Here is a 57,142-nt window from a genome sequence, read left to right on the forward strand (position 1 = left end):
CTACACCCCACACCCCACACCCTACACCCCACACCCCACACCCTACACCCCACACCCCACACCCAGGAAAAACTTTTTGCCGCAAACCCTAATTATTGTCGATCGAGCCAGAAAGGTTAAAATTTGGGAAATACTGCAATACACTGGCAGTCAACGTGGGTAGAAACACGCTATTTTATTAACCTATACTAATCGCTCTTTAGGAGTAAGCAGTTTTCATGGACTCCGTGATCACCCTCCAATGTCAAAACCTAACCTGTCTATCCCCGAACGCTCTCACTAATAGATTCTGTGAAAAATGCGGCACTCCTTTAGTTAAGCGCTATTTATGGATGATGGGTGATTGGGTGAGAACCTATTATCGTGTTGGCCAGCTAATTGATAATCGTTATTTGGTCAAACAACCACAAATTGTTCTTGATACTAAACCCGCTCAAGCACCCCAAGCGCCGGACGAACCGCCTAGCTGGGTTTCCCTCTACCTAAAATTGTTACCCTTCCGTCTGCACATTCCCCAAGTCTATGGCTATATTCCCAGTCCCGATGAACGCTTAAATATGGACATCTGGCTGTTGGAATACGGCACTATTCCCCTCGATGAAACGGGAGAATTAATATATCCAGAACTATTGCCCACTCTAGCCGAGGTTTGGTCGCAAGCTTCCGATTTAAGACAAATTCACTGGTTATGGCAAATGGCCAAACTCTGGCATCCCCTTCAGAGAAAGGCTGTAGTCTCTAGTCTGCTCAACCCTTCTCTGACGAGAGTGAATAATCAGCTGCTGCAATTGCTAGAATTAAGCAAAGACGAGGCCACCGCCCCCAATTTAAAAGATTTAGGAGCTTTGTGGACCGGTCTGATCCCGACGGCAGCCACTAATATTCAAGATTTTCTCGCATCCCTGACCCAAGAGCTAGAATCCGGTGATCTCGATCGCCCAGAGTCCCTGATCACTGTCCTCGATTATGCACTACAGCACTACGGTGGAGGTCAAGAGCGCAGCTATGAGATTTTTACCTGCACCGATACCGGTCCGCTGCGGGAACACAACGAGGATGCCTGTTATCCCCCAGCTAATCAGGCCCTAACCCTGTCTAATGGTCAAAATCCCCTGGCGATTGTCTGTGATGGCATCGGCGGTCAAGAAGGGGGCGAAATCGCTGCTCAATTGGCGATCGAAACCCTGCCTAGGGAAATTAATCGCAGTCCCACCACTGATATGGAAGTCTATCCCGATAGTCACAGTCTTGCCATCGAACAGGCGATTCGTGTCATCAATGATCTGATCAGTCAACGCAATGATCAGGAGTTGAGACAAGATCGTCGGCGTATGGGTACTACTCTAGTCATGGCCTTTGGCCTGGCCCAAGAAATGTACGCGGCCCATGTGGGGGATTCCCGCATCTATTGGATTACTACCCACAGTTGTCATCAAGTGACGGTAGATGATGATCTCGCTGACCGGGAAGTGAAATTAGGCTATCTCCTCTATCGTGATGCCATACAGTATCCCAACGCGGGGGCTTTGGTGCAAGCTTTGGGGATGAGTAGCGCCAAAAATCTCCATCCCACGGTTCAGAGATTGATTGTTGATCAAGATTGTGTTTTTCTCCTCTGTTCCGATGGTTTAAGTGATTATGATCGGGTAGAACAATACTGGGACATTGAAATTCTGCCTCTTTTGCAAGGAGAGAAAACCGTGACGGCCGTGGGGGAAAGTTTATTACAACTAGCTAACCAGAAAAACGGTCACGATAACTCCACCATCGCCCTAGTTTATTGTCGGGTAGTTGCTGCGGCTGAAACTGTCAGGCCTTTAGTTTATGCTCAGGCCAAAGAACGAATTATTCCCGATCTTGATGACCAAGATTTTGATCACAGCGGGGACACCTACCCCGGGGAAGAAGTGGTGACGGCAATACCCACTCCCCCCCCCGCATCTTCTTCGGTTCCTAGTCCTACTTCTCCCCCCCCACCCGCACCCACTACCGTTTCACCCCTAGTTGTGGTAGCGATCGCTGTCGGTGTTCTCGGTTTGCTTGCTGCGATCGCTTGGCAATTCCTGAGTCGTGATCCCGCTTCCAATCCATCGATTTCTCCCGCACCTGTCACCAGTCCCACTCCAGTGAAGACACCCCCCGCACCTGTCACCGCTCCTAGTCCAGTGAAGACACCTTCCGCACCTGTCACCGCTCCTAGTCCAGTGAAGACACCTTCCGCACCTGTCACCGCTCCTAGTCCCACGACCGGGACGACACCTTCCGCACCTGTCACCAGTCCTAGTCCCCCCAATCCCTAATTCATAATTCCCACTTCTTCCCACTCTCCTATACCTTTTCAACAGGATTTAGTATTAACTGTGGCTGATGATTGATCGGCTTGTCGGGGGTTGCCAGAGCGAGTTAAGATAAAATGCCTGATTAACTGCCGAGTCTATCATATATGGTTGATGCTGCCACGTTCCCCTCCGACACCTCCGCGATCATTGATGCCTTTGAAACGCCTCTAGAGTTTAACTTTCAACTGCCGGATCCCGAAGATGAAACCATCCAAGATCATGATTTTCAGCAGCAACTGGATTCTTTTTGGAAAGTCTGCGATCGCTTTGATTTGCAAACGGAAATCTGGCGGGGGCGAATTTTACGAGCTATTCGCGACCGGGAGAAGCAAGGCGGTGATAGTCGCGGTACAGGCTTTTTAAACTGGTTAAAACAGCGAGAAATCACTAAAAGTCAAGCTTATGCTCTGATTCAATTGGCTAATAGTGCCGATACTCTCCTGGCAGAAGGACAACTGGATCCCGATAGTATCAATAATTTTAGTAAACGCGCCTTCGTAGAAACGGCCAAATCTGCCCCCGAAATTCAAAAATTAGTCAGTGATGCGGCCCGACAAGGGGAGAGAATTACCCGTCGGGAGGTGAAGCAATTGGCCGATGAATGGACGGCGATGAGTTCAGATTTACTACCCGATGAGGTGAAGGAAAAGGCCAGCGATGGTAGTTTACCGGCGCGTCATCTCGCTCCCCTAGTGAAAGAATTAGAAAAGTTACCCGATACTCATATCGACACTCTCCGTCAAGAAATCGCCGCTAATCCCGATGTGGACACGGTAAAACTAATCACCTCGGAAGCACGCAGTTTAGCTAAATATCTCGATGCGGCGGCCCAAGTACAAACTCTCCGACGGGGTAATTTAGATATCGAAATGGCTCTAGAAGAAGCTTTGCGCGTCGATTGTCTAAATACGGCGGCGGATCTGGTTAAACAAGCCACACAATTAGAGCAGGCCGTGGCTAAACTTTATACTACTTGGAAACGTTTGGGTAGTTTGTCCGATCGCCTCTATGTGGATACGGGAGCAAGTAATCCCCATCTGCGCTCGATGTTAACCTGTTTGGAAAGTTTAACCAGTGAAGTGATCGAAGTAGAACTGGATGAAGGTGGACAAAAAATGGTACGTTTACGCATTATCAGCGATGGGGGAAGTTAGATGGGAATTATGAATTATGAATTATGAATTATGAATTGGCAAGTGGGGAGACTTTTCAGTGAGCAGTAATCAGTTATCAGTGGGAAGTGGGGAACAAAAAGCGTTCGACAAAAGCTCACGCCGAAGTCTGATGGCTAAAAAGCTGATAGCTTGCTGCTATAATTTCTGAATATCCTCAAATTTTATGAAAACTTATTAACAGATACTTGACTTTATGCTAAAAATCAAGGAAAAAAAACCAATAATTAGCATCGGTTCCATAACTGCGGCGATGTTGCTCAGTTTAACCCTAATTCCTGCCGCTATGGCCAAGGATGTGCTTCTGAGAGTGGGCATTGTCCAACGTTTTGGCGATGAAGCCAAGGAAAAATTAACCCTGAGCAGTACAAGTGGTGATAATCTCACCCTGCGCGTGGTGGGAGAAGATGGCCAATCCCAAACTCTGCAAACCAATCGCCTACAATTAGAAGTTATTCCCCGTCCCCTCGCTTCTCCCATCCTCCAAGAAAAAGTCATTTTGAGCGACCACGCCACTTTTGAAACCGCCGAAAATAGCGCCAAAAATTGGGCAAAAATGGGCATTAAAGTAGAAATTACCCAACCCGGACGCTGGCAGGTTTGGGCAAAGCGAGAAGTTTATGAAAATCCCCTAGTGCGACGTTGGTTGCTGACCAGTTTGCAAACCAAAGGCCACAATCAACCCTATATTAATAGTGTTTTACTCAAAGAAAAGCCGCAAGTTTCTTTCCAGATCAACGGGGTGCGCTATTTTCCCAAAGAATTAGAAATCGAGAGCCAAAAAAACCTGATTCAAGTTACTCATAGCCCCAATCAGGTGCGTTTGTACGGGGGAACCATGGGCCTACAGCCCAACGCCTACGGCACTTTTACTCTAGTTAATAACGTTCCCCTCGAAACCTACCTGCGCGGGGTTGTACCCCACGAAATCGGTCATGATGCCCCGGAAAGTGCCACCCGGGCGCAAACTATTATCGCCCGCACCTACGCCCTCCGCAATCTGCGCCGTTTTCAAGCCGATAATTACGAACTCTGTGCCGATACCCATTGTCAAGTTTATTATGGATTGACGGGAACTAATCCCCGGGCTGATCAAGCGATCACGGCCACGCGAGGCCTAGTTTTAACCTACCAAAATGAGTTAGTGGATGCCCTTTATTCCTCCACCACCGGCGGGGTAACTGCCCTCTTTAGTGATGTGTGGGATGGGGAAGAAAGACCTTATCTCCGGGCAGTGGTGGACTCCCCTAATCGAGTTTGGGATCTGTCGAAACAATCTCTCGCTAATGAGACAACTTTTCGCCAGTTTATTAATCTTAAAGATGGTTTTAATGAGACGGGACGACGGGTTTTTCGCTGGCAAAAACAAGCTTCTTTAGCTGATTTGAGTCAAGACCTAGAAACCTATTTAACACGCAGAAAACATCCCCTTGCCGACTTCCAGAAAATCCAATGGATGGAAGTGACTAAACGCTCTCCTTCCGGTCGGATTCTGACTATGACTATTCAAACCGATAAGGGGATTTTGGAACTGCATAAAAATGAGGTGCGTAGTGCCTTAGGACCGCCTCGCAGTACCCTATTCTACATCGATCCTATCTACGATACCAATCGACAGATCCAGGGTTATAACTTTATTGGTGGCGGTTTCGGCCACGGGGTAGGATTAAGTCAATTTGGTTCCTATAATTTAGCCCGTTTGGGTTGGTCTCCTGAACAAATTCTCGCTTTCTATTATCCCGGCACCACCATCCAACCTCTCAATAATTCGATTATCTTTTGGCGAGGAAATTAATCAGTTATCAGTTATCAGTTATCAGTTTCTGAAGGCAAGAGGCAATAGGCAAAAGGCAAGAGAAAGGCTCTGACAATTCTCCTACCTAAAAAGATGATTAGAAACTAAGTAGAGCAAATATTTGACTAAATTTTACATCGGTAAACGCTGAATATCTCGGTTAGAACCAATTACCACCATGGCTAAATCCTTGTGTAATCTTTCTTGGGGATTGGGGTTAATCTTGAATTTTTCCGCATTACCGACAGCGACAATATTTAACCCATAACGATTACGAATTTCTAACTCTGCTAGGGTTTTACCGTGAAAAGCCTCCGGGACTTTTAACTCGACAATACTATGTTCGGGATCGAGATCAAATCGTTCTAAAATTGATGGTCTGGTTAAACGGTGCGCTAACTCACAACCAGCATCGTATTCGGGAAAAACTACTAAATCTGCGCCAACTTTTTTGAGTAATTTTCCATGGATTTCTGTGGAGGCTTTAGCGGCGACAAAATTAACCCCCGCTTCCTTACAATTGAGAGTAGTAATGATACTTTCTTCCACGTATTTACCAATAGCGACAATCACCGTATCGGTTTCAAAAATTCCCGCTTCTCGCAGGGCGTTAGGTTTGGTAGAATCAAGCTCGATCGCATTATCTACTATTCGATCGGATAACGCTTGTGCCACTAATCCTTCGTCAATATCTGTCCCTACCACTTGATAACCTTGTTTGCGTAAGGTTTCACAAACGGCACGCCCAAATCTGCCTAATCCGATGACGGCAAATTGACGATTTTGGGGACGCATACTACTAAAAAATTTAATTGATTGCATAAGAAGTTAAACTGTTAGGCATTTAAAATGCTAGTGTCAATAAGTGCCGGTAACTGATAACTGATATTAATTATCCCACTAAAAGGTTTTCTTCGGGGTAATTAATAACTGTTGGTTTCGGATCGCCGATAATAGCCGCTATTAAAAGTATAACTCCCACCCGTCCCAGATACATCATAAAAACAATAATTAACTTAGAAATCGGCGATAAAGCGGCGGTTATCCCCATGGATAGTCCGACAGTTCCAAAGGCAGAAACTACCTCAAAAAACAGCTGAATCATTTGAAAATCTGTCTCCACAAATGAGATAGCTAGGGTGGAGATAATAATCGCTATAACCGAACCAAAAACCACCGCCATTGACTTTAAAATTAACGGCATGGGAATGCGTCTTTGATAGAGATTAACTTCTTCATGTCCCCGTAAAACCGAGCGGGTACAGTTATATAAAATCCTAAAAGTTGTGGTTTTAATACCTCCCCCTGTACCGCTAGGACTGGCACCAATAAACATCAAAGCCATGGTAATTGATAAACCTTCTACGGAAATTTTACCAATATCAATAGTATTAAATCCTGCTGTTCTCGATGTTACCGATTGGAACCAAGCGGCCAGCAATTTATCTTTAATTGATAAATTAGCCAAAGTGTCAGTATTTCCCTGTTCAGTAAGTAAAAAAGCTAAGGTTCCTATCACTAATAAAAATATAGTTGTGCTGATAGCAACTTTATAGTTAAGGGAAAAAACAAAGCCTTTTCGTTTATATTGAAAGCGGTGAATAAACCAAGTGTAAAACTCGATAATTACCTGATAACCGATACCTCCAAAAATGATCAATCCTGTGATAGATAAGTTAATAATAATTGAAGACTGATAGGACATTAAGTTATCTTTAAACAAGCCAAAACCCGCATTATTCCAAGCACTAATACTATGGAATAAAGATAACCACACTGCATATCTAAAATCATACTTTTGGGCGAAGACAGTTAACATAATAAAAGTTGCTGTTAACTCAAAAACTAGAGTAGTAGCAATCACTGATTTCATTAAACTTTGACTACCTTGTAGGAAAGGTCGATCGAAGGATTCTTGAATCGCTAACTTCTGTCTCAGGTCAAATTTTCGCCCAATTAATAACATTAAAAAAGTGGTAGTGGTCATATATCCCAACCCCCCCACTTGCACTAATAAAGCAATAAATAATTGACCCCAAAAAGAAAAATAAGTACCCGTATCTACCACTGCTAAACCCGTGACACAGACGGCAGAAGTGGAGGTAAAGAGGGCAACAATTGGGTCATTCCAAGTGCCGCTGGTGGTAGAAACAGGCAACATCAACAGGGAAGTTCCCGCTAAAATTACCGCCATAAATCCCAAGCAAATTGTCCGGGCAATCGTCATATAAATTCCTTAGTGAAAGTAGCTAAGAGAAGATTGTTTTTGGGCTAACACTTCTTGATAAACTAACTGTAAGCGATCAATATTTTTGCTAAGAGTATAAGATTCTAAAACTCTTTGTCGGGCTTTTTGTCCTAAAATTGTTGTTAATTCGGGATGATCTCGTAATACAGGCAAGAGAGTTTTTAATTGAGTAATTAGTCCTTTAGTATCTAGAACTATTCCCGCACCTTTTAACACTTCCCCATCGGCACCCACATCCGTGGCCAGACAAGCAACACCGCAGGCCATCGCTTCCAAGAGGGAAATCGATAAACCCTCCACTAAGGAGGGTAAAATAAAGCCGTCAACCCCGCGCAAAATTTCAATTCGTTTATTTTCATCGCCGATAAAACCTAACCAGATAATACCATCTTCTTCCCCATAAAAAGGTTTAAGGGAAGGAGTTAACGGACCATCGCCAACAATGAGCAGTTTGCATCTATCCCCTAAATTGGTTTTTTTCCAAGCTTTCAATAAAGATTCTACATTTTTCTCCGGCATGATCCGACCGAGATAAACAAATAAACAATCCGCATTGTATTGAGCTTTAATATTCGATAGTCCTGGAGAATACTTATTAATATCAACCCCATTGGGAATAATTGCTAATTTTTCTTCCGGAACTCCCAATTTAACCAAAAAATCCCGTTGAGAGGTGGAAAAAATAATTACTTTATCGTAATTAGCTAAAAAAGGGGCGTGTAGTTGGTAGGTTAATAATTGGGTACTGGAGATGATATTGCGAATTTTACTATCAAAAGCCGGGTGAAAAGTCGCCACCAGAGGCAAATCTAAAGACTCACAAATTTCTGGTAGTAGAAAATCGAGGGGAGACAGGGGTAAGGACGCATGAACTAAATCTGGTTTCAGTTCCCTGAGTTTATCCTGTAGAACCCGACTCGATTTCAGGGTGGGAATAGTATAGACTTGGGAACTATAGAGACGTGGCAGGGTGATTTCGTCGTAAAAGTCAGGCCAATCGCTGACAGTGGGTTTTTCGGAGGAAAAATGCAGAAAACTGACTTGATAATCTCGATCGAGCAGGGAATTAGTCACTTCTCGCCCATAGGTAACGTTACCGCAAAAAGGAGATTTTTTTCCTAACCAGGCAATGTGCATTCAGATTCTCTTAAGAAAAAGTTAATTTAGCCAAGTATCAGCTTACTAAATTAGCCGTAAAATTAAAAGCTAATAGAGTACCTAAGCAAAATTAATTATCCATCTAAGTCCCCAGCTAAAAATTGCCCTTTGCAAGAGTGCCTATTTGATAGTTAAAATTCTCGGCTTTTTACTGATTGGCCGAGGACTTGCGACGACGACAACGTTCTGAACAGTATTTGACCTCATGCCAACAGTTTTGCCACTTTTTGCGCCAAGTAAAGGATAAACCGCAAACGGGACAAATTTTACTGGGAAGATCGGACTTCGAGATCTGACGTGCCATGATTAAAATTAAAAAGTCAAAAACTGCGCCTTATCTATGAGTGTAGATGAAAATAATCCGAGTTCCCCACTCGATCGCCTGAGAATTATTTTGGTTGAACCAGCCGGAGCCTTAAATGTGGGTTCCACTGCCAGAATTATGCGGAATATGGGCTTAAGTCGCTTAATTATCGTCAATCCCGCCTGTGATATCCTGGGAGAAGAAGCGCGACGCATGGCAGTACACGGAATTGAAGTCCTAGAAAACTGTTCACAGTTAGCCACCCTTGGGGAAGCTTTGCAGGGTTGTCATCGCATCATTGCCACCACCTCGAAACCCCGTCACCTGAATACTCCCCTCGAAACACCCCGGACCGCCTTACCCTGGTTACTCACCCCTAACCTGGAATCGGCCCTAATTTTCGGGCCAGAAGACCGGGGTTTAAGTAACAGCGAACTGAACCACGCCCAGCGTTTTGTCGGTATTCCCGCTAATCCTCAATATTCCTCCCTTAATCTCGCCCAAGCGGTGGCGGTTTGCTCCTACGAACTGTATCAAATGGCGACGGAAAATAGGCTCGAACCCCCGGTAGAAACGCTCCCTAATGCCACTTTTGAGGCTCTAGAAGGCTATTATCAGCACTTGGAGAGCTTTTTGCTCAAAATTGGCTATCTTTACCCCCACACCGCCGCCGCTAGGATGGAGAAATTCCGGCAATTTTATCATCGGGCCCGGCCCACGGTGGAGGAATTAGCCCTGCTGCGGGGCATTATCGGTCATATTGAAAGTATCGGGCAACTTTTTCTCGGTCTTGATAGTCTCAAGGGCAAGAAAAAAAATTCTCCTAGCGATCGATAATAAATCTGGATACCCTTGAGGAAAACCGTGACTCGTCAAGTAACTCGTCGTCCCACTAAAGTCCAATCCGGCCCTGGGTCCCCTAAGGCCATGGACTCAAACAATAAAAAAAGGCCTGTACCAGTTAAAAAGTCGCAAAAACAACGTAAACCTAACCTAATCGCTTCTTTTCTCCTTCAGGTTCTTCGCTTCTCTATCCTTGGTGTCGGTTTAGGTGCGATCGCTGGTACGGTTTTAACGGTGGTGGATCCGAGCAAATTACCCCTACACCCAAAACCCACCGCTACTAATTCCCCGACTCCCCAACCCGTCACCCCAAAACCGACCACGTTAGTTTTAAACGAAAATCTCAGCAGCCTCAACCAGAAATTACAGGCTTTAGCGGTCAAATATCCGAAATTACAGGCGGGAGCTTTATTTATTGACCTCGATAACGGTGCTTACGCTAATTTTCGCGGAGATACTATTTTTGCCGCCGCTAGTACGATTAAAATCCCCATTCTGGTGGCCTTTTTTGAGGATGTGGATGCAGGGAAAATTCGTCTCGATGAACCCCTTGTGGCCAGTAAGGATGTCATGGCCAGTGGATCCGGGGATATGCAGTATCTAGGAGTGAATAAAACCTATACTGCCCTAGAAACCGCCACTAAAATGAACGTAATTAGCGATAATACCGCTACTAATATGTTAATCAAGCGCATGGGCGGCAAAAAGGCTCTTAATCAGCGTTTTCAAGCTTGGGGTTTGACCAGTACGGTAATTAATAACCCTTTACCAGACTTGGAAGGAACCAATACCACAAGTCCGAGAGATTTGGTGACAATCTTAGGAAAAGTTAATCAAGGGGAATTGCTCAGTTTACGTTCTCGCGATCGTCTATTGAATATTATGCAGGAAACGCGCACTCGCACCCTGCTGCCGCAAGGTATCGAGAAAGCCGCCGATATTGCCCATAAAACCGGTGATATTGGCTCTATGTTAGGGGATGCGGGGATTATTGATATGCCCAACGGCAAACGCTATCTAGGGGCAGTGATGGTCAAACGTCCCCACAATGATAGTAACGCTAGGACTCTGATTCAACAAATATCGCGCACGGCCTACCAACACTTTAAATGGTATCAAACTCAACCCGCAGCCAAACCGCAACCGGTCGCCCAGTCTTCTCCCTCTCCGAGTCCGGTCATTATTCCTACTCCGGGTAATTAGCCCCTAGGTTAAATTATTGGCTAAAAGACGGGCTAATTGTTCGGCATTTGCCCGGGGGGAAAGACGAGGAAGGATTTTTTCCCCCGTGGCTAGTTTTTGACAGAGGACGGGGATTTCGTACTGATAAGCGTTAAACCAATCCTCTCGACTGGTAATGTCCCTAATTTCTAACTGCCACTCCGGTTGACGGATTTTTTCTAGTTTTTCTAGCAACCCTTCGCAAAGATGACAGTCCGGTTTACTGTATAAAATTAGTTCTATGGTAGTCATAAATATTTATGTTCATTACCTCCACGATTAGTCTCTCATCAACAATTCTACAAACTCCCACACCCCCACCGACTTTAAATAATAATTTAGTTAATTCAGGTACTCAAGATCTAGTCTATATCGGTGTGTTTCTTCTGGCAATTACCCTAGTCATGGTTATTGGTATTATCAATCAAAAAATTGAATACGCTCTCATTTTTGCCGCCACTCTCACTATTATTTTAATTGCTTTCCTCTGGTTTTTATAAGTCCTTCAACCAAGAGGATTGAGGTCATGATATTCTGACTTCCCCAACCGACTCCTAACACCCTATATACAAGCAAAACGATCGGACTTATAATATAATTGTATTGATTGTGGCTTGTTGCTAGAATCACCCCAAATTGACTCAATGGGTTTATAAACGATGACAACCCTAGATATTGCTACTGATATTGTCTGTCCTCCCACCGATTTATGGAGTGATGAACCACCCGTGGAAAGTGATCTGCATTTACAACAAATTATTTTATTATTATCTTGTCTTGATTGGCTCTGGCAAGATAGAAACGATTACTATGCCTCGGGCAATTTGACTATTTATTATAACGAAAGACAACTGAAACAGCGAGATTTTTGTGGACCAGATTTTTTCGTAGTTTTAGATACAGAGAAACGTGCCAGGAAAAGTTGGGTCGTCTGGGGAGAAGGGGGTAAATATCCCAATCTAATCATCGAAATTCTCTCCGATTCCACCGCTAATGTGGACAGAAAAGCCAAAAAGGAACTATATCAGCATACTTTCCGGACTCCTGAGTATTTTTTGTTTGATCCCAATACTTTAGAATGGCAAGGATTCACTTTAATCGAGGGACAATACCAACCGATTACCCCTAATGAAAACGGTTATTTATGGAGTAAGCAACTAGGATTATATTTAGGAATTTTTGCTAATAAATTGCGCTATTTCACCGAATCGGGTGAATTGGTTCCCACCCCTCAAGAGTCGGCCCGACAGGAAAGATTAGCCAAAGAAAGAGAACAACAACGAGCGGAAAAATTAGCCCAAAAGCTGCGAGAATTGGGCATTAATCCCGATGAAATTGCTTAAATATCCGCTTGGGGGTGTTAGGGTTGCCCAACTCACCCCTGCAGTCTAGTTATAAATACTTATGATTTCTCAGGGAATTATAACAATTATTAAATAATGTGTAGTTTTGTATACTGATGTCAGGAACTTAGATAGAATGTCAAGTGGCGTAAGATATATAGAGATTAGCTTGTGAGTCGGAATCAAGACAGTCAAACTGACCGGAAACGAGAAGAAACACAGTTCACTCCTTACAGTGCAGAAGCGATCGCTCAGCAATACCGTTACAAATCTTGGCAATTGTTCGGCCGCGCTTTCGTGATTATTTGGTCTTTAGGATTATTTCTGCTCAGTCTCCTCTGGGACAAATGGACAAAGCAAGAAGAAGCCAATAAATACAGGCGTGCCAGCGAACTTAGGCAAATTCTCACCCGTTTAGGTCCCACCTTCATCAAAGTCGGTCAAGCTCTCTCTACCCGTCCCGACCTCGTTCGCAAAGACTTTTTAGACGAATTAGTTAAACTACAAGACCAACTTCCCCCCTTCGATAACGACATTGCCTTTGCCATTATCGAGACAGAATTGGGAATGTCCGTAGAAAAAGCCTATCGAGAAATATCCCCCACCCCTGTGGCTGCCGCTAGTTTAGGCCAGGTTTACAAAGCGATACTCCCCACCGGTGAAGAAGTAGCCGTTAAAGTGCAACGGCCCGGGCTGCGGCCGCTTTTAAGCCTCGATTTATACCTAATGCGCTGGGCTGCCCAAAAATTCGGTCGTTTATTACCCCTCAATCTCGGCCACGACCTCACCCTGATTGTCGATGAATTCGGAACCAAACTCTTTGAGGAAATCGACTATCAAAACGAAGGTCGCAACGCTGAAAAATTCGCCACCAACTTCCAAAATAACCCCGAAGTTAAAGTTCCCAGTATCTACTGGCGTTATAGTGGTCGCCGCGTCCTTACCCTGGAATGGATTGATGGCTATAAACTCACCGATACCGAGAACATCAAAGCTTTAGGATTAGACCCCAATAATATCGTTAAAATCGGCGTAACCTCTGGATTACAGCAACTCCTCGAACACGGCTTTTTCCATGCTGATCCCCATCCGGGTAATCTTTTCGCCACCTTTGATGGTCGCATGGCCTATATCGATTTTGGCATGATGGATCAGTTAGAGGAGGAAACTAAAGAAACCCTCGCCAGTTGCGTCGTCGATTTAATTAACAAAGACTACGAAAACCTAGCCAGCAACTTTGTCAAACTGGGATTTTTAACCCCAGAAACGGATATAAAACCAATTATTCCCGCCCTAGAACGAGTTTTAGGCAATGCCATCGGTCAAAGGGTCGGTGACTTCAATTTCCGCACCATTACTGATGATTTCTCCGAATTGATGTACGAGTATCCCTTCCGGATTCCCGCCAAATTCGCCCTGATTATTCGTTCCCTCGTCACCCAAGAAGGGGCAGCCCTCACCCTCGATCCTAACTTCAAAATCGTCCAAGTGGCCTATCCCTACGTCGCTAAACGTCTCCTGACCGGGGAATCGCCCCAACTGCGCCGGCGTTTACTGGATGTGCTGTTCAAAGACGGTAAATTCCAGTGGCAACGCTTAGAAAACATGATTACAATGGCTCGCTCGGAAAGTAACTTCGATTTACTGCCCACAGCGCAATTAGGCATCACTTTTCTTCTCTCGGAAGAAGGTCGTTATCTGCGTCGTCAATTGCTATTAGCTTTAACGGAAGATGACCGTATCCATACCGCCGAAGTGCAACGTCTCTGGGGTTTAATTCAAGGAGAATTGCAACCGCGACGACTCTTGGATGTGGCCATGAGCGCTTTTCGGGAATTATCGGCCCAAGGTGTGGCCGCTGTCCTTCCGGGAGAAACCAGTTCGCGTTAAAGTGTTTAAGGTCAACATCGGTTAATCACTTTTTCTATGGATTATTATTTTCTTCCCCAACCGCCCTATTTTCTGGTTGTTGCCGGTTTGTTTATCGGTATTACCTGCGGGGCCGCTTTTGAAGCTAGTCTCAAGCAAGTGGTTAACAATTGGTATAAAAACAAGGGTTCAGACGATCAAAATCTTTTAAAATCCAGTGCCTTACAAATTCCTTTTATCGGTATTTGTATCGGAATCTGTCTTTTCCTTGCCTCTGGATTAGATATATTTATTCTCAATGGTTGGGTTGCCTACGCTATCTCTCTCCCCATGACTATCTTTATCGGTGGTTTGGTTTGGAGTCAGTTAGGGGAATTATTAGGCCAATTACAGCGCGGCGGTTCTAAAGAAATTGACCTCGATTATCGGGGATAATTGGGAGGCAGCAAACATTTAGGACTAAGATCATAGGTGTTAGCAGATAGGAAAGAGCAACTTCCCCACAACTAACACCAAAACCCTAGTTATACCCAATTTACCAGCTATTTTGGCCCGCAATTAGATGCAAAAACCTTTAGCATGGCATTGGCGATCGCTTCCTCTGCATCAGCGCACTGGTTCCGAGGTTTTTGCCTGCTTATTCTCCCAAGATGCGATCGCTACTTTACTAGAAAGTCCCTATCCAGGTAATTCCCTCTCCCGTTACTCTCTTTGTGCTGGTTCCCCGCGTCAGCTTTGGACCCCCGCACTAGGGGAGATTTTGCCCTTTTTAAGCAGTTTACTCCCCCAAACTCGATCGGATGTGCTTCCCGATCATCTTCCCTTCCATGGCGGTTGGTTGGGGTGGTTAGGCTACGATTTAGCTTGGGAAATAGAAAAATTACCCGACAGGAAAGCTGATACTCTCCCTTTTCCCGTCGCTTATTGGTATGAACCGGATAGTTTTGCCCTTCTCGATCACCAAGCACAAATTCTCTGGTTAGCTGCCACTAAACCCGAAGATTTGGATAAATACGAACAATCTTTAACCACTAACCCCGATTTTGAGTTGATCGATCCTCATCCCTCTCCCTTAATCTTTTATACTTCTCAACTCGACTACGAAAAAGCTGTTAAAAAAGCGTTAGATTATATCAGAAAAGGTGATATTTTTCAAGCAAATTTATCCCTAAGATTTCAAAGCACAACTAGGGCAAAAGGATGGCAAATTTATCGCAGTTTACAACAGATTAACCCTTCTCCTTTTGCCAGTTATTGGCGCACTCCTTGGGGAGAAATGATTAGTTGTTCTCCCGAAAGATTGGTGAAATTAGAAAGGGGAATAGCCAGCACTAGACCGATCGCTGGAACTCGTCCCCGGGGTAAAACCGAGGCACTCGATCGACAATTGGCCGAGGAACTATTAACGAATAAAAAAGAACGGGCCGAGCATATTATGCTAGTGGATCTAGAACGTAATGATCTGGGTAGAGTTTGTGAATGGGGATCGGTTGATGTGGATGAATTACTGACGATCGAGCGTTATAGTCATGTTATGCACTTGGTCAGTAATGTTCAAGGAAAATTAGATAAAAAGTATCATGCTATTGATTTAATTAAAGCTCTTTTCCCCGGGGGAACAATTACCGGTTGTCCGAAAGTTCGCTGTCTAGAAATTATCGAAGAATTGGAACCGGTGCGACGCAATTTATTCTATGGTTCCTGTGGCTATATTGACCTACGGGGTCATTTAGATTTGAATATTCTCATCCGTACCCTATTAATGACTAATCAAGGGAATTTAAACACCGTTTGGGGACAGGTGGGAGCGGGAATAGTTGCCGATAGTGATCCCGAAAAAGAATGGTTAGAATCCCTTCATAAAGCTGAGGCACAATTAATCGCTTTACGTTCTTTTTAATTTTTGATTTCAACAAACTAACCTATTGTTGCATCTAAAACCGCTCTTTTTACTTTTTACTTAATCTGCTATTTTGTAGGATAGCTTCCGATCTTGAACCCTATTCATGAATCAAATTTCTATCGCTGTTACTTTTTTTCTTAGTTTAGTCTTGACCTCGCTTCCCTTTTTACTTTTGGGGACAGCCGTTTCCAGTTTTTTGCTGGTTTTCGTCAATAAACAGCGATTAGCGGCGATATTTCCCCGTAATCGACTGTTAGGAGCGATCGTTGGCAGTGCCATCGGATTAATCCTACCCGTCGGACAATACGGCACGATTCCCGTCGCTAGAAGATTCTTGTTAGAGGGAGTACCCCCAGGGGTGGTGTTTAGCTTTCTCACCGCTGCACCTACCCTAAATATCGTGACTCTTTGGCTAACTTGGCAGACTTTCAGCTATTCTAGTATTTTCTTCTATCGATCGCTTTCGGTCTGGTTAATGGCAATTTTTATCGGAACTCTCTTTAGTTTCTATCGGGAAAAACCCCGCACCGATAGCGAAATTCCCCTAGAATCGAGTTTAGTTCTTTCCGGTAGTTTTTTATCAGAGGAAGCAGCCAGTCAACCCCTACAAAGAGTCGGCAGTCTTGTTTATGAGTATAAAACTAGAGATAGGCAAGCTTGGCCGATTTCTGTGCAGTTATTTCTCGATAACTTTATCGATGAAGCACTGGAATTAGGGGGATTATTAATTATAGGCTGTGCAATCGCTAGTGTCTTTCAGCTATTATTACCTCAGAGTCAATTAATTGCCTGGGGGGATACTCCCGTTACTCAAATTCTCGTCCAGTTTTTCTTTGGTTTCACCCTCGCTGTTAATGCCAGTCTTAGCACTTTTGTCCCCGGTTCTTTAATTACTAATCTGTCCGTGGGTTCCACTCTAGCTTTTTTACTGGTCGCTTCCCTCATTGATATTAAAGCTTTTATCCTCCTCTTATCAGCTTTCCGTCCTAAAATCGTCCTTTATTTCGGAATTTTATGCCTGTTAATGACTTTTTTAGTGGCTCTGATCCTCAGTTTTTATCTAGGTTGAATTCCTTCCGGGTCAGAAAAATTTTCTCTTGACAAAAGCCCCTTGACATGATATTATATTCATAATGGAAAATCCGTGCGCCTACAAGCCCTATTTTCCCAAGCATTTAAACTCTAACTCATCCTGATTCTGCTTGCCGGAGTTGTGACAACATAGTTTTATAGTTCTCCATAATTGTTTGGTTATCGGGATGATTGTCTCCTAATACTTGGGTAGCAATCTTAATCGCTTCTCGATAGAGAGGTTCCACTTCTGTGTACCTTGTACCTGCCTTGGCAATCGTACAATGGTGCTAGGTTGTTGAGAGATACCAATTTTCATAACTAAGATTGGGAATATTTTGAAAATGCTTAATGTTAGCTGTAATCAGAGTATAATTGCAATAAATAGCAGTCGCAGCAATAAACAAATCAATCGGGGTAATTAGTTGTCCTTTTATTCTAAGATTAACGTATATTTGAGTAGCTATATCACTAATTTCACGATCATAAGCAATTACTTCACTGACTTCTGCAAGACGTTCAAATTGTTGTTGTTGATTTCGTGCATCTTTATACAATAAGCCACTTTTAATCTCGTAATAGGTAAAGATTGAAAACGATATATAGGTATATTGTTGTCGATAGATGCGGAATTGTTCAATTACTGCGGGATTACCTCGTAAAAAATAAGAGAGGATATTGGTATCAAGTAATGCTTGTTTCATAAGTCATTTATCTGTCTTAAATCGAGTTGACGATTAGCTTCTGCTTCTTCGACAATCTCTTGCATAGTATTTTCTATATCTGCTGCCATACCAGCAAATTCCATAAAGTCAACGTCTGGATGTTTTGTTTTTATAAATTGGACAAAATGCAGGATTTCTGGTAGCAAAGAAATGGGAGTTGTTTCAATTTCTTTAATAAGTTCTTCTTTGAGTGTCATAGCTTGATCAGTTATCAGTGATTAATTCAATTATAGTCCATCAAATGATTATACCATAAGGGCGTTGGGTTTCATGCTTCAACCCAACCTACGTTCATCTTATATTGAATTACCCCCACCTACTGAGAGGTTCAATAAGCATCTTTTCGATGAATACTACTCAATATGATAATCAGCATTTCTTGTCTTGAATTTTGTAAATGATGCGATAATCTCCTATTCTAATTCGGTAGGTTTCATCATATCCTTTGAGTTTCTTGACTCCGCTAGGACGAGGTGTATCGGTAAGTAGTCTAATGGCAGTAATTAAGCGTTCGCGTTGTTGTTTGGGTAAGTTGTTTAGTTGTTTTTGAACTGGTTTCGGAATAATAACTCTGTAGTTCACGCTTGAGTTGCCTCATATTCTTCGAGGGTTAGATAGTCTCCTGCTTGATAAGCTGATTCAGAAGCGATTATGTTAGCTTGCTCTTCTTCTGTAATTTCTATTGCAGTATGTCGTTCTTTGATAAAGAGCAAAAAGTCAAGTAATTCAGTCAAAAGGGTGTCAGGTGTCTGCTCGATTTCTTTAATTAGTTGTTCTTTGAGTGTCATAGCTTTATCAGTCATCAGTCATCAGTTATCAGTTATCAGTTATCAGTTATCAGTTATCAGTGATTAATTCAATCATAGTCTATCATTCAATCATTCCAATCATAGTCGATGATAGGTGGTGGGTTAGGACGGATTGTTAGCTTGAAGTTAAAACAGAAATTTTTGCCGTCTAACTAGGTTTTACTAAATCTGGATTTTGTTAAATTTTCTCTTGACAAAAGCCCCTTGACATGATACTATATTCGTAATGTAAAATCCCTGCGCCTACAAGCCCTATTTTCCCAAGCATTTAAACTCTAACTCATCTTAATTCTGCTTGCCGGAGTTATGGTGATAAGAAAGGATTATCTAAGAAAGGGCGTAGGCTGCATCTTGTATTTGTGACTTTCTCTCACATATATGTGAGCAGCAGAAGTTATTAGGGGCGAAGGCAATTCGCCCCTACAATAGTATTATTGCGCCCCTATAGGGGCGCAATGTGGTCAGTGAGTTGATCGAACTGCTTGCACCCAAAATTTGACTTGTTTACTTGTCCTGTTTAAATGGGTAAAACCCCACACCCTAACCCCACCAACAAACTTATTCAGCAAACCATATCTAAGCAGGAAAAATCCCTTTTTGTGTAGTCTGTGATACTGTTTTTTGGATTGAGATCGTCTAATGTCAAGAAAATTGCTTCTAGGGTTCCGATTTAAACTTCTTTAAATGTCAGGTCCGAGAGGAGCAAGCTAGTCTTAAATGATCGGATCGAAAATTTTTTCCGTCTAAGCTGGCTACACGGCGGGATAAAAGCCCGGGAGACTTTAAGGATAACTGTTTTGAGGCAGTGTCTTTGAAGACTCCTGGGTTATTGTATTTTGAGGTAAAATGATGTCCGAGGAATCTACTTTTCAACCCCCGCATTTAACCGAAGCTGAACAGGCCCTAGAAAAAGAACGCCATTTGCCCCTAACCGGTTGGCAACAGGAAGTTTCTCAGGGGTTAACCTACGGTTTAGAGGCGGCCGATAGTATTCGCGATCGCAGTATTCCCACCTTTTCCAGGGGTGAGTTACCCCACTATGCGGGAATTAACACCTTTATGAAGGCCCCCTATTTGGAAGATGTGCGGAATGTGGGCAATTATGACGTGGCCATCGTGGGTGTTCCCCATGATTCGGGGACAACTTACCGACCCGGAACTCGTTTTGGTCCCCAGGGAATTCGGCGGATTTCGGCCCTTTATACGCCCTACAATTTTGAATTAGGGGTAGATTTGCGGGAACAAATTACGCTCTGTGATTTGGGGGATATTTTCACCATTCCTGCTAATAATGAAAAGTCCTTTGATCAAATCTCTAAGGGGGTTGCCCATGTCTTTAGTTCCGGCGCATTGCCGATTATTTTAGGGGGTGATCATTCTATTGGTTTTCCGACGGTGCGGGGTATTTGTCGGCATTTAGGGGATAAAAAAGTCGGTATTATTCACTTTGATCGCCATGTGGATACCCAGGAAACGGATTTAGATGAACGGATGCACACTTGCCCCTGGTTTCATGCCACCAATATGAAAAATGCTCCTGCTAAAAATCTCGTCCAATTAGGGATTGGTGGTTGGCAAGTTCCCCGTCAAGGTGTTAAAGTTTGCCGCGAGCGGGCCACTAATATTTTGACCGTCACCGACATTGTAGAACGAGGCATTGATGCCGCCGCCGAATTTGCCTTAGAACGAGCTTTAGATGGGACGGATTGCGTTTGGATTAGTTTCGATATTGATTGCATTGATGCTGGTTTTGTCCCCGGTACAGGTTGGCCGGAACCTGGCGGTTTATTACCCCGTGAAGCCTTAGCTTTATTAGGTAAAATTATCCAAAAAGCTCCCATTTGTGGCATGGAAGTGGTGGAAGTTTCCCCTCCCTACGATATTAGTGATATGACCTCTTTGATGGCTACTCGTGTTATTTGTGATGCCATGGCTCATCTGGTTATTTCAGGTCAATTACCGCGTAAAGAAAAGCCCTATTATATTCATCCTGAAGCCAATCTGGCCGTTGACGAACCTTGGCAGTAATTTCCTATGCACGAAACTGATATGACCAAGGCGTTAATTATGACAGTTCGAGATTGGTATGATAGCCAACCTGAAAAGCTCAAAATTGAAAAAATTCATCTCATGGTTGGTGAATTTACCTGTGTTGAACCGGTCAGTTTACAATTTGCCTTTGAAGTTCAAACTGCCAATACTTTTCTTGCTGGTGTGGAATTAGCGATTAAAAATATTCCCCTAATTGCTTATTGTCATTGCTGCCAAAAGGATTATCAACCCCAAATTGGCCAGCAATATTCCTGCCCAACTTGTCGATCGCCGATGGAGGATATTCGTTCAGGTCGAGAGTTAAAAATTGACCATATTGAATATTCTTTAGTTTCTTAAAAAAAAGTTGGGTGATCGCTTATAAAAGTTCGATGATCAATTATTCATTCTCAATTAAAATGCACCAAACTTTTGACGCAGCCCTAGAAATTAATCTACTTCATGCCAATCAAGCAGGAGCCGATCACAACCGGGAACATTTTGACGAGTGGGGCATTACCTGTTTAAACCTGATGAGTAGTCCTGGTGCGGGTAAAACTGTGTTATTGGAAAAAACCCTTGCAGCCTTAAAAGATCAATTAAAAATGGCTGTTATTGAAGGCGATATGACTACAGAACTAGATGCAGAGCGCCTGAGACAATATGGAGTTCCCGTGATTGCCATTAATACGGGTCGCTCCTGTCACTTAGATTCCAAAATGGTAGCCGGGGGAATTCATCGTTTCAAAGAAGATTATAACCCCAAAGAGTTTGATTTATTGTTGGTGGAAAATGTGGGAAATTTAGTTTGTCCCGCCGAATTTGAGGTAGGGGAACACGCCAAAGTTGCTCTATTAAGTATTACTGAAGGAGAAGATAAACCCCTCAAATATCCAATTATGTTTCAAGAAGCGGATTGTCTGATTGTTACTAAATTAGATCTGGCTCCTTATTTAGAGATTGATTTAAAACGTTTAGAAGCAAATGTTCGCTCCATGAATCCCGATGTAAAGATTATTGCTCTTTCTGCTCAAACAGGAGAAGGTTTAGAAGAGTGGTTAAATTGGCTAAAAAGCCAAGTCAATAGGACTAGGTTCTTGAATTGTTAATCAGTAACAGTTTTTGAGATTTATTTCTGTTTTAATTAGGTAGGTGTTAAAAATTCTCAGATTCCCCCCTTATCAAGGGGGACAGGGGGGATCAAAGGCAAAATCTATCTTCAATTGGATTATAACTACTTACTTACTATCTGTCATCTCTAAAGGCTATTACCTATGAAACGGCGCAATTTTTTCTCCTTACCTCTCGTTTTTTTTAGTAGCTTACTCCTGACCATTAGTTGTAATCAAGCTCCTCAGCAAACCCCCAATGCAAGTAGTTCTCTGAGTAATACTGCCCCCATTGTCATCGGTTATAGTAATTGGGCCGGTTGGTGGCCCTGGGCGATCGCTGAAGAAGAGGGATTATTTGCTAAAAATGGGGCTAATGTTCAAATGAAATGGTTTGATGGTTATCTTGAATCCTTACAAGCTTTGGCCGCCGGACAATTAGATGGAAATAGTCAAACTCTCAACGATACAATCGCTTTTGCGGGAGATGCAGTGAATGGTCAAGTTGCTGTTTTAGTTAATGATAACTCGTCAGGAAATGATAAAATTATTGTCACAGAAGAGATTAAAACGATTCAAGATTTAAAAGGCAAAAAAGTTGCTGCTGAAGAAGGCGTTGTCGGTGATTTTCTCCTCAGTTTAGCTCTAGAAAAAGAAGGAATGAGCCGTAAAGATGTGCAAATTGTCCCCATGGAAACAGGGGCTGCTGCTGCCGCTTTTGCATCGGGAAAAGTAGATGCAGTTGGTGCTTTTCCACCTTTTTGGTCAACAGCCCTTAAAAGAAAAGGTTCTAAAGAATTAATTAGTTCTAAAGCTTTTCCAGGTGCTATTCCTGATTTGTTAGTTGTCAGTGCCAAATTAATCAAAGAAAAACCAGAACAGGTTCAGGCTCTTGTCAAAACATGGTTTGAGGTTCGAGAGTTTATGGCTAAAAATCCCCAAAAAGCCGATGAGATTATGGCCAAGCGTGCGGGCATTAGTCCAGAAGAATTAGCCCTATATAAAGAGGGAACGAAGTTTTTCACCCTAGAAGAAAACCTAGAAGCCTTTAGTCCGGGGAAAACCATGAAAAATATGCCCTTTGCCGCTCAAAAAATGGCTGATTTTATGATGGAAGTTGGCTTTATTAAAAAAGTCCCCGATCTAACAACCATTCTAGATGCCCAATTTGTCAAGTCGTTGGCAAATCAAGACAAAAAATCCTAATTAGTCCCTCGATCATTGACTTCAAGAATTGTTTGATAACTGGGTGATATTGGCTATCAAAATTATTCTTTTCTTTGGCAAATCCCATGACCACAACACCTAAAACGCTTCCTCAAAGCACTTTTTGGCGGATTACCGAGGATATTCCCGAATCCCTCAAATGGACTTTAATGGTTTCCTCTATTATTGTCCCGCTTATTTTCTGGTTACTAATCTCTAGTTTTGCGGGCATTGAATCCGTATTTTTGCCTTCTCCTTTAGCCGTTATTCAGGCCTTAGGAAAATTGGCAGAACAGGGCTTTTTAATTCAAGATACTATTACCAGTTTTTTACGAGTAGTTGGGGGCTTTTTTTTGGGAGGATTGTTTGCTATTCCCCTGGGGATTTTAATGGGAACTTTTCCGAGTATTCGTAGTTTAATGGAACCGATCATTGGCGTTGTACGTTATATGCCCGCTCCTGCTTTTATTCCCCTATTGGTTATTTATTTGGGTATTGGAGAAACGTCAAAAATTATGCTGATTTTTATCGGGACAATTTTCTTTAATACCCTGATGATTATGGATGCAGTTAAGTTCATTCCCCGTGAATTGATCGAAGTAACTTATACTCTTGGAGGAACTCGAAAACAGGTTTTATTTAAAGTGATTACTCCCTATATTATTCCTAATGTTATCGATACTTTTCGTGTTAATATGGCGGCCGCCTGGAATTTGGTAGTAGTGGCGGAATTGGTGGCGGCCGATAATGGCTTAGGCAAACGGATTTTATTGTCCCAGAAATTTCTGAGAACCGATGAAATTTTTGCCTGTTTAATTGTACTAGGAATTATTGGCTTTGCTCTAGATTTAAGTTTTCGTTTGTTTTTGCAGTGGACTTGTAAATGGTCAATTACTCGTTAACTTAAAAACTCAATAACAGAGTTTATTCTGTCACCAGTAAAGTTATTTTAATGATAAGAGAAGAACCTTAATGCACTTAGAAATTACTCAACTCAATAAAATTTTCATCACTAAACGAGGTGCTGTGGTCGCTCTGAAAGATATTAATTTACACGTTGAAAGTGCTGAATTTGTCTGTGCGGTCGGGGCCTCTGGTTCGGGAAAATCAACTTTGTTGCGAATGATTGCGGGTTTAGAGCTGCCCACTTCCGGCAAAATTACCGTTGATGGTGTTGAAGTGACAGGGCCAGGAGCCGATCGCGGCATGGTTTTTCAAAATTATACACTCTATCCCTGGATGACGATCCAAAAAAATGTTGAATTTGGCTTAAAACTACAGGGATTATCGACAAAAGAATGCTGGGAAGTGGCCTGTTATTATCTGGATATTGTCGGTTTAACTCAATTCGCTAATGCTTACCCTAGAGAACTATCGGGTGGGATGAAACAACGGGTAGCGATCGCCCGTTCTCTTGCTTGTCATCCCAAAGTTTTATTAATGGACGAACCCTTTGCAGCTTTAGATGTACAAACCAAAGAAAGAATGCACGAATATTTAATTGAAATTTGGCAAAAAATCAGGTGTAGTATTTTAATGATTACCCATGATGTGGATGAAGCGGTTTTTTTAGCTCAACGTATTTATGTTTTGAGTGCTAGGCCCGGGACTATACAACGAGAATTAACAATTAATTTACCCCTAGATCGTAATTATAAAATTAAACGACAAGCTCAGTTTTATGACTATACGGATGAAATTTACGGCCTGCTACGGGGTGAGAAATCCTAGAAAAAACTAGGGATGATCAAGAGTAGTCCCGGGTTGAAAACGAGTTAGAGCAGCAAAAATCATCCTTTAGAGATACTTTTCATTATCTAGCATCGCCAAACAGCGATCGCTCGCTGCTGCCGCAAACCCTAAATAAGTGATGGAACAGTTGTTCAACCATTAAGATTTTGTGATAATCCTGGGTAAGTGTGATCTAAAGTACAGCTTTTTTTGGGAAAGTTTCTCTAGTGGTGCTGCCTTGGGGCGCAAATATGATAGAATGATGGTAAATTGATACAAAACTTTACTTCAAGGTGAATCTATGCCGTTTACGATCGAATCAGCGCGGAGCATTTTCCCCAACACGCTATCAGCGGATGTGGTTCCTGCCACGATTGCGCGTTTCAATCAGCTGAATACCGAAGATCAACTAGCCTTGATTTGGTTTGCCTACCTAGAAATGGGCAAAACCATCACCGTTGCCGCCCCCGGCGCTGCTAGTATGGTCTTTGCCGAAAAAACCATGAATGAAATTCGGCAGATGTCACCCCTGCAACAGTCGCAGGTGATGTGCGACTTAGCCAACCATGCTGACACCCCGATTTGTCGTACCTACGGCACTTGGTCTGCTAATATCAAACTGGGATTCTGGTATCAATTAGGACAATGGATGGAAGATGGCAGTGTTGCGCCAATTCCCAAGGGTTATGAACTATCTGCTAATGCTAGTGCCGTTTTAGACGGGATTAAAAAATTAGAGTCGGGACAACAAATCACCGTTCTGCGGAATTGTGTGGTCGATATGGGCTACGATCCGAAGAAACTGGGCGATTATAACCGTATTTCCGAACCCGTGGTTCCTCCCCAAAATATTGCCGAACGGACCAAAGTTAGCATTGAAGGCGTTACCAATGCCACCGTCCTCAACTATATGGACAACCTCAACGCTAATGACTTTGATGTATTAATTGAATTATTCACCCCTGACGGCGCTCTGCAACCACCTTTCCAACGTCCCGTCGTCGGTAAAGAGGCAGTATATCGCTTTTTCCGCGAAGAATGCCAAAATTTGAAATTAATCCCCGAACGCGGTGTGGTGGAACCCGCCGATGACGGTTTTACTCAGATTAAAGTGACGGGAAAAGTACAAACCCCCTGGTTTGGTGCGGGTGTGGGTATGAATATGGCATGGCGCTTCCTCCTAACTCCTGATAATAAAATTTTCTTCGTAGCGATCGATTTATTAGCTTCTCCGAAAGAATTATTAAACTTTGCCCGTGGCTAAATAGCTACTGAGAGAAATCATTAAAAATTCTGATGAAACTTATTAGAGTTCCTTGTCAAGTGAACTCTTTTTTTTATACAATTAAAAGGCTGACTTAAAAAAATTGGTAAATACACCGGTTTCTTCTCCGATCTAGGTAAGAATAACTAAACAATCATTCTTACAGATGTGGGCGAAAAGAGTCGAGGTAGTTCAAAAACCCAAAATTATCATCCCTAAAACTAAAATCATGCCTATGAGTGAAATAATTTGGTCAGATACCGAACAAGAAATTGCTCAAACTGCTTTCCAAAAAGCTTATCAGCGAGAAACTAGGACTTTAATAGAACATATTAAAGAACAGTCTGGTCAGATCACGGTTTTAGATGATATCTGGCAAATGCACGATTATCTAAGCGCCCGACGACATCAGATTGATGGTAAATATGACTATCGCTATACTTCCCTAATTTTTGTCTTTGCTCAACTATTAAAGGAAGGATGGTTAAAGCTAGAGGATCTCAACGGTTTGGAAAAAGATAAACTAGCGAAAATCGCTGCCCTCTCGCGAATGTAAATTAATGATTAGCATTAAGCTATCAGCTTTCTGCCCCTAGTTGGGTGACTAAAAAATTCATCTCTAGATAATCAACACCGTCTTAAGTTTTTCCTAAGCGGCAACCAATTCCGCTAGAATGAGTCAATCATCCCGAGTGCTTTTCGCTTGTTTTGTACCTTTGGTTTATGTTCAAAAATCTTTTACTTCCCCTAGGAATATCCATCTTTCTCGGTGTTTGTCAGTCTTTGTCAGCCGCCGAATCAGCTATCATCAAATACCACATCTTCCAAGGGTCCGTATCGGTATCAGAATTAAAGCAATTGAGCGAAACAGGCGAATTAGCTACCGCTTTAGCGTCACAATTAAAGATGGCTAACCAAAAACCCGAAGAATTCCGCAAAATCCTTAATCGTCGGGTAGCAGTGGATGCCGTCTTTCTTTCCAAATTTCTTAATAGTTTTTTTGGCGAAAGTTTGCTAGATTATGCCGCCGAAATTGTCCACACCCCCAATCGAGCCGCTAGTCGGCAAGCTTTACGGGGTGCTTTAGTCACTTCTGCCCTCAACGATAACGAGATTCAAGTCATCGAAGTCCTCGACAATTATCCCACCAGCGAGGTTCATGTGGATGGCAATCGTCTGCTGGATTTAATCAACCAAATTGAATCAGTATTGAAAAAAATGCCCCGTTTACCTTTCTGATACCAAATCCGCCTTTCAGGTTTTCATGAATTGCGCTGTAAATTGAATAGATTAGGATAATCTAGTAATAATAATGACCACTTCTTTGTCTGAAAGGAAAACAGTTAGCGCCAAACCTTTTTTAAAGTGGGCGGGAGGCAAAACTCAACTGGTTCCTAATATTCTATCTTTGATTAATTCCCAGATTTCTCAAGATTGTCAGTTTAACTACATTGAACCTTTTGTCGGAGGTGGGGCAGTTTTATTCTCAGTCTTAAATAATTTTTCTTCTGTCCAAAAAGTCATTATTAATGACATCAATCCTGATTTAATCATGGCTTATAATGTTATTAAAGATAATGTCAAAGAATTAATAGTCAAGCTTAAAAAAATTCAGCAGGATTTTTATGAACTTAAAAATCTAGAGGAACAACAAAAGTTTTTTTTGGATAAAAGAATAGAATTTAATTCTCGCAGCTGCGATGACTGTCTAGAAAAAACAGTTTTGTTATTATTTCTCAATAAAACTTGTTTTAATGGACTTTATAGAGTCAATAGCAAAGGACTTTTTAATGTCCCCTTTGGAAAATATGTCAAACCATTGATCTGCAATGAAGAAAACTTATTAGCCGTCAATCATCATTTACAGAAAGTGACGATCCTACAAGGAGATTTTGTCCAAACCCTAAACTATGCCAATAACAAGACTTTATTTTATTTTGATCCTCCCTATAAACCGATTAAAAAAACATCAGCTTTTACCTCTTATACTAAAGAAGATTTTAACGATGAGGAGCAAATAAGATTAAAACAATTTATCGATCGAGTGGATCAGGCCGGTTATAAATTTATTTTAAGTAATTCCGACGTTAAAAACTTTGACTCTGACAATAATTTTTTTGATGATTTATATAAAGATTATAATATTCAAAGGGTAAAAGCTCGACGAAATATTAATTCCCAGGGCAATAATAGGGGAGAAATCCAGGAATTACTGATCAATAATTGACAAAAATTAAGCCTAACAGAAAAGACGACATGAATCGCCCATGCAAAAGTGAAGTGCAACCCCCCAGATTGACAGAGGTAAGCCCCTAGAGATAGTCTAAAGTTTCTGACAAGAGAAAGACTATCCGAGCGCCTATATCCATCTTAAGCCAAAAATTTGCTTTGACCATAGTATCCATCTCACCAATGGCAATTAATTTGGCACAACTACGTTTACCCTTCTGAGTATGAATTTTATCTGCAATCACCCCTCGATCGAGCATTGTTTAAAACAACAATTAATTAATATTTTTCCAGAAAACAACCATAAATTAACTTTCTATCGTTGCCCCAAAACTGATATTATCCTCTATCGTTCACCTCTGTTTTATTATTTTACATCCGCTCAATGTCAAACCATATTTAACCATTTAATCGCCCTTTTTCCACAAATTCAGCTTAGGGAAGGATGGCTAGAATTATTATTAGATCAGCAATTTTTGTCCTTTTGGTTACTGAAACTAAACGATTTAATCGATAAATTTTTCTGCGATCAGCTTCCTCTCCATCCCGAAGGAGAATTTTTCTTTTTATTTCAATATACCCACGCTCGCTATTCTGGTTTGTTACAACTGCTCAATCGGGAAAAAATTAGTTTAACCGAGCCAGAACTATTATCCTGGCATCATCCCGCCGAAATAGCCTTAATCCTGCAAATTTTAACCGTTTGCGATTGTTGGGAAGGCCAGAAACTCTATCCCCTAACCGCGAATTTTTGCGAAGCGATGCTCAATTTTGAGCGTAACTGTCGCATTATCGGAGAATCGGCCCCAATTCAGCGATCGAGATTAATCCTGATTAGCGTCAGTCAAAAACTACTTAACCGTCTTCTCCGTCAAAAATGGCAACTGCTGCCGATGACGGAACTTTAACGAAGACAGGAGACAGGAGACAGGAGACAGGAGGCGGGAGACGGGGGACAGGAGACAGCTATCAGGGATCAGATTTGAGTTTTTAGTTCACTGTTTACTGATCACAGCAAAAAGCGTTCGACAAAAGCTCACGCCGAAGTCTGACGGAGTAACTGCTGACGGCTTGGATGTGTAATTAATTTTGCTTAGGTACTTATAAAAATATTAACTTTTGTGAATTTAGTAGACAAAATCATCAGCTTATGATAGATTTTAGTTAGTGTGAGGAGCGAACCAGAATAGAGAGCCGAGACGAAACATGGACAGTCGCCGGCTCTCTTTCTGTTGTTCAGGGATTATCTTTTTCTTGGCGATATTTAATAAAAGTGGGCAAATCAACCCGAAAAGAGGAATATTTCGGGGAAGGAGAGATAATAGGCGCGGGCCAATCCCTGTCTTTCTTATTTAAGGATTCTACCGGCTCAATTGTCTCTAATTCCGCTACAAACTCATCGATGGGAGCCACTTCATCGCTTTCTTGATTCTCTGTCTGAGACCAAGGCTCGATCGCGGCTGCCTTGGCGACAATGGCTAAATCTGGGGGAGAATTGCGATCGCTACCGCGCTGGAAATACTGGGCCAAGGCCGCTTTATACTGGAGGGTGTAGCGTTGCTGACGTTGGAGACGGGTGCGTAATTCCTGCAATTGCTGGTCATAGTTGCACAGTTTTTGGCTTTTTTCCTGATAACTTTCCTGAATTAAGGCACATTCTCGCTCTAAACGGGCTAATTGTTGGCGCGTGCGGGTCAATTCTGCGGTCAAATTGGCAATAATCATCGGTTGCCGTTGTTCTGCTTGACGATACTGTTCGATTTCCCCTAAAGCTCGCTGTAATTGTTGCTTTTCGTATTGCAGTTCCTCGTTTTGCTGCTGGATTAGGGTATCGCAACTTTGCAAGCGACGATGTTGCTCGGCTAACCGCGATCGCAGTTCCGCGAGAGCTTGCTCCCGTCGCCAGATCTCCGCTTGTAATTCTTGATTTTGTTGACGTAAATGAGAGGATAGAGCTGCCCAATCTGTCTCATCTGTGGATTGACTCTCATGCTCGACAATTTCAGCAGTAATGACAGTATCCCCATGGGTGAGATGATCGAGGTACAGGTCGGAATTATCGTTCATAAAAGCCAAAGGATGAGGAAACCTAGAAGTTTAAAGACGTTAAAAGCCTTCTATCGTTCCCCAAAAAAAATGGGAACCGCATTGTTAGAGACTGCCGCGCGGTTCCACTGCCGATCCTTGAGAGGAGAACACTATAAATAACTATAAGCTTATTAGGAATTGTTGTCAATACTTAATGAGAAATTTTTTCAATAAGTTGGAGGAGAGGGGAATCGACTAATTCCTAAGATAGCTGTAGTGCGGGTATCTGGCCCGGGGCCAGGGAAGAATTAGCCACAGCAAAATTGATACCAGCAGCGGTCGAGCGGGTTAGCGGCTCGATGTGCTTCAATAATCCTATAGTTTTTATTTTCCTTGTCCTACCATGCCACGTCCCCCGAAAAAAACCCCTAGCACCCCTGAACCCCCCGAAGAGCCAATTCAAGCCACTCCTCCCCTACAACCTCTACAAATTATTAAAAAGGGTTCTAGAGCGGCAGTACCCCCCAAACCCCCGGAAACCCCTCCAGAAATAATTGAGGAAAAACCAGCCGCAGAAATGGTAAAATCAGTTAGTAGCGAGATAAAATCTCCCCTCCGTCCCCGTTTCGATTCGGCTCCTCCATTCCGAAAACCGATTCCCAAAGCAGAAATTCCCGTCATCGAAAAAGCGACGGGAGCTAATGGCGAAGTATTTAATCTGACCGATTCTGTCCTGATTACTGAACCTTTTGGTACTCGTATTCCTGCTATTATCGATAGTTTTTATGCCGATGATCAAGGCGAAATCTGGGCGCGACTCAAACCAGTGGAAGTTAATCCCGATTGTCGCTGGGAACAGGCCTGTATTCGCTCTCAGGGTTTGGTAAAAGCTGAGTAAGACAGTTATCAGTTATCAGTTATCAGATTTGAGTTTTAAGTGTGCAGTATTAACAAGTAATTTAACCTGAGTTCGGGGTTCGGGGGGTTCGGGGAGCATCTCACCTTTGTAACCCCTAAATCAGGTTTTTATGTCAAGCTATTTTGAAAGCCTTGCTAGAAACCAGTTTTAGGGATAAGTATAATTACTCACTTGCATAAATGAGATGCTCCCGGGGTTCGAGTTCGGGAAATAAGAAATAAATCAGGAGATATATTTAAAAAAATGGCTAATTTTTGAATATAGATAGGAGTTAACTCTTGTAGGCCATCAAGAATATCATCCAGGGTTGACTTGCTTTCAAAAATAGATAGCAAATCTTGCTTTTGTAGGTTTCTTTCCTCTAATATAAATTTTAACAATTCAATTCCATAAATATCAGGTATTGGCTCTTGATTTTCCTCATACTCATAAATTAAAGACCCTAAAACATTTAGATATTCCCTTTCTTCTGCCGTTAATTGGGGTTTGTCTAAAAGGCGATTAATAACCTCCTGCATCATTTCTAAGTCTTCCTCATTGTGAATAGGACGAGGAGGGTATTGCTTTAATAATTCTAAGTATTTATCGGTGGCAAACATAATTTAATAATATCTATGCTCGATCGACTATTGCCTTTAGATACCTCACACCTTAATAATTAAGTATAGAATAGCCACGTCTCCAAACTACCGCTTAACCAAAACTTCTATTATCCTGATGAGAAACCTCTATTTTCTCTTGCCCGGTACTACTTCTCCCTTTGGTGGAGGTGGACTGTGGGCAGAAATGAAAACTGTCAATTTGGCTAGTCAAATTTGTAGCGCCCAGATTGTGACTTATCGTCAAAAAGAGTTAAATTATCCTTTTTTAGAGGACATACTCGCGAAAATAAGCTCGGATGACAGTATTTTTGTGGTTAGCTGGGGTTTTGATCTTCCTAAACTGGTGCAAAAATTGCGATCGCATAATATCATTTATCATGCCCATAGTACAGGTTACGGCTTCCGTTTACCCTCCCAAATACCAATTATCACCGTTAGCCGTAATACTATGGGTTATTGGGGAGAAAAAGCTCCTAATGCTTTGATTTACTATCTTCCTAATCAAATTGGCTCAGAATTTCTCAATTTAGGCTTAGAAAGGGATATCGATGTCTTAGTACAGGGGCGCAAATCCTCAAAGTATCTTCTCAGTCGTCTAGTTCCCGCCCTCCGTCCCCACTGTCGCGTTAAGGTTTTAGATAGCTATGTGGAGGATTTAGTGGGATTATTCAATCGTAGTCGGGTTTATCTCTACGATTCGGCTGAATATTGGGCTGTAAACGGTTTAACGGAGGGTTTTGGCTTACCGCCCCTGGAAGCTTTAGCCTGTGGTTGTACGGTATTTTCTAGCGTTAATAGCGCCCTAGCCGATTATCTCGATCCCGGTTTCAATTGTCAAAAAATCGGGGCTTATTCCACTCAATACGATCTGGAACGTATTCTTAATTATGCCCGTAATTTTCCCGTTAATTCTTTACCAGCTAATTTTCTTGATGATTATCATCCCGAAAAATTACTACCACGTTTTGAAACAATTTTCAGAGAAATTAATGATTTCTTTGATCTTAAAAAACGCTATCCGGCTGATATAGAAGGTTTAGAACCCCTGCGACTTAAAAAATTATGGATACAGAGTTCTCTGGCTAAACTTAAGAAAAAACTGTTTAAGTAGTGGTTATCTTTCCTTAATTATTCGCCAATTCAAAAATCAAACGCACCACTCCTTAAGAGTTGACAGAGAAAGATTGATCGGCTATTCAGTTATCAGTGAGCAGTGAGCAGTTATCAGTAAACAGGGATATCGGGAGAAAAAAGCGTTCGACAAAAGCTCACGCCGAAGTCTCGCCGAACGTCCGAAGTCTGATGGCTGACTCCCCAAAAGGAAAACTTTCTACTTCACCATTAAGATAACTGCTATATAATTATTTCTAACTCTTACCCCCAGGATATTTATGAAGCGAGGAATTTACATTACCGCTAACGATCGAGTTATCGATCAGGCGATCGCATTAATGAATAGTATTCGTTTGTACGATCCCGATTCTCCCGTCATCTTGATTCCCTACGACAATAATTATCAAAAAATTGCCGATTTATTGTCCGAAAAATATGGCGTTATTCTCTATCCCGATCTGCAATTAGTGGAAGAATTGGCACAAAAAATCTATGATATTTTTGGAGAAAAATTCTTTGCTCGTCCCAATCAATTTCGCAAGCAGGTGTGTTGGTTTGGAGAATTAGATCAATTTCTTTATATCGATACCGATATCGTAGTTTTTGAAAAAATAATAGATAATCTAAATTTCCTCGATACCTACGATTTTCTCTGCTGTGATTACCAACACAAAAAAGGGATTACTGATGTCTTTAATCCGATTGTTTTAGAACAAGGAATCTTCACAGAAAATGCTCTAACTGGTATGTTTAACGGTGGTTTTTGGGCTAGTAAAAAGAATCTGTTCTCAGAACAGGAATTATATAGTGCTTTTCAAGAATGTGCCGCTCATCCAGAATACTTTGATTTTTCTCAAAAAACCTCCGATCAACCGATTATTAATTATACCATTCTCAAACGAGTTCCCAATCGATTTAATATTGTCCGCGCTCCGGGTTGTCAAGCAGGAAATTGGGGGGGGAGTCCTCATTTTCAACGTCAGGGGAATATCTTAATCGATCCGAGATTAAATCAGCCCTTAAAATATTTACATTGGGCAGGAATTCGAATCGAACCGGGATGTCCCTACTGGGATATCTGGAAATATTATCGTTATCTAGATGATCCTAATCCCCCCGCAGATCCGCCAGCAAGCAAACCAAAAAATCCTTTGCAGAGATTATTAGATAAAATCAAATTATAGGTTTGATTTTTCCTCTCGCACCATTAAGATAACTGCTGCAATTTAACTCCAATCCTGTTGCTCCTCGCTTTGGCGAATTTGATACACTTGTCCATGACTGTGCAGTTGTCGAGTTTTTGCCCATAAACTAGCTTCATCTAACTGCCATTTTTCTAGGATTAAATCTAAATCTCTTTGGATTTCTCTTGCTCCCGGAAAGTTTTGATAACGTATGCGTAAACGAGCGCATTCAGCTAAGTTTAAATCATTGGGTTCTGATTGCAGCAGCTGATCAACAATCGGGCGATCAATTCTTTCCTGTGGATGTTGTTGTTCTTGGTTTTTACTAGCCATAATTAATCGAACCAACCGATATCGGAATCCGTTAACTCTGTGGGGGTAGGAGTTGGGGCAATATAACGGACTAAAGTTGCCATTTCAAAGTTATAAAGACTGGGTTTCTTCGGCGCAGGTTTGGTAATTGACGACGGTTCAGGCGTGGGGGTGGGACTATTTTCTAGGGTTTTAATTTGATTATATAGTTTTTCAATTAACTGTTTTTTCTCGGTTAATTCCGTCTGGGATTGACTTAATTGACTCGATAGTTTTTCAATTAACTGTTTTTTCTCAGTTAATTCCGTCTGGGATTGACTTAATTGACTCGATAGTTTTTCAATTAACTGTTTTTTCTCGGTTAATTCCGTCTGGGATTGACTTAATTGACTCGATAATTTTGCCACCAAAGTGGTTTTTTCCGAGAGGACAGATTCTAACTGCTCAGTCTGTTGTTGTAACTGCTGTAAACTGACAGAGAGTTCCCGATGTTCTTTAAGTTCTTTTTCCAGAGAAATAACTTTTTCTTGGAGAGTTTGCCCATTTTTCTCGGTTTTTTCTAACTCTGCCGTCAAGTCGTTAATTTTTGCCTGTAAGCTGGCGTTTGTTTCCTTAGAACGTTTGGGAGAAGCAGAGGATTGGGATTCTACCTCTTTATTAGCTTCTTTACGGATGAGATCGTTTAAATTACCTTTGGTCATAAGCTCTGCAAATAGGATATTACGATAGAGTCGGATACTGTCAAGAAATCTGTTGGTTTAGGCAATCGATCATTATTCGCCCGATATACAAGCTTGATTACGCTGGGGAATTGTTCCATAGGTTTTATTTTATAGCTTTAGGTCGATCGATCCCTGTCCATTTAAGCAATGAGAACAAATACCTAAATCTCAGTTTCACAGGTAAGATTCTAAATTTTTCTGTAGTTAATGATACGGAATCCTAAATTTGTGTCAGACTGAAGGCAGAAGTTGATCGCACCTGTGGCAAGGATAAATTTATGAATATTCAAGAAAAAGCACGTCTTAATTTAACCCAAGAACGACAAGCAGAAGGAATGCTCGAAGAAAATGTCTTAACTCGTACAGAGGAGCTTTTAGGGGAAGGGGAGGCAGAAACGGCGAAAGCACGGGTTTTGTTAACTGAAAATCGCCAAGAAGAAGAAAAACGTCAAGATCAAATTTTAGAACGTTCGATCGAAGCTATGCAATAGCCTTTCGGTGAAGACTGGGAATATCCACACAAGTATAGATAAATGTCTGTAGAGACGTGGTTTTCCCCGTCTCTATCTCAATCCCCGATAACTAATCACTGTTACACTAATCACTGTTAAGCTCTGGACAGTGAAAAAATGCAGATCCGAAGAAAACACCCCAATCCTGCCGTTAAAGTTGAGAGTTTGAGTTATGTGGTGAAAGTGCCAGAGGCACAACCGCAAAATATTTTAGAAGAAATCGTTTGGCATAAAGAGATCGAAGTCGATAAATTGCGCGAGCGGTTGCCTTTATTGGAATTACGCAAAAAAATAGCCAATACTGCGCCACCTTGCGACTTTTTAGCCGCCTTAAAACAGGGTAAAACCCAACCCGCTTTGATTGCCGAAGTGAAAAAAGCTTCCCCTAGCAAGGGAGTCATCCGCGAAGATTTTGATCCTGTAGCGATCGCCCGTACCTATGAACAGGGTGGGGCCACTTGTTTATCGGTCTTAACCGATAGTAAATTTTTTCAAGGTAGTTACGAAAATCTTAGCCTCGTCCGGCAAGCGGTATCTTTACCCCTACTATGCAAGGAATTTATCCTTTATCCCTATCAAATCTACTACGCGCGCTCTAAAGGAGCCGATGCTGTCCTTTTAATTGCCGCTATTTTAAGCGATCAAGACTTAGCATATTTTGTCAAAATTGTCAAGGGTTTAGGGATGACAGCTTTGGTAGAGGTGCATAGTCTGGCCGAATTCGATCGAGTGTTAGCCATTGAGGGAATCGAACTAATCGGCATCAATAACCGCAATTTAGAGACATTTACAGTCGATTTAGACAATACTCGCCAATTACTAGAAGCCAGGGGCGAAAAGGTGCGAGAAAAAGGTATTCTAATCGTCAGCGAATCGGGATTACACACAGCCACAGATCTGGCGAAAGTGAAGCAAGCGGGAGCAAATGCGGTTCTAATCGGCGAATCTTTGGTAAAACTGCCCGATCCTGCCGCAGGTATCCAGAAACTCTTTGAAAATCGGGAATAGGAGTTAGGAAGTGGGGAGAGGGAATTATGTATGAATTATAAATTATGAATTATGAAGTGGGGAATTGGGGAGATGGGGAAGCTGTCTCATCACCCTATCACCCCAAAACCCTATCACCCTATCTCCTGAATACTGAACACTGACAAGGCTATCTGCCGGGATATAATCAGAGTTTGCCAAATCTTAAATCAACCCCTCAGAATTGATGCGATCGAGATTTGGTTTTTTATCTTTGTTAAATATGGCCCAACGAGAGAGGACGAACCATGGAAAATAAAAATATGTTGATGATTCCCGGCCCCACACCAGTGCCGGAAGCGGTATTATTGGCTATGGCTAAAGCACCCATCGGTCATCGGACGGGCGCTTTTAGCAAGGTAATCGCCGAATTAACCGAAAATCTCAAATGGTTGCATCAAACCAGTGGCGATGTCTTAATGCTAACCGCTTCGGGAACCGGTGTCATGGAAGCGGGAATTATTAATTTTCTCAGCCCCGGCGATCGAGTTTTGGTGGGGGATAATGGTAAATTTGGGGAACGTTGGGCGAAAGTGGCGAAAGCATACGGCTTAAATGTGGATATCATTAAGGCAGAATGGGGTAAACCCCTAGATCCGGAGGCATTCACTGCTAAACTGACCGAAGACAAGGAAAAAGCCATCAAAGCGGTAATTATCACCCATTCGGAAACTTCCACCGGGGTTCTCAATGACTTGGAAAGCATTAACAAAGCGGTAAAAGACCACGGGGAAGCTTTAATCATCGTCGATGCTGTCACCAGTTTAGGAGCCTATCATATTCCCATCGATGAATGGGGTTTAGATGTGGTCGGTTCTGGTTCCCAGAAAGGTTATATGATTCCCCCCGGTTTAGGTTTTGTTTCCGTGAGCCAAAAAGCTTGGAAAGCCTACGAAACCGCCAAACTGCCCCGTTTTTATCTAGATTTAGGCAAATACAAAAAAGCCACCGATGAGGATAGTTCCCCCTTTACCCCTCCAGTTAACCTGATGTACGGTTTACAAGCTTCTCTGCAAATGATGAGAAGAGAGGGATTAGCGGCAATTTTCGCCCGTCACCAACGCTTAACGAAGATGACGCGGGCCGGTATGCGCGCCCTGGATTTGCCCCTCTACGCGGCGGATTCCTGGGCTTCCACGGCGATTACTGCGGTGGCCCCCACTCTGGTGGATGCGGAAAAAATTCGTTCGACTCTCAATAAAAAGTTCGACATCGCTCTCGCTGGTGGTCAGGATCATCTCAAGGGTAAAATCTTCCGTATCGGTCATTTAGGTTTTGCCAGTGAGAGGGATATCCTCACGGTTATCGCTGCCATTGAAGCGACTTTAATCGAGTTAGGTGTCGAAGGTGTCACCCCCGGCGCCGGTGTGGCTGCCGCTGCCTCGGTGATGGTGCAGGGTTAATCTTGGGTTGGCTTTTCCCCTTCTCCCCAAAGAGGGGGATTTTTGGCTCTCTTCGGTTTGGTGGGTAAAATGTATTCTAAGATACAGTCTTGCGGGCAAGTGAGTGGAAAGAACCACAGAGACACAAAGGACACAAAGACTGATCGCTACTATATAAGTTAAACTTATCATACAAAGAATAAGAGAGCCAAAAACCTTGCATTATCATTATTCAGTACATAAACTGGTACAAAAAAAGAGGGCAACAAAGCCTGAAACGACCGGCTACTGACTCCTGACTCCTGACTCCTTACCCCACAGTTAACTTTACTTTTGTCCAACTACTTAATCCCACTTGACCGTTTACTTTTGACTTGATTGCGGGCCAATTTGGGGCAAATGCAAAGCTGGATCCTGCGCTGTCCAACCGACGGGAGTATCTAAGCGCACCTCAAAATGAAGATGGGGGGGAATAATATCCGGTTGTCCCGTGGTGCCAACCGCACCGATAACGTCTCCTGCTCGTACCCGTTGGTCAATTCTCACTGTAACCCTGCTTAAATGGGCATAACGGGTCTGCCGGCGACCTAAATGATTAATTACTACCAAATTACCATAGGCCCCTTCCTGACCCACATAAATCACTAGACCATCCTCGGCGGCTAGAACAGGAGTACCAATTGGAGCAAGAAGATCAACACCACTATGAAAAAGATTTTTCTGTTCCGTGGGGCTTTTTTGCCAACCGTAGATTAGGCCAGCACTACTGGCAAAGGGTAAGGGATAAGAACTTAATCCAGTATAATCCGATCGCTTGCCAGCGGCGGACCAATTGGTGCCTGGGATAAAAACTATTGTCGGCCGGCGACCACAACCGTTAAGCTCAAAGAGTATATCAGCACGAATACCATAGGCCGCTTCTAAATCGCGCCAAGTGGAACCCTTGGGTGCTTCGATGCGAATGCCGTTCATCGGGGGAATAAAGATTTCTTTCCCGACCGGGGCCAAACCATTTTTGAGAATAGTCGGATTGAGTTTAATTATCGTTGCCGGGATAAGAGCGTATTTTTCGGCGATGGAGGCGATCGTTTCTCCCGCTTGGATTTTATGGCGTTGTAACCTTGATAAAATCGGTGGGGGACAAACATTGTCAGACCCTTGGGCAAAAATTAATTTTTGATTTAAGCCCAAAAAACCTAGACAAAAAAACCAAATTGTGCTAGTCAAACTTAGCCAAATTTTCTCACTTCTGATTCTCCGACCCATGACCATAAAAAAAGCGATTTCTTGACTACAAAACTCGGAGAATACTAGGAATACTGTCAATAGCTTCTAAAGACTCTATTGTCGCTAAAGCGTTGCGGAAATTGCCCTCCCGCACATCGTGGGTGACAACGACAATTTCGGCTAAATCACCCCTAATACCAATTTGTACCACGGATTCTAGACTAACCCCATGGTCGCCGAAAGCCATACCTAAATGACCGATGACCCCAGGCACATCGCGACAGAGAAAACGAGCATAAAAACGGGTCGATAAATCCTCCATGGGGGCGATTTGACAATAATGCTGGTGAACACAGCTTAAAAGCGGGTCAAGTTCCTTGGTTTTGCCACTACTTTTTAAAATTCCGACGATATTCATCACATCCGATACTACTGCGCTGGCCGTCGGTCCGCCACCAGCACCCGGTCCATAAAACATCACTTGTCCCAAGGGTTCCCCCTCGACCAGAATAGCGTTATAGACTCCGTTCGCATTAGCGAGGGGATGGGTTTTCGGTACTAGGGTTGGATGAACCCGCAACTCTAGGGTATCGGAATCTTCCTTAACCGTGTCTTTTGCAATCGCTAATAATTTAATCACAAATCCCAGTCTATCAGCGTAGGCGATATCGACGGCGCTAACTTGCCGGATACCTTCACAGTAAACATCTTCCCGTTTTACCCGACCTCCAAAACCCAGAGAGGCTAAAATAGCGATTTTATCGGCTGCGTCGAATCCATCCACGTCCGCAGTGGGATCCGCTTCTGCATAGCCTAATTCCTGAGCTTTGGCCAGAACTTCACTAAAATCTGCCCCTTTTTGGCTCATTTCCGTGAGAATATAGTTAGTTGTGCCGTTGACAATTCCCATAATGCTGCTGATACGATTAGCGCCGAGGGATTGTTTCAAGGGTTTAATGACGGGAATGCCACCACCCACGGCCGCTTCTAGAAGGACATAAACCCCCTTTTCGTTAGCTTTGGCGTAGATTTCGTCGCCAAAACGGGCAATAACCGCCTTATTTGCCGTAACAACGTGCTTTCCCGATGCGATTGCCTGGAGAATTAAAGAGCGTGCTGGTTCCAAACCCCCCAATAATTCGACAATAATATCAATTTCGGGGTCAGTAACGATCGATTCTAGGTCAGTGGTCAACAGATGGGGAGAAAGCTCGATTTCTCTCGGTTTATCTAGGGATCTAACTCCCACTCGTCCAATGGTAATCTCTTTGAGTACGGGATGACGACCAAAAGGATCAAGGAGGATTTTCGCTGTTCCCGTCCCCACAACCCCGAAACCGAGTAAACCAATCTTAAAGGTCACGCTTTTATCTCCTGCTAGTCCGACGCAAAAAATACTAATGGCCAAGCCCTCGCCATTGTCGATTTTATCATTACAAGGTCTTTGTCTGTGGGGTTTTCTTTTGCTTCCCTGACACCACTAACACAACTCAAATGGTGGGAGTTAGCCAATTTTCAGCCCGCGAATCGCATAATCTAATAATTCGATAGGATGAATAACGGGTGTATCTTTTCCCTGTAATTGTAAATGTTTTTTAATTTGTAGGGAACAACCCGGATTAGGAGAAGCAATCACCGCAGCCCCAGTATTTAATAAATTGCGTACTTTCTGCTGACCTAATTCATCGGCAGTATCTGGCTGTAGCATATTATAAACTCCGGCACTACCACAACACAAGGCCGCATCGATAGGTTCTTTTAAGTTAATATTGGGGATTTTTTGCAATAATTGCCGTGGCTGCACGGAGATTTTTTGTCCGTGTAAAAGATGACAGGCATCTTGATAAACTAGGGTTAATTCTGTTTCGGTAATCGGCGATAAATCAGCAGTTAATCCCACTGCTGCCAAAAATTCTTGGGCATCGCGTACTTTAGCCACAAACTCCTTAGCCTTATCTTTATATTCAGGATCATCGGCTAAAATATGATGATATTCCTTGAGAGTATGACCACAACCCGCCGCATTGATAATAATATAATCAACCTCGGTTTCTGCGAAACTATCGATCATTTGTCTGGCTAAACTTTGTGCTTGTTTTTCCTGTCCTTGATGTGCGGGTAAAGCGGCACAACATCCCTGGGTTTTTGGGATAACCACTTCACAACCATTGGCAGTTAAAACCCGCACTGTTGCTTCATTTACCGGCGAGAAAAAGAGGCGCTGCACACAACCTAAAACTACTCCCACCCGATAGCGTTTTTCCGTTTGGGAGGGAATAACATCGGCATAGTTTTTAAACAGAGAATTTAGAGTAATTTGGGGTAGAATCGATTCCATGGCCGCTAGACGGGGAAAGAGCATTTTTAAGATACCCGATTTCCTGACTAGGGTTTGTAATCCCAGGGTTTGATATAACCAGAGGAAAGGTAAAAATAATTTGAGACGGACGGGATAGGGAAAGAGATTAAAAATGAGAAAACGAATAATTTTATCTTTAAAACTGCGGGGTTGATTGCGTTCCACTTGCGGACGAACTGCGGCGATTAATTGATCGTATTGTACTCCCGATGGACAGGTACTAACACAGGCTAAACAGCCTAAACAAGTATCAAAATGTTGGCTAGTGGTTTCGTCTAAAACCGCTTCCCCTTTATTGATGGCATTCATCAGATAAATTCTGCCCCGAGGGGAGTCCATTTCTTTGCCAATAACTCGATAACTGGGACAGGTAGAAAGACAAAAACCACAGTGAACACAACTATCGATTAATTCTTGGGCAGGGGGATTCTTGGGGTCAAATCCTTGATTTTTTTGGTCGATTAATTCTTGAAAGTTAACGGAATGCTCGGAGGTTTGCATAATTTTTAATTAGATTTTGTTAAGAAAGCGTTCAGGACTAAAAATACCTTGAGGATCGAATTTAGTTTTTAGGGTTTTCATCATGGTAATCGCGTTACCTGTATAACCCCAAGGTTCAATTTTTTCTTTTAGGGATGGAGGTGCGGTTAACACAGTTAAATAACCCTGATTGGCACTGCATAAAGAGCGAATTTTGTCAAGATTTTCCTCCGATTTTAAGATAACTTTACCCACGCCGCTACTAATATTAATCGAGGCTAGTCCGTTAATTTTGTCGATAACTAGAGCTAAACTGCTGGGTAATAATCCTATTTTGCCGAAAAAATTGCCCTCTTGGTCATAATTATCCATTGTTTTTCGGTATCTTTGCCATAGAGAAACTTCTGCCTCATCCCGATAATAATTGGTCTGACAATCTAACTGTTGTCCTAAATAACTCACCTGTTGCGATTGTTCGCTAATACTTTCGGGAATGCTTTGAAAACGCAGCAGTAAAGCGACTTTTTCCCCTAATCCTAGTGCTTGCGTCATCTCTGGGTTTAAACATTCAGCCACGGTGGGAGTTAGGGACGATTGCCGAATAACTTGACTCAATTTGCTAATATTTTCGCTATTTCCAGTGATTATCAGGGTTTCTGAGTTAGGGGTTTCGGGATAGAGTCGCAGGGTAATTTGATCGATAATCCCTAAAGTGCCGTAGGAACCCGTAAATAGCTTCATCATGTCGTATCCCGCCACATTTTTGACCACACGCCCTCCCGCTTTAGCAATCTCGCCATCGTGACGGATAAAGGAGAATCCTAGGATCAGATCCCGGACTCCACCGTATCTTTGCCGCCATGTTCCCGCGTCGGCCGTGGCCATAATACCGCCAATCGTGGCATTATGGGCATCACTGGGATCAATAGGAAGAAATTGACCGCTAGGAGCCAAAAAAGCTTGTAAATCTGCTAGTTTAAGCCCAGCTTCCACGGTTATAGTTAAATCTCCCCTAGCATAGTCAATAATCCGGTTGAGATTTTGGGTACTGACTAAAATATCGGGTGACTGGACTAATCCACCCCAATCTAATTTACTGCCTTGACCGTAGGCCAATAAAGACAGACGATTTTCGTTGGCAAAACGCACCAGAGAGACTAAAGCGGCCGTATTAGCGGGATAGACTATAATTTCAGGACTTTTGCCCCTAATTGCCCTCGATAATCTTTCTTGTTCCTCTTTTGGCACTTGTGGCCAGGCAATAACCGTCGTGTCGGCGGGTAAAATAGAAGTTATCTGGGCAGCAATCGCAGTCATATTTTACAAAAGAATTGATGAGTGAGGAGTCAGGACTTACCGGCCGATAATGGCGAAGAATGGGGTTAATGCTGGGGCTAATCAGTAATTTTGGGCCTCTATTAATCAGATTACCTTAGTTTGGCTCTCCATCTCCGATGTCGGGCAATTCCAGCCATACTGAAGCAGAAAGAAGTTAGCTAATAACTAACTGCTAAGTAGCTGGTTATAATTAAATTAAAAATGGATTTTGCCTTTAATCCCCCCTTGATCCCCCCTTGATAAGGGCGGTGCCGATCCCCCCTTAGTCCCCCCTTTAATCCCCCCTTAATAAGGGGGGCATCTGATAATTTTTAACGCCTACCTACTTAAATTAGCCATACACTCGTGCGATAATGTTAGATTACCTCGATCAGTAAGCCAAGAAGTAATGAGTGTAAATTGGACGAATAGCCGCGCCAAGCGATTAAGTGCCTTACCCCCCTACGTTTTCGCCCGCTTGGATGAATTAAAAGCCTTAGCCCGCAAAGAAGGACTAGATTTAATCGATTTAGGTATGGGCAACCCGGACGGTTCTGCCCCGCGTCCAGTTATCGAAGCGGCCATTCAAGCTTTTGAAACCCCCCAATTTCACGGTTATCCACCCTTTGAAGGAACCGCCAGCTTCCGAGAGGCGATCGCTAAGTGGTATGATCGCTCTTATGGTGTGGAACTCAATCCCGATAACGAAGCTTTACCCCTGCTAGGTTCCAAAGAGGGCCTATCTCACCTCGCCCTAGCTTATGTTAACCCCGGTGATGTGGTCTTAGTTCCCAGTCCCGCCTATCCCGCCCATTTTCGCGGTCCCTTGATTGCCGGGGCGACACTATACCCGATCATTTTAAAAGCGGAACAGGATTGGCTGATAGATATCGATTCTATCCCCGAAGATGTGGCTAAACGGGCGAAAATCCTCTATTTTAACTATCCTAGTAACCCCACCGCCGCCGTTGCCCCCCTGGAATTTTTTGAAAAAATCGTTGCTTGGGCCCGGCAATATGAGATTATGCTCGTCCATGATCTCTGTTATGCTGAATTAAGTTTTGATGGTTATCAGCCCACCAGTTTATTAGAAATTCCGGGGGCAAAAGAGATTAGTGTGGAATTTCATACCCTCTCGAAAACCTATAATATGGCCGGGTGGCGCGTCGGTTTTGTCGTGGGCAATTCCGATATTATTCAAGGGTTACGCACCCTGAAAACTAATCTCGATTATGGTATCTTTTCCGTCATCCAAAAGGCGGCCGAAACCGCCCTACAACTGCCGGATGAATACGTTAAACAAGTACAGGAAAGATACCGGCAGCGACGAGATTTTTTAATCAAAGGTTTGGGACAATTAGGTTGGGATATTCCCCCCTCTAAGGCGACAATGTATCTCTGGGTTCCCTGTAGCGTCGGCATGACTTCCACGGATTTTGCCCTCAGCGTCCTGCAAAAAACTGGCGTCGTCGTCACTCCGGGCAATGCTTTTGGAGAGGGAGGGGAAGGTTATGTGCGCGTCAGTTTAATCGCCGATATCCCGCGATTAGGGGAAGCTTTACAGCGCCTCGAAGATGCGGGAATTCGCTATCATTAGAGTCCCTGCAAAAATCAAAAATCTTCCGTTGGGTGAGGAGACAGGAGACAGGAGACAGGAGACGGTCGATAGGAGGAGAAAAAAGACAAGAGACAACTACCCTATCCATAAAGCCTAAGATTACGTCAAATTTATCTGAGGTTTTAGATATTTTGACCCAACAGTGCCTCGATAACTTACTTTTACAGAAGGTCTGGTAAGGAGAAATTTTCCCCCTGATTTACCGGCCAAATCCCTCTAGACACTGACTAAAATTGTATGATGGAATTTTATCGCGGTAGCTTGCCACTTCCATGACCTACAGCTTAAGAATTGCCGATATTCCTGTCAGTGAAAGACCAAGGGAACGTTTAATCAGTGTCGGGGCGAAAAACCTCAGTAACGCCGAATTATTAGCGATTTTACTGGCTACAGGTCAAGGTAAGGGGAAACTCTCGGCGGTGGGTTTAGGACAGCATATTCTCAACGAATTGAGCAAATATCGCCGGGATCCTTTGGACGTTTTGAGGGATATTCAGCCCCAAGAATTAACCGCTATTCATGGCATTGGACCGGCTAAGGCTACTACTATTCTAGCGGCGATCGAATTGGGAAAACGGGCTTTTCAACGACGACCGACGGAAAAAATGGTTATCGATAGTCCCGATACCGCTGCCGCTATCCTTGGCCACGAACTAATGTATCAGTCTCAGGAACGTTTCGCCGTTATTTTACTCGATGTCAAAAATCAGTTAATCGCACTCAAAGTGATTACTATCGGCACAGCCACGGAAACACTGGTACATCCGCGAGAAATCTTTCGAGAAGTGGTTAAACAATCAGCTACTAAGTTAATTATCGCCCATAATCACCCCACCGGGTCACTTGTGCCTAGTCAAGACGATATTTTACTCACAGAACAATTATTACAGGGAGCCACCTATCTAGCCATTCCTCTCCTAGATCATTTGATCCTCGGTAATGGCAACTTCCAAAGTCTTCGCCAAATCACAGATCTTTGGGAAAAATATCCCCAAGAAGATTAGACCTCTTGCAACAATCAAAAATTGTTGTTAGGTTTAGCTGGAAAAGGGAGCGAGTGCGCTCGAAATCTGGGTAAAATTTGAGAGATACAATCGGTCAATTGGGCATGGATTATAAAGAAGCGGGCGTGGATGTGGAAGCGGGACGCGCTTTTGTCGAGAAAATTCGCCAAAATGTGGAAAGTACCTTCCGTCCTGAAGTTATCGGCGGTTTAGGCGGTTTTGGGGGCTATTTTCAGTTACCTTCCGGTTATCGGCAACCGGTGTTAGTATCGGGAACTGATGGTGTGGGAACCAAGCTGAAAATTGCCCATAGTCTCAATTGCCATGATACGGTGGGAATTGACCTGGTGGCCATGTGCGTCAACGATGTCTTAACCTCCGGGGCCGAACCTTTATTTTTCTTGGATTATCTCGCCACCGGTAAACTGGAAGCGTCACAGTTAGCGGCGGTGGTATCGGGAATCGCTAGGGCCTGTCGTGATAGTGGTTGTACTCTTTTGGGAGGGGAAACGGCGGAGATGCCGGGGTTTTATTCGGCCGGAGAGTACGATTTAGCGGGTTTTTGCGTCGGTATTGTCGAAAAAAGTCAATTACTCGACGGCAGTAAGGTGCAAATCGGCGATGTGGCTATTGGTTTAGCCAGTAGTGGGGTTCACAGTAACGGTTTTAGTCTTGTTCGTAAGATTATCGACACCCAGGGCTTAAATTGGCAAGATTGCCCCGAAATTTTGGCCGGCTCTAGCTTAGGTGAAGTTTTGTTAACTCCCACTAGACTTTATGTTAAACCTGTGCTAGAACTGCTGCGCTCTGGGTTAGATATTCACGCCATGGCCCACATTACCGGGGGCGGCATCCCGGAAAATTTGCCCCGCTGCTTAGGGAAAGGGCATTCTGTGCAGATTGACCGCGAAAGTTGGCCAATTTTGCCGATTTTTCACTGGTTAGCCCAGATGGGATCGGTTAATTCCGAAGCCATGTTTAATACTTTTAATATGGGTATCGGTTTTGTGATCATTGTCCCATCGGATCTGGCGCAATTGACTATTAATCAACTCCAATCCTCTGGGATTAATGCCTACCAAATCGGCGAAGTGATTGCCGGCAAGGGGGAAATTGTTGGGCTTGATTAAAGTTAGTTCAGCCAACCCTAGTTAATAGATTGTATCCCGTTGACGGGCGGGGCGATCGAGGGATTTAATCGCCGTTGCTAATTCCTCGACGGTCAAACAAGTACCGCCCAGGGCCCCGGCCATAGTGGTAATATGTTCTTCCATGAGAGTGCCACCGATATCGTTGCAACCCCAGTTTAAGGCTTCTGTCGCCCCCTGTAAGCCCAATTTTACCCAACTGGGTTGATGATTTTTAATGCTATTGCCCAAATAAATCCGCGCCACTGCTGTTAATTTTAATGTATCGGCTAAAATTGGTTGATCCCGTCCGACTCGATTTCTCAGGGGTTTGGGGGCCGATTGTCCCACAAAAGGCAATAAAATAAATTCGGTGATTTTAGCTGGATAATTATTTTCTAGGGCGATTTCTTGCTGTTTTCTAATTTTTTCGAGGTGCTGCACCTGTTGGCTAGGGGTTTCAATATGACCGCAGAGCATGGTACTGGTGGTATGTAACCCCAAGCGATGGGCAGTACCGACTATTTCTAACCAAGTGGCGGCATCGATTTTTTCTGGACAAATTACCCGTCTTACCTCATCGACTAACACCTCGGCAGCCGTCCCCGGTAGAGAATTCACTCCTGCTTCTTGCAGGGAAGCGATAACTTTTTCGTAACTTAAACCGTCTTCCCTAGCTATAAATTGGACTTCTTGGGGCGAAAAAGCGTGTAAATGCAGGTTAGGAAAAGCTTGTTTCAGGTTTTTAACAATTTCCAGGTAATAGTCTAAGGAATTGCCCTTAATCTTGGCTTTTGGGTTTAATCCTCCCTGCATACAAATTTCTGTGGCCCCACGACGGACAGCATCCGCCGCTTTAGCGATAATTTCCTCTAAATTAAGCCAGAAGGCCCCCTCTTCGTTTTCATCGCGTCTGAATGCACAAAAACTGCAATGCTGCTCACAGATGTTACTAAAATTAATGTTGCGATTGATCACGTAGGTGACGGTATCTCCCGCCTGTTGACGACGCAAAAAGTCGCCCGTTTCCCGAATCTGGGCAATTAAACGGTTATCGGTAGTTTCTAGCAAGATAATCGCTTCTTTTGCCGATAAATTTGCCCCTGACCGCGCTTTTGCCAAAATATCGGTTACGGGTGCGGTGATGGAGGAGTTAGTCACGGGAAATAAATATTAAGGGTTGCCGATCCTAATTGTAGAACGAGGTCAGAAGGAACAGTAAAGAAAGAGAGCCGATTTAATCCTTTTTCTGTTCCCTATTCCCTTGTCTGCACGCGGTAATTTCCGGTTGAGAGCCTTTATTGTAGGGTGGTTTGTTTTTCCTGTTCTTTTTGTTGACGTTTTTTCTTTTCTGCTTCTAGAGCATCTTCGATCACCTTGAGCAGCTGATCCATTTTATCGAGATTACCTCGATAAACATCGAGGTCTTTTTGCAGTTTCTCGCTGGAGAGATGCAGAATTTCTGAGAACTTTTGCAAAATTGGTTCGCGTTTTTCTTTTTCCTTGATCATCTCTGGTTGTGCTTCGGCTAAAATTGTATAGAGACCGATGGCAAAGAGGCGACTATACTTAAACTTAGGCGCGTTGATCACCGAAACTAAACTATCAGACAACTGATTGTTACCACCTAGGGCAGGGTTTTGCAGTTGGGAAAGCAAGGAATCAATATTAGTTTCTTTGGCAATAGCGATCATATTTTCGGCATCACGACGATAGACTTCGGGATTACCATTAACCGCTTGGCACAAAGCATTAAAAATATTCGGTTTATCCTCCCCCGGACGATAGCCTTCCATGAACTTCTCGAAAGAAGTAACCACACCAAGGGCATAAATTGGATCATAATGGAAATCTACATTAACGGAGAGCAGGTGCATCTCAACTAATAATTCCTCAACCACGCGCCGATATACCGAATTGATGGGGCGGGTGTGGCGAGTATAAAAATCACGCTTACTATCGGAAACAGTACGAATTTTGTCCACAGAACCAAACTTCATAAAAATTTAACACTGCTCTCATTTTCCCCCTTCTCGTTCCCCCTGACAAGGCCAGTGATCACCAAAGAGCGGCCCGGGGTCAGTCCAGAGAGAGCAAAAGAGCGAGTAAGATGGGGAAATGGGGAGACCACTTCGTGCGCGTTGCGGGGGGGAATGGGGAAATGGGGGAATGGGGAGATTGAGAAATAGGGAGACCACTGTGCGCGTTGCGGGGGGAATGGGGAATTTCAAATAAAACCCCAACACTCTAAAACCCCAACACCCTAAAACCCTAACACCTAACCCCCAAAACCCTAACACCTAACCCCCAAAACCCTAAAACCCCAACACCCAACAGCTTTTTCACTTTTCACTTGACTATATGGCTAATCAAGACGACAAAATCAAAATTATCAGTGATAACCGGCAAGCACGCCATCTCTACGAGATTTTAGAGACTTTTGAAGCGGGGGTGCAGTTACTGGGGACTGAGGTTAAATCTGTGCGCGCTGGTAAGGTAAACCTGCGGGATGGTTACGTTTTAGTCCGCAATGGTGAAGCGGTGTTAATTAATGTTCATATTTCCCCCTACGAACAGAGTAGCGAATATTTTAATCACGATCCGCGCCGGACGAGAAAATTGTTGATGCACAAAAAGGAAATCAGCAAACTCATCGGTCAAGTGGAACAGAAAGGCTTAACTCTTGTGCCTCTGAAGATGTATTTTAAAGGTAGTTGGGTAAAAATCAGCATTGGCCTCGGTAGAGGCAAGAAATTACACGATAAACGCGAAGATTTGAAGCGTCGTCAGGATCAACGGGAGATGGCGCGAGCGATGAAGCGTTAACCAAGACACTTATCGGACTGGCAAAGGTCTAGGTAAGAAACGAGCGCGTTTTGTTAGAGTTGAACTGTATTAGGCCCCTTGCGGCCATCACCATCCCCCTCACCTTGGGTTAAAATTTATGTTAAAACTCTTGACAAAAGTAATTAAATATGCTAGGACACCCGCTTTGATCGCTCTATCCTTAGGGGTGGGTGCGGGGATTATTTTACCAAAAATAACTTTAGCCAATGGCAACCCCGGCCTAACAATTTTTAGCGGAGTCGATCGCAAAGATATCTTAGATTATTTCTTGCAATTCGGCGGTCGTCCCAAGCAAATGGATCGTTATAAACTCTATATCCCCCCGAAAAAACTCTCCCAAGGGGCTTCAGCTTTTTTTATTTCCTATCCCGATTATTTTAACGGCCAGTTTGACACCAATAAAATCGAGGTACGCATCAACGGCAAATCTTTACCTTTAAAGGAAGTGGTTTGGGATAAGGATAGTCGCGTTATTCAAATTGTCCCTGAACAGGCGATCGATCCCACCAGCAAAGTTGAAATCGTTATGTCTAATGTCAGAAATCCCGAATTAGGCACTTATTACTTTACCTGTGATGTGACTGCCTCTGGCAATATTCCCGTCCGTCTCTACGTCGGTACTTGGATTGTCAGTATCGAACCCTAAGAACACCGGAACGCCGCAACGCCAGAATAGGGATGTAGGGAGAAAAAGCTGACGGCTGACAGCTTAAATATCCCCAACACCCTGTTAGTCCGAGAAAAAGTCAACCAAAGTCAACTATTTGCTTCCGAGTTGCCAAAATCTGAGGAATTTTCACCCATAGACTCGTTGGCTGGGGAATTTTCTTCGGCGTTTGAGTTTTTGCGACTGCCTTTGTGGGAATTTTTGCCCCCTTCCCGTCCAATAGCCGCCATGTGGGCGCGATCTCGGCTAACCGCTTCACCGCCTTTTCGTCCCGCTTCCCGGGCTTCTTCGGGGGTAAATTCGTGGGCTGTGCCTTTTTGATGAGCAGCTTTACCACCTTTACTAGCGATTTCCCGTTGTTTAGCTTGATCCATAGAGGCAAAGCCGCGTTTACTCTTACCTGTCATAATATCCCTCCTGTGTGAATGCTGATTTTAAAAGTTCTTAAAGACTTATGCGAGATTTTTAAAACATCAAAATCATGGTCTTGTCGGTGGGCAAAAAATTGAGATTGCCCCGCTTTTTTCCTCTAAGAACTATGGATTCTTACCTACTATCATAACTCATTAGCTTGACTTCTAGGGAACCAATTACAGCAATCAAAGGGCGTATTTTATGTTAAAAAATATTAAGGGAATCGAGCGTTTATCAGTCTAAAGATATAGAATTTGTCTTAATAGTGAGGTACAAAGTTTTCGTTTGGGGCAGTCGGTATTCAGTTATCAGTTATCAGTGATCAGTTATCAGTTTTTTCGGTTCTTCGGTTTGTGTTATGCAATGGACGGGGGTTATAAGAGGTGGAACCCTTATATAGAAAGGCATTTAGCGATTTTTGTCAATTGTTTTTGATTTAGAGTGAACTAATCAATTAAATCTCTTGCCAGATAAGGATTTAGTCAATTTATGCCCCCCTACCGAACCATACTAGGTAGCGAAGAACCATAATTCATAATTCATAATTCATAATTCCCACTTCGGCTCTCTTGGATTTGGTGGGTAAAATGTATTCTAAGATACAGTCCTGCTGGCGAGGGAGTGGAAGGAACCACTCCAGACACAGAGGACACAAAGATTGATCGCTTCTATGGTAAGTTAAGCTGATCACACAGAACCTAGAAGAGCCCCACTTCCCCACTTCCCAATTCATAATTCCCACGTTTTTTGGGGATTTAATCGGGAAAAATCAGGGTAAAACTTGGGTTTTTTCGATCAACCATTTATCTCCTTGCCGTACCAAATCATAGCGCACCTTCAAGGACTCATTATAGGAACGATTGACAATTTCTTTGCCATTATGGAAATACATGGCCTTTTCGTTGATGATTGCTTCCACCGTCGCTAAATTAGGATTTTTCACATTATTAGTAACCGATCGCACATCCACCTGATGATCGTAGCGCCAATAGTTGTTTCCCTGTAAAGCCGCCGCCCGTTTTTGCCAAATTTCCAAGGCTGAACCCGTTAACACCTCTTTCAATTGCTCTTTTTGGTGTTCACTGCCAAAAGCGGCCGATTTTGCTGCTAACCAAGCTTGAATCGTCTCCTTAGCCGTTTCCTTACCTAAGGGAGTCCCTGCCATCACCTCCGCGTTAGCCGAAGGAATTTCTAGTATGGGAGTATTTAAAGAAATTGGTAACTGTTCCCCTTGCAAGGCTGCCAAAGGAGATTGACTATCGACAATTGCCTTTACCCCCAGGGCTAAGACTGCGAGCGTTCCCACTAATCCTACTCCCAATATCGCCACTCGATCGAGTCGTAGTTTTCTGCGGACTGGTCGTCTCCGTTTCGGTGGGACTAGGGCAGTTTTTACCGTTTCTGGGGCTGCCGGCCCGGAGTTGCCCGCTGCTAGGGGACGGGAGCGACGGGGACGACGACGGGGGGGATTAAGTGCCGGTTGATGATCGGCTGCCGTCACCACCACACTGCCCTGAGTATAGGGGGTGAAAGTTTCCTCCTGAGCGGTGGCTCTCAGGGCAGGTACAGCAGTGCCTGTCCGCTCACCGTTAGCTCTAGCTAAAGACGGTTTTTGGGGACGAGAATGGGAAGAATAAGCAGATTCCCTCATCGGTGTCGCTCCTGGCACTGGGTTTAAATGGGTGGGGGGGGTGTGGGTTTTGAGAACATTTACTTCCGATTCTAAAGGTTCCCCAACCTTTTCTTGAACTGACACGGGAACTTTTTCGTCAGGAAAACCTGACAATTCTTCTAAATAATTTTGTACGTCTTCCTCGGCAAAATACTCTTTGAGTGAGGCTTTCCGCTCGACTAAATCACTAAAATGACAGAAAACTTCTGTTTGTAACCAGCGCTCACCGTAACGACATAACCCAGGTAGAAGATCGGGAGATTGCCCGGATTGTTCCTTAATATAATTTAATATTTCTTGCTCTTGACTTTTTTCTAAAATTGTGCTTGCTTGTTCGGTTTGACCGAGTAGCAGGGCGCAGATCGATCGCTCAAGGGAGACATCCTGATGTTTTTGTAATTGCTGCAGGCGCTGGCTGGCCGCGACGATAGCGGCGGGTTGTTTTTGGGCGAAACCGCGGGCGAGCAAGGCGTAGACCAGCAGATAATTACCCACAGCCGAGGGGCGTTGTGCCTCTTTTGCCCAGATTTTCTCCTGTTCGGCCTGAGTTAAATAAACCCGTAACTGTTGAATAAAGCGTAAAAAATTATCCACCCCCAACCCAGAGCGGTCATCGCCGGGGCCATCGATGCCGCCGCGAGCCTCTAACATCTCCTCCAAGAGATTTAAGCCGCGCTGACGGGCAAGACTGGGTTTTTTTTCTTGGGATAACAATTCCAGAATCCGGTAGGGACGCAGGCGATCGCAATCATGGCGAATCTCCCTGGCCACTTGCGGGAACATTTGTTCTTGTTCCAACCAAGTCAGGGCTTTGGCCGCGGTGCTGGCCGCCTGTTCATAATTTTTATCCTGCCAATATTCCCGACTTAATTCCCCGTAGGCCAAAGCCAAGGTTAAGATCATATCTGGGCGAGTAGTTGGCTCTGAATCTAGATAAGTTTCGGCCAAACGAATCACTAACTCGTACTCTCCCAACTCTTGCAGGATGAGTAAAGCTCCCACCAGATCGGCGGGGGCAATGGTAATCTGGGGAGTGGGATATTCCGGAGAAGCGGCGGCCACCTCCCCACCCTGAGAATCTAGGTTTTCGGCGCTGCTTTCTGGGTTGAGAAGCAAGGGGTTGGGGTCAAAAAATTGGGCATCGTAATCACGACGGCGATCTGGCTCACTTAACACTTGGTAAGCTTCATCTAACAAGTGCTGACGGGCGATGACCGCTGTTTGACTGTATTCTTGACGTGGCAATTGCCGTCCCCGATCGGCGTGGGCCAAATCAATTTGCTCGGCACTCACCTGAAAGGGGATTCCCAATATCCTGTAGTAGTCGAGAGGAATGCGCACGGTTAGCTGTACCTCAACTCTGGAGAGTCCTTAGTGAATTAAATGATGTAAGTGAGAGCGGAGCGAGTAAAATAACAAGATACCATCTTATCCTAGCCAATCTCTGACTGACTAAGGTTAGATTTGTAGAGAGAAAATACCAAGAACCCCTTGGTTTAAGACCAAAAAATTCACTGCCAGAATTCTCGAAAAATCTACTGCTTCCTCTCCCCTTGCTTTTTTGTTGTCTAAATGATACTACAGACCCTATGATTTCCGAACGTACTTTACCAACCTTTAATCCTGCTTCCATCATTATTACCAAAGCTGAAGGTCTTCGCCTATACGAGGATATGGTTTTGGGGCGGATGTTTGAAGATAAATGTGCCGAAATGTATTATCGGGGCAAAATGTTCGGTTTTGTCCACCTCTACAACGGTCAAGAAGCGATATCTAGCGGTATTATTAAAGCCTTGCGTCAGGGAGAAGATTACGTTTCTAGCACCTATCGCGATCACGTCCACGCCCTTAGTGCCGGAGTTCCCGCTAAGGAGGTAATGGCGGAGTTATTCGGCAAAGCTACTGGTTGTAGTAAAGGACGGGGCGGCTCCATGCATATGTTCTCCGCCGAACATAAGCTTTTAGGGGGTTATGCTTTTGTGGCCGAGGGGATTCCCGTCGCTACCGGGGCGGCTTTTCAAAGTAAATACCGTCGCGAAGCTATGGGTGATGCCAGTGCCGATCAGGTAACGGTTTGTTTCTTTGGGGATGGGGCGAGTAATAATGGCCAGTTTTTTGAGTGTCTGAATATGGCCGCCCTCTGGAAGTTGCCGATTATCTATGTGGTGGAAAATAATAAGTGGGCGATCGGTATGGCCCACGATCGAGCCACTTCTCAACCGGAAATCTATAAAAAAGCCAGTGTTTTTAGTATGGTCGGTGTGGAAGTGGACGGTATGGATGTGGTCGCCGTTCATGCCGCCGCCAGAGAAGCCGTGGCTCGCGCCCGCGCCGGTGAGGGACCGACTTTAATTGAGGCCTTAACCTATCGTTTTCGGGGTCATTCTTTGGCAGATCCCGACGAGTTACGCAGTGCTGACGAGAAACAATTCTGGGGCGAAAGGGATCCGATTACGCGCTTTGCCGCCTACCTCTACGAGCGAGATCTGGCCACGAGAGAGGAATTAAAAGAAATCGAGGAGAAAATTCAAGCTGAAATCGAGGCAGCGGTTAAATTTGCCGAATCTAGCCCCGAACCCGATCCTAGTGAACTAACTCGCTTTATTTTCGCCGAAGACGAGTAATTTCAGTGATCAGTTAGCAGTTATTCAGATTTGAGTTTTCAGTTCACTGATAACTGATTACTGATGACTGATTACTTCAGGTATTCTATGAGGGGGAGAAGAAAAATGCCCCCTTCAATATGGTTGTTGTTGAAAAAATCTGTAAAAAATCGTTGCGTTCTTGTATAATTCGCTAAAATCCAGAGAAATAGCTTTTGCCATGGCGACTACAGAAGCATTGAACCCCAGTCAGTTCCCACTCTTAACCAACCTCACCGCTGATCGTTCAAGTTCACCCAACCCACAACAAGAAATGGACAAAGTTATCATTCTCGTTAATGCCGAAGCTCAAGCCAGTGGTCAGATGTCTCGGCTATCGCCCGTTACCGAAAAGATGGTGATTGCCCTAAAAAACGCGGTTCCTAAATCCTTGGTGGTGGAGGTGACGGGTACGGCTTCTTTGTGGTCAAAAATAGAGTCGGCTAAAACTAGCCAAAATAATTTAATCTGGTGTCCCTTAACAATTCAATTGCCTAATTGGGTGAGTTTTCCTGGTAAAAAAGTTTATCAAGCTTGTCGGGATATCGAGGAAAGACGCGCTTGGGTTTCCCAGACCCTGCACTATAAAACCAGTCAGGGAGATTCCTCTTTTGGGGATCTTTGGTTGCCGATCACGGTGACATCTAAGGGTTTAGAATACGGTGAGGTGATCGGGGAGGGCATGATCCCTAACGCCTACAGTCAACCGATTAGTCTGGAAAGAGAGAGTCTGAAGTCTTTACATCGGCTGGCAGCGCAATTACTGGATAATTTACAGGCTCCTTCTTCCGTTTACTTGCTACAGTTTCGTCTGGCTCATCGAGAAGTGGTTTTTGATCGTCTCTGGCCTTTTCCTGCTGCTCCTGCGATCGCTTCCCTGCGCGGTCAACAGACGGATCTCTATGCAGCCTACTGGAATTGTTTACGTCAGCAAGCAATGCTCGATCATTCGTTGGCAATTTAATCCAATAGCGGCAGAAAACTGTCTAACTTTGCCCACAACAGCGATCGATTCCTAAACTATCTAAAATTAAATCACTGACGGCGTTAGCGATGGCAAATTCACTATAAAAACTTTCGCGGAAATCAAAAGCTTGCATCTCGGTAATGATCGCAATCACCAAGTTACCGAGATCGTTTTCCCCTTCCAAACGCTGACGCAGAAAAATTTGACTAGCGCGTTCAGCGATAGTTTCATTAATAGCTTCGGGAATAAATTCTGCATCTAACCAACGATGCAAAGCGGTGCGCAGCCAAGTTTGTTCCTGTTGGGGATTTTCGCTCGGTGGTAAAGTAATAGGCGGAATTGGTGCGGGATGATCAGGCATAATTAGAGAATGATCCGGCTACGAGACTGAATTCTTGGGGGGATTCGTGGATACCGCCTCTATTATACAAGGATACGCACGCGGTTACTTTCTCATGGCCGATGAGGGGGGGCGATTAGATTGGTATTCTAGTAGAAATCGCGCTCTTATCCCCCTAGATCGGCGTTTTAGGTATCCCAAGTCCCTAAAACGAGTTTTGAATCAAAATCGCTTTAGCGTGGCTATTAACCGCGATTTTGCTGGGGTTTGTGCTGGTTGTGCCGATCGCTC

General features: G+C 43.5%; 58 protein-coding genes, 1 pseudogene and 1 riboswitch (1 of these 60 cut by a window edge). Of the genes and pseudogenes, 36 read left to right on the forward strand and 23 right to left on the reverse strand.

Going from position 1 to position 57,142, the window contains the following annotated elements; all coding sequences use genetic code 11:
- Nucleotides 1-218: 218 nt before the first annotated feature.
- From N0824_RS07695 to N0824_RS07705, 3 genes are all read left to right on the forward strand, one after another.
- On the forward strand, nt 219-2,300 hold the full coding sequence (locus N0824_RS07695; RefSeq protein ID WP_108936340.1) for a PP2C family serine/threonine-protein phosphatase: 2,082 nt from the start codon (nt 219-221) through the stop codon (nt 2,298-2,300).
- 143 nt (nt 2,301-2,443) lie between these two features.
- Nucleotides 2,444-3,493 carry a hypothetical protein gene (locus tag N0824_RS07700; protein ID WP_002765465.1) on the forward strand — a complete coding sequence of 350 codons (1,050 nt, stop codon included), beginning with the start codon at nt 2,444-2,446 and terminating at the stop codon, nt 3,491-3,493.
- Between the two features lie 214 nt (nt 3,494-3,707).
- Nucleotides 3,708-5,306 carry a SpoIID/LytB domain-containing protein gene (locus tag N0824_RS07705; protein ID WP_108936341.1) on the forward strand — a complete coding sequence of 533 codons (1,599 nt, stop codon included), beginning with the start codon at nt 3,708-3,710 and terminating at the stop codon, nt 5,304-5,306.
- A 132-nt stretch (nt 5,307-5,438) separates the two neighbouring features.
- Here N0824_RS07705 and N0824_RS07710 read toward each other — a convergent pair whose 3' ends face one another.
- The 4 genes from N0824_RS07710 to N0824_RS07725 form a co-directional block, all read right to left on the reverse strand.
- The gene (locus N0824_RS07710; protein WP_002732601.1) at nt 5,439-6,128 is read right to left on the reverse strand and encodes a TrkA family potassium uptake protein; all 690 of its coding nucleotides are present in this window, start codon (nt 6,126-6,128) and stop codon (nt 5,439-5,441) included.
- A gap of 70 nt (nt 6,129-6,198) precedes the next feature.
- Nucleotides 6,199-7,533, reverse strand: a complete 1,335-nt coding sequence (locus tag N0824_RS07715) for a TrkH family potassium uptake protein (protein WP_108936342.1) — start codon at nt 7,531-7,533, stop codon at nt 6,199-6,201.
- Between the two features lie 9 nt (nt 7,534-7,542).
- A complete protein-coding gene (locus N0824_RS07720; RefSeq protein ID WP_108936343.1) occupies nt 7,543-8,691 on the reverse strand; it encodes a glycosyltransferase family 4 protein in 1,149 nt (382 codons plus the stop codon).
- Between the two features lie 169 nt (nt 8,692-8,860).
- On the reverse strand, nt 8,861-9,016 hold the full coding sequence (locus tag N0824_RS07725) for a DUF2256 domain-containing protein (RefSeq protein ID WP_071846465.1): 156 nt from the start codon (nt 9,014-9,016) through the stop codon (nt 8,861-8,863).
- A 36-nt stretch (nt 9,017-9,052) separates the two neighbouring features.
- On the opposite strand from N0824_RS07725, the gene N0824_RS07730 reads away from it, so the two are divergent.
- Nucleotides 9,053-9,853 carry an RNA methyltransferase gene (locus N0824_RS07730; protein ID WP_108936344.1) on the forward strand — a complete coding sequence of 267 codons (801 nt, stop codon included), beginning with the start codon at nt 9,053-9,055 and terminating at the stop codon, nt 9,851-9,853.
- Nucleotides 9,854-9,880: 27 nt separating this feature from the next.
- Complete coding sequence (locus N0824_RS07735) at nt 9,881-11,062, forward strand: serine hydrolase (protein WP_108936345.1); 1,182 nt, start codon at nt 9,881-9,883, stop codon at nt 11,060-11,062.
- Nucleotides 11,063-11,065: 3 nt separating this feature from the next.
- Here the strand turns inward: N0824_RS07735 and N0824_RS07740 are convergent, their stop codons facing one another.
- Entirely contained in the window at nt 11,066-11,332 is a 267-nt protein-coding gene (locus N0824_RS07740; protein ID WP_002750529.1) for a glutaredoxin family protein, read from the reverse strand.
- 8 nt (nt 11,333-11,340) lie between these two features.
- Between N0824_RS07740 and N0824_RS07745 the strand changes: the two genes are divergently transcribed.
- From N0824_RS07745 to N0824_RS07770, 6 genes are all read left to right on the forward strand, one after another.
- Nucleotides 11,341-11,580 carry a hypothetical protein gene (locus tag N0824_RS07745; protein WP_046662437.1) on the forward strand — a complete coding sequence of 80 codons (240 nt, stop codon included), beginning with the start codon at nt 11,341-11,343 and terminating at the stop codon, nt 11,578-11,580.
- Nucleotides 11,581-11,739: 159 nt separating this feature from the next.
- Nucleotides 11,740-12,423 (forward strand): Uma2 family endonuclease, encoded by a 684-nt coding sequence (locus N0824_RS07750; protein WP_108936346.1) that lies wholly within the window; start codon nt 11,740-11,742, stop codon nt 12,421-12,423.
- Between the two features lie 171 nt (nt 12,424-12,594).
- Nucleotides 12,595-14,313, forward strand: a complete 1,719-nt coding sequence (locus N0824_RS07755; protein ID WP_108936347.1) for an AarF/ABC1/UbiB kinase family protein — start codon at nt 12,595-12,597, stop codon at nt 14,311-14,313.
- A gap of 36 nt (nt 14,314-14,349) precedes the next feature.
- Nucleotides 14,350-14,727, forward strand: a complete 378-nt coding sequence (locus N0824_RS07760; protein ID WP_002781573.1) for a hypothetical protein — start codon at nt 14,350-14,352, stop codon at nt 14,725-14,727.
- A gap of 127 nt (nt 14,728-14,854) precedes the next feature.
- Nucleotides 14,855-16,192, forward strand: coding sequence for an anthranilate synthase component I (locus N0824_RS07765; RefSeq protein ID WP_108936348.1), 1,338 nt, complete (start codon nt 14,855-14,857; stop codon nt 16,190-16,192).
- Between the two features lie 106 nt (nt 16,193-16,298).
- Nucleotides 16,299-17,264, forward strand: coding sequence for a permease (locus N0824_RS07770; RefSeq protein ID WP_108936349.1), 966 nt, complete (start codon nt 16,299-16,301; stop codon nt 17,262-17,264).
- Between the two features lie 118 nt (nt 17,265-17,382).
- On the opposite strand, the gene N0824_RS07775 is transcribed toward N0824_RS07770, so the two are convergent.
- From N0824_RS07775 to N0824_RS07795, 5 genes and pseudogenes are all read right to left on the reverse strand, one after another.
- Nucleotides 17,383-17,514: a tetratricopeptide repeat protein gene (locus tag N0824_RS07775; protein WP_233256382.1), complete on the reverse strand. Its 132-nt coding sequence runs from the start codon at nt 17,512-17,514 to the stop codon at nt 17,383-17,385.
- Between the two features lie 42 nt (nt 17,515-17,556).
- Nucleotides 17,557-17,970, reverse strand: a complete 414-nt coding sequence (locus tag N0824_RS07780) for a type II toxin-antitoxin system VapC family toxin (RefSeq protein WP_108936350.1) — start codon at nt 17,968-17,970, stop codon at nt 17,557-17,559.
- Complete coding sequence (locus tag N0824_RS07785; protein WP_108936351.1) at nt 17,967-18,188, reverse strand: hypothetical protein; 222 nt, start codon at nt 18,186-18,188, stop codon at nt 17,967-17,969. Before N0824_RS07785 ends, N0824_RS07780 begins: the two co-directional genes overlap by 4 nt.
- Nucleotides 18,189-18,319: 131 nt before the next feature.
- A pseudogene (locus N0824_RS07790) lies at nt 18,320-18,573 on the reverse strand (type II toxin-antitoxin system RelE/ParE family toxin).
- Entirely contained in the window at nt 18,570-18,779 is a 210-nt protein-coding gene (locus tag N0824_RS07795) for a hypothetical protein (protein ID WP_002760925.1), read from the reverse strand. Before N0824_RS07795 ends, N0824_RS07790 begins: the two are co-directional and overlap by 4 nt.
- Nucleotides 18,780-19,446: 667 nt before the next feature.
- Nucleotides 19,447-19,581: riboswitch (guanidine-I (ykkC/yxkD leader) on the forward strand.
- A 68-nt stretch (nt 19,582-19,649) separates the two neighbouring features.
- On the opposite strand from N0824_RS07795, the gene N0824_RS07800 reads away from it, so the two are divergent.
- From N0824_RS07800 to N0824_RS07850, 11 genes are all read left to right on the forward strand, one after another.
- On the forward strand, nt 19,650-20,828 hold the full coding sequence (locus N0824_RS07800; protein WP_043995923.1) for an agmatinase family protein: 1,179 nt from the start codon (nt 19,650-19,652) through the stop codon (nt 20,826-20,828).
- A 6-nt stretch (nt 20,829-20,834) separates the two neighbouring features.
- Nucleotides 20,835-21,191: a hydrogenase maturation nickel metallochaperone HypA gene (gene hypA / locus N0824_RS07805; RefSeq protein ID WP_002798306.1), complete on the forward strand. Its 357-nt coding sequence runs from the start codon at nt 20,835-20,837 to the stop codon at nt 21,189-21,191.
- Between the two features lie 59 nt (nt 21,192-21,250).
- Nucleotides 21,251-21,940, forward strand: coding sequence for a hydrogenase nickel incorporation protein HypB (gene hypB, locus N0824_RS07810; RefSeq protein WP_002784791.1), 690 nt, complete (start codon nt 21,251-21,253; stop codon nt 21,938-21,940).
- A gap of 165 nt (nt 21,941-22,105) precedes the next feature.
- Nucleotides 22,106-23,146 (forward strand): ABC transporter substrate-binding protein, encoded by a 1,041-nt coding sequence (locus N0824_RS07815; protein WP_108936352.1) that lies wholly within the window; start codon nt 22,106-22,108, stop codon nt 23,144-23,146.
- An 86-nt stretch (nt 23,147-23,232) separates the two neighbouring features.
- Entirely contained in the window at nt 23,233-24,048 is an 816-nt protein-coding gene (locus N0824_RS07820; protein WP_108936353.1) for an ABC transporter permease, read from the forward strand.
- Nucleotides 24,049-24,118: 70 nt separating this feature from the next.
- Nucleotides 24,119-24,877, forward strand: a complete 759-nt coding sequence (locus tag N0824_RS07825) for an ABC transporter ATP-binding protein (RefSeq protein ID WP_108936354.1) — start codon at nt 24,119-24,121, stop codon at nt 24,875-24,877.
- 301 nt (nt 24,878-25,178) lie between these two features.
- The gene (locus tag N0824_RS07830; RefSeq protein WP_002777584.1) at nt 25,179-26,141 is read left to right on the forward strand and encodes an orange carotenoid-binding protein; all 963 of its coding nucleotides are present in this window, start codon (nt 25,179-25,181) and stop codon (nt 26,139-26,141) included.
- Nucleotides 26,142-26,307: 166 nt separating this feature from the next.
- Nucleotides 26,308-26,697, forward strand: coding sequence for a hypothetical protein (locus N0824_RS07835; RefSeq protein ID WP_002760938.1), 390 nt, complete (start codon nt 26,308-26,310; stop codon nt 26,695-26,697).
- A gap of 167 nt (nt 26,698-26,864) precedes the next feature.
- The gene (locus N0824_RS07840) at nt 26,865-27,380 is read left to right on the forward strand and encodes an alpha/beta hydrolase (protein ID WP_108936355.1); all 516 of its coding nucleotides are present in this window, start codon (nt 26,865-26,867) and stop codon (nt 27,378-27,380) included.
- Nucleotides 27,381-27,453: 73 nt separating this feature from the next.
- Complete coding sequence (locus N0824_RS07845) at nt 27,454-28,368, forward strand: DNA adenine methylase (protein ID WP_108936356.1); 915 nt, start codon at nt 27,454-27,456, stop codon at nt 28,366-28,368.
- Between the two features lie 226 nt (nt 28,369-28,594).
- Nucleotides 28,595-29,278, forward strand: a complete 684-nt coding sequence (locus N0824_RS07850; protein WP_108936357.1) for an anticodon-binding protein — start codon at nt 28,595-28,597, stop codon at nt 29,276-29,278.
- Between the two features lie 328 nt (nt 29,279-29,606).
- Here N0824_RS07850 and N0824_RS07855 read toward each other — a convergent pair whose 3' ends face one another.
- On the reverse strand, nt 29,607-30,437 hold the full coding sequence (locus tag N0824_RS07855; protein ID WP_108936358.1) for a hypothetical protein: 831 nt from the start codon (nt 30,435-30,437) through the stop codon (nt 29,607-29,609).
- A gap of 364 nt (nt 30,438-30,801) precedes the next feature.
- On the opposite strand from N0824_RS07855, the gene N0824_RS07860 reads away from it, so the two are divergent.
- Entirely contained in the window at nt 30,802-31,296 is a 495-nt protein-coding gene (locus N0824_RS07860) for a hypothetical protein (RefSeq protein WP_108936359.1), read from the forward strand.
- A gap of 188 nt (nt 31,297-31,484) precedes the next feature.
- Here the strand turns inward: N0824_RS07860 and N0824_RS07865 are convergent, their stop codons facing one another.
- Nucleotides 31,485-31,916: a type II toxin-antitoxin system HigA family antitoxin gene (locus N0824_RS07865; protein WP_108936360.1), complete on the reverse strand. Its 432-nt coding sequence runs from the start codon at nt 31,914-31,916 to the stop codon at nt 31,485-31,487.
- 118 nt (nt 31,917-32,034) lie between these two features.
- Here N0824_RS07865 and N0824_RS07870 point away from each other — a divergent pair, with 118 nt between their 5' ends.
- Nucleotides 32,035-33,030 carry a glycosyltransferase gene (locus N0824_RS07870; protein WP_108936361.1) on the forward strand — a complete coding sequence of 332 codons (996 nt, stop codon included), beginning with the start codon at nt 32,035-32,037 and terminating at the stop codon, nt 33,028-33,030.
- 280 nt (nt 33,031-33,310) lie between these two features.
- Nucleotides 33,311-34,216 (forward strand): Npun_R2821/Npun_R2822 family protein, encoded by a 906-nt coding sequence (locus N0824_RS07875; RefSeq protein WP_108936362.1) that lies wholly within the window; start codon nt 33,311-33,313, stop codon nt 34,214-34,216.
- Nucleotides 34,217-34,258: 42 nt separating this feature from the next.
- Here the strand turns inward: N0824_RS07875 and N0824_RS07880 are convergent, their stop codons facing one another.
- Together N0824_RS07880 and N0824_RS07885 are read right to left on the reverse strand one after the other, a co-directional pair.
- Entirely contained in the window at nt 34,259-34,549 is a 291-nt protein-coding gene (locus N0824_RS07880; protein ID WP_002738029.1) for a DUF3288 family protein, read from the reverse strand.
- A gap of 2 nt (nt 34,550-34,551) precedes the next feature.
- Nucleotides 34,552-35,229: a hypothetical protein gene (locus N0824_RS07885; protein ID WP_108936363.1), complete on the reverse strand. Its 678-nt coding sequence runs from the start codon at nt 35,227-35,229 to the stop codon at nt 34,552-34,554.
- Nucleotides 35,230-35,528: 299 nt separating this feature from the next.
- On the opposite strand from N0824_RS07885, the gene N0824_RS07890 reads away from it, so the two are divergent.
- The 3 genes from N0824_RS07890 to N0824_RS07900 all read left to right on the forward strand — a co-directional run bounded on the left by N0824_RS07890 (nt 35,529) and on the right by N0824_RS07900 (nt 38,191).
- Nucleotides 35,529-35,741: a hypothetical protein gene (locus N0824_RS07890; protein WP_108936364.1), complete on the forward strand. Its 213-nt coding sequence runs from the start codon at nt 35,529-35,531 to the stop codon at nt 35,739-35,741.
- Between the two features lie 138 nt (nt 35,742-35,879).
- Nucleotides 35,880-36,770, forward strand: coding sequence for an indole-3-glycerol phosphate synthase TrpC (gene trpC / locus N0824_RS07895; protein ID WP_108936365.1), 891 nt, complete (start codon nt 35,880-35,882; stop codon nt 36,768-36,770).
- Between the two features lie 266 nt (nt 36,771-37,036).
- On the forward strand, nt 37,037-38,191 hold the full coding sequence (locus N0824_RS07900; RefSeq protein WP_108936366.1) for an alanine--glyoxylate aminotransferase family protein: 1,155 nt from the start codon (nt 37,037-37,039) through the stop codon (nt 38,189-38,191).
- Between the two features lie 342 nt (nt 38,192-38,533).
- On the opposite strand, the gene N0824_RS07905 is transcribed toward N0824_RS07900, so the two are convergent.
- The 4 genes from N0824_RS07905 to N0824_RS07920 form a co-directional block, all read right to left on the reverse strand.
- Entirely contained in the window at nt 38,534-39,442 is a 909-nt protein-coding gene (locus tag N0824_RS07905; RefSeq protein ID WP_108936367.1) for a M23 family metallopeptidase, read from the reverse strand.
- A gap of 19 nt (nt 39,443-39,461) precedes the next feature.
- Nucleotides 39,462-40,760, reverse strand: a complete 1,299-nt coding sequence (locus N0824_RS07910; RefSeq protein ID WP_108936436.1) for a homoserine dehydrogenase — start codon at nt 40,758-40,760, stop codon at nt 39,462-39,464.
- Nucleotides 40,761-40,901: 141 nt separating this feature from the next.
- Entirely contained in the window at nt 40,902-42,257 is a 1,356-nt protein-coding gene (locus tag N0824_RS07915) for a (Fe-S)-binding protein (protein ID WP_108936368.1), read from the reverse strand.
- A 9-nt stretch (nt 42,258-42,266) separates the two neighbouring features.
- The gene (locus N0824_RS07920; protein WP_108936369.1) at nt 42,267-43,553 is read right to left on the reverse strand and encodes an FAD-binding oxidoreductase; all 1,287 of its coding nucleotides are present in this window, start codon (nt 43,551-43,553) and stop codon (nt 42,267-42,269) included.
- A 409-nt stretch (nt 43,554-43,962) separates the two neighbouring features.
- Between N0824_RS07920 and N0824_RS07925 the strand changes: the two genes are divergently transcribed.
- The 3 genes from N0824_RS07925 to purM all read left to right on the forward strand — a co-directional run bounded on the left by N0824_RS07925 (nt 43,963) and on the right by purM (nt 47,305).
- The gene (locus N0824_RS07925; protein WP_108936370.1) at nt 43,963-45,150 is read left to right on the forward strand and encodes an aspartate aminotransferase; all 1,188 of its coding nucleotides are present in this window, start codon (nt 43,963-43,965) and stop codon (nt 45,148-45,150) included.
- Between the two features lie 293 nt (nt 45,151-45,443).
- On the forward strand, nt 45,444-46,175 hold the full coding sequence (gene radC / locus N0824_RS07930) for a DNA repair protein RadC (protein ID WP_002732646.1): 732 nt from the start codon (nt 45,444-45,446) through the stop codon (nt 46,173-46,175).
- 104 nt (nt 46,176-46,279) lie between these two features.
- Complete coding sequence (gene purM / locus N0824_RS07935) at nt 46,280-47,305, forward strand: phosphoribosylformylglycinamidine cyclo-ligase (RefSeq protein WP_108936371.1); 1,026 nt, start codon at nt 46,280-46,282, stop codon at nt 47,303-47,305.
- Between the two features lie 21 nt (nt 47,306-47,326).
- Here the strand turns inward: purM and cofH are convergent, their stop codons facing one another.
- Together cofH and psb29 are read right to left on the reverse strand one after the other, a co-directional pair.
- The gene (gene cofH / locus N0824_RS07940) at nt 47,327-48,463 is read right to left on the reverse strand and encodes a 7,8-didemethyl-8-hydroxy-5-deazariboflavin synthase subunit CofH (protein WP_108936372.1); all 1,137 of its coding nucleotides are present in this window, start codon (nt 48,461-48,463) and stop codon (nt 47,327-47,329) included.
- A gap of 137 nt (nt 48,464-48,600) precedes the next feature.
- Complete coding sequence (gene psb29 / locus N0824_RS07945; protein WP_199224897.1) at nt 48,601-49,287, reverse strand: photosystem II biogenesis protein Psp29; 687 nt, start codon at nt 49,285-49,287, stop codon at nt 48,601-48,603.
- A 376-nt stretch (nt 49,288-49,663) separates the two neighbouring features.
- Here psb29 and smpB point away from each other — a divergent pair, with 376 nt between their 5' ends.
- Nucleotides 49,664-50,128 (forward strand): SsrA-binding protein SmpB, encoded by a 465-nt coding sequence (gene smpB, locus N0824_RS07950; RefSeq protein WP_004160332.1) that lies wholly within the window; start codon nt 49,664-49,666, stop codon nt 50,126-50,128.
- 118 nt (nt 50,129-50,246) lie between these two features.
- The gene (locus N0824_RS07955; RefSeq protein WP_108936374.1) at nt 50,247-50,795 is read left to right on the forward strand and encodes a DUF2808 domain-containing protein; all 549 of its coding nucleotides are present in this window, start codon (nt 50,247-50,249) and stop codon (nt 50,793-50,795) included.
- 110 nt (nt 50,796-50,905) lie between these two features.
- Here N0824_RS07955 and N0824_RS07960 read toward each other — a convergent pair whose 3' ends face one another.
- Both N0824_RS07960 and N0824_RS07965 read right to left on the reverse strand, forming a co-directional pair.
- On the reverse strand, nt 50,906-51,223 hold the full coding sequence (locus N0824_RS07960) for a KGG domain-containing protein (RefSeq protein WP_046662905.1): 318 nt from the start codon (nt 51,221-51,223) through the stop codon (nt 50,906-50,908).
- A 776-nt stretch (nt 51,224-51,999) separates the two neighbouring features.
- Nucleotides 52,000-54,243 (reverse strand): IMS domain-containing protein, encoded by a 2,244-nt coding sequence (locus N0824_RS07965; protein ID WP_108936375.1) that lies wholly within the window; start codon nt 54,241-54,243, stop codon nt 52,000-52,002.
- 248 nt (nt 54,244-54,491) lie between these two features.
- On the opposite strand from N0824_RS07965, the gene pdhA reads away from it, so the two are divergent.
- Both pdhA and N0824_RS07975 read left to right on the forward strand, forming a co-directional pair.
- Nucleotides 54,492-55,526 (forward strand): pyruvate dehydrogenase (acetyl-transferring) E1 component subunit alpha, encoded by a 1,035-nt coding sequence (pdhA, locus tag N0824_RS07970; RefSeq protein ID WP_008200476.1) that lies wholly within the window; start codon nt 54,492-54,494, stop codon nt 55,524-55,526.
- A 199-nt stretch (nt 55,527-55,725) separates the two neighbouring features.
- Nucleotides 55,726-56,508, forward strand: a complete 783-nt coding sequence (locus tag N0824_RS07975) for a hypothetical protein (protein ID WP_108936376.1) — start codon at nt 55,726-55,728, stop codon at nt 56,506-56,508.
- 22 nt (nt 56,509-56,530) lie between these two features.
- Here N0824_RS07975 and N0824_RS07980 read toward each other — a convergent pair whose 3' ends face one another.
- Complete coding sequence (locus tag N0824_RS07980) at nt 56,531-56,872, reverse strand: hypothetical protein (protein ID WP_108936377.1); 342 nt, start codon at nt 56,870-56,872, stop codon at nt 56,531-56,533.
- Nucleotides 56,873-56,906: 34 nt separating this feature from the next.
- On the opposite strand from N0824_RS07980, the gene aat reads away from it, so the two are divergent.
- On the forward strand, nt 56,907-57,142 hold the start of the coding sequence (gene aat, locus N0824_RS07985) for a leucyl/phenylalanyl-tRNA--protein transferase (protein WP_108936378.1). It continues 346 nt past the right edge of the window; 236 of the gene's 582 nt are visible here — the first part of the coding sequence; its start codon is at nt 56,907-56,909; its stop codon lies off the right edge, out of view.

Origin of the sequence: Microcystis sp. 0824 (assembly GCF_003112475.1) — a bacterium.
In the GTDB taxonomy this organism is placed as follows: Bacteria; Cyanobacteriota; Cyanobacteriia; order Cyanobacteriales; family Microcystaceae; genus Microcystis; species Microcystis aeruginosa_C.

Excerpts from the sequence above, each read along its gene's own strand:
- N0824_RS07695 (WP_108936340.1), top strand. The coding sequence starts at position 219 with ATGGACTCCGTGATCACCCTCCAATGTCAAAACCTAACCTGTCTATCC.
- N0824_RS07700 (WP_002765465.1), top strand. The coding sequence starts at position 2,444 with ATGGTTGATGCTGCCACGTTCCCCTCCGACACCTCCGCGATCATTGAT.
- N0824_RS07705 (WP_108936341.1), top strand. The coding sequence starts at position 3,708 with ATGCTAAAAATCAAGGAAAAAAAACCAATAATTAGCATCGGTTCCATA.
- N0824_RS07710 (WP_002732601.1), bottom strand. The coding sequence starts at position 6,128 with ATGCAATCAATTAAATTTTTTAGTAGTATGCGTCCCCAAAATCGTCAA.
- N0824_RS07715 (WP_108936342.1), bottom strand. The coding sequence starts at position 7,533 with ATGACGATTGCCCGGACAATTTGCTTGGGATTTATGGCGGTAATTTTA.
- N0824_RS07720 (WP_108936343.1), bottom strand. The coding sequence starts at position 8,691 with ATGCACATTGCCTGGTTAGGAAAAAAATCTCCTTTTTGCGGTAACGTT.
- N0824_RS07725 (WP_071846465.1), bottom strand. The coding sequence starts at position 9,016 with ATGGCACGTCAGATCTCGAAGTCCGATCTTCCCAGTAAAATTTGTCCC.
- N0824_RS07730 (WP_108936344.1), top strand. The coding sequence starts at position 9,053 with ATGAGTGTAGATGAAAATAATCCGAGTTCCCCACTCGATCGCCTGAGA.
- N0824_RS07740 (WP_002750529.1), bottom strand. The coding sequence starts at position 11,332 with ATGACTACCATAGAACTAATTTTATACAGTAAACCGGACTGTCATCTT.
- N0824_RS07745 (WP_046662437.1), top strand. The coding sequence starts at position 11,341 with ATGTTCATTACCTCCACGATTAGTCTCTCATCAACAATTCTACAAACT.
- N0824_RS07750 (WP_108936346.1), top strand. The coding sequence starts at position 11,740 with ATGACAACCCTAGATATTGCTACTGATATTGTCTGTCCTCCCACCGAT.
- N0824_RS07760 (WP_002781573.1), top strand. The coding sequence starts at position 14,350 with ATGGATTATTATTTTCTTCCCCAACCGCCCTATTTTCTGGTTGTTGCC.
- N0824_RS07765 (WP_108936348.1), top strand. The coding sequence starts at position 14,855 with ATGCAAAAACCTTTAGCATGGCATTGGCGATCGCTTCCTCTGCATCAG.
- N0824_RS07770 (WP_108936349.1), top strand. The coding sequence starts at position 16,299 with ATGAATCAAATTTCTATCGCTGTTACTTTTTTTCTTAGTTTAGTCTTG.
- N0824_RS07780 (WP_108936350.1), bottom strand. The coding sequence starts at position 17,970 with ATGAAACAAGCATTACTTGATACCAATATCCTCTCTTATTTTTTACGA.
- N0824_RS07785 (WP_108936351.1), bottom strand. The coding sequence starts at position 18,188 with ATGACACTCAAAGAAGAACTTATTAAAGAAATTGAAACAACTCCCATT.
- N0824_RS07795 (WP_002760925.1), bottom strand. The coding sequence starts at position 18,779 with ATGACACTCAAAGAACAACTAATTAAAGAAATCGAGCAGACACCTGAC.
- N0824_RS07800 (WP_043995923.1), top strand. The coding sequence starts at position 19,650 with ATGTCCGAGGAATCTACTTTTCAACCCCCGCATTTAACCGAAGCTGAA.
- hypA (WP_002798306.1), top strand. The coding sequence starts at position 20,835 with ATGCACGAAACTGATATGACCAAGGCGTTAATTATGACAGTTCGAGAT.
- hypB (WP_002784791.1), top strand. The coding sequence starts at position 21,251 with ATGCACCAAACTTTTGACGCAGCCCTAGAAATTAATCTACTTCATGCC.
- N0824_RS07815 (WP_108936352.1), top strand. The coding sequence starts at position 22,106 with ATGAAACGGCGCAATTTTTTCTCCTTACCTCTCGTTTTTTTTAGTAGC.
- N0824_RS07820 (WP_108936353.1), top strand. The coding sequence starts at position 23,233 with ATGACCACAACACCTAAAACGCTTCCTCAAAGCACTTTTTGGCGGATT.
- N0824_RS07825 (WP_108936354.1), top strand. The coding sequence starts at position 24,119 with ATGCACTTAGAAATTACTCAACTCAATAAAATTTTCATCACTAAACGA.
- N0824_RS07830 (WP_002777584.1), top strand. The coding sequence starts at position 25,179 with ATGCCGTTTACGATCGAATCAGCGCGGAGCATTTTCCCCAACACGCTA.
- N0824_RS07835 (WP_002760938.1), top strand. The coding sequence starts at position 26,308 with ATGTGGGCGAAAAGAGTCGAGGTAGTTCAAAAACCCAAAATTATCATC.
- N0824_RS07840 (WP_108936355.1), top strand. The coding sequence starts at position 26,865 with ATGTTCAAAAATCTTTTACTTCCCCTAGGAATATCCATCTTTCTCGGT.
- N0824_RS07845 (WP_108936356.1), top strand. The coding sequence starts at position 27,454 with ATGACCACTTCTTTGTCTGAAAGGAAAACAGTTAGCGCCAAACCTTTT.
- N0824_RS07850 (WP_108936357.1), top strand. The coding sequence starts at position 28,595 with ATGAATTTTATCTGCAATCACCCCTCGATCGAGCATTGTTTAAAACAA.
- N0824_RS07855 (WP_108936358.1), bottom strand. The coding sequence starts at position 30,437 with ATGAACGATAATTCCGACCTGTACCTCGATCATCTCACCCATGGGGAT.
- N0824_RS07860 (WP_108936359.1), top strand. The coding sequence starts at position 30,802 with ATGCCACGTCCCCCGAAAAAAACCCCTAGCACCCCTGAACCCCCCGAA.
- N0824_RS07865 (WP_108936360.1), bottom strand. The coding sequence starts at position 31,916 with ATGTTTGCCACCGATAAATACTTAGAATTATTAAAGCAATACCCTCCT.
- N0824_RS07870 (WP_108936361.1), top strand. The coding sequence starts at position 32,035 with ATGAGAAACCTCTATTTTCTCTTGCCCGGTACTACTTCTCCCTTTGGT.
- N0824_RS07875 (WP_108936362.1), top strand. The coding sequence starts at position 33,311 with ATGAAGCGAGGAATTTACATTACCGCTAACGATCGAGTTATCGATCAG.
- N0824_RS07880 (WP_002738029.1), bottom strand. The coding sequence starts at position 34,549 with ATGGCTAGTAAAAACCAAGAACAACAACATCCACAGGAAAGAATTGAT.
- N0824_RS07885 (WP_108936363.1), bottom strand. The coding sequence starts at position 35,229 with ATGACCAAAGGTAATTTAAACGATCTCATCCGTAAAGAAGCTAATAAA.
- N0824_RS07890 (WP_108936364.1), top strand. The coding sequence starts at position 35,529 with ATGAATATTCAAGAAAAAGCACGTCTTAATTTAACCCAAGAACGACAA.
- trpC (WP_108936365.1), top strand. The coding sequence starts at position 35,880 with ATGCAGATCCGAAGAAAACACCCCAATCCTGCCGTTAAAGTTGAGAGT.
- N0824_RS07900 (WP_108936366.1), top strand. The coding sequence starts at position 37,037 with ATGGAAAATAAAAATATGTTGATGATTCCCGGCCCCACACCAGTGCCG.
- N0824_RS07905 (WP_108936367.1), bottom strand. The coding sequence starts at position 39,442 with ATGGTCATGGGTCGGAGAATCAGAAGTGAGAAAATTTGGCTAAGTTTG.
- N0824_RS07915 (WP_108936368.1), bottom strand. The coding sequence starts at position 42,257 with ATGCAAACCTCCGAGCATTCCGTTAACTTTCAAGAATTAATCGACCAA.
- N0824_RS07920 (WP_108936369.1), bottom strand. The coding sequence starts at position 43,553 with ATGACTGCGATTGCTGCCCAGATAACTTCTATTTTACCCGCCGACACG.
- N0824_RS07925 (WP_108936370.1), top strand. The coding sequence starts at position 43,963 with ATGAGTGTAAATTGGACGAATAGCCGCGCCAAGCGATTAAGTGCCTTA.
- radC (WP_002732646.1), top strand. The coding sequence starts at position 45,444 with ATGACCTACAGCTTAAGAATTGCCGATATTCCTGTCAGTGAAAGACCA.
- purM (WP_108936371.1), top strand. The coding sequence starts at position 46,280 with ATGGATTATAAAGAAGCGGGCGTGGATGTGGAAGCGGGACGCGCTTTT.
- smpB (WP_004160332.1), top strand. The coding sequence starts at position 49,664 with ATGGCTAATCAAGACGACAAAATCAAAATTATCAGTGATAACCGGCAA.
- N0824_RS07955 (WP_108936374.1), top strand. The coding sequence starts at position 50,247 with ATGTTAAAACTCTTGACAAAAGTAATTAAATATGCTAGGACACCCGCT.
- N0824_RS07960 (WP_046662905.1), bottom strand. The coding sequence starts at position 51,223 with ATGACAGGTAAGAGTAAACGCGGCTTTGCCTCTATGGATCAAGCTAAA.
- pdhA (WP_008200476.1), top strand. The coding sequence starts at position 54,492 with ATGATTTCCGAACGTACTTTACCAACCTTTAATCCTGCTTCCATCATT.
- N0824_RS07975 (WP_108936376.1), top strand. The coding sequence starts at position 55,726 with ATGGCGACTACAGAAGCATTGAACCCCAGTCAGTTCCCACTCTTAACC.
- N0824_RS07980 (WP_108936377.1), bottom strand. The coding sequence starts at position 56,872 with ATGCCTGATCATCCCGCACCAATTCCGCCTATTACTTTACCACCGAGC.